The following is a 57,671-nucleotide window of genomic DNA, read 5'->3' as shown; positions in this document are numbered from 1 at the left end:
GTTGTTTTGAGCTTCAATAATAGGGGGTAATGGTTGTCCTAATGAACTTAAAGACTCTCGTTCAATTAAACGTACAATTGAATCGAGCGGTAAATCATTTTCTTGCAAACCAAAAGGTTCTTCAATTTGAGCACTTAAGGCATCTAAACCTAAAAACATATAAGCGATTAAGCCGACAATAAGTGGTGTCCATATACCTAAAGCTGCTTCAAGGCTAAACGGTAATATAAAACAGAAACAATAAACAGCACGGTGCAAAAGTACTGAATATGAGTAGGGCAAAGGCGTACCAGCAATTCGGTCACAACCTGCTTGGATATTGCCTAGCTCAACAATATGTCGATTTAAGGTGCTATAGATAATGTCACTAATTTCGCCGTCTTTTAGTATTTTAACTAAATCTTTTTGAATATTTTCGAGTACAAACTGAGGGGCATTAATATGCTCATTTAAATAATTAAGTGAAGAATTATTTAAATAGGCATGTTCAAGAAATTTTGTGGGTTCGACTGTTTGTTGACGCAGTCGATCACGCAACAAGTTACTAAAAATTAAGACCTGATGAATTAAATGTTCACGTTGTTCATTAGATAAAACATGGCTGTCTCTAACAATATGTCTGGCATTGGCAATTAAAGCCCCCCAGAGCTTGCGACCTTCCCACCATCGGTCATAACATGCGTTATTTCTAAAACCTGTACAAATCGAAAGAATCACGCCGAAGATTGTAAATCCAATCGCGGGTACGGTAGGGATTTGAATCCAATGATAATAGGAAAGCCAGACTACACATGCTGAAATAAGTACAACAAAACTCAGTGCTGGCAAGACCTTCGGTAAAATTGTTCCTTTCCAAGCAAATAAAAGTTTAAATACATTGCTTTTATCACGAACAATCATATAAAGCCTTTGAACTAATGAACCTAACCAAGTGCAATATGATACGCCTTAGACGAGCTAAATACCTAACTAAAGCTTGTGCTTTTGTCTGTATCGCCAAAGCGTTGTACGGCTAATACCAAAAATATTAGCAACCATATTTAGGTTATGATTATATTTTTCTAAAGCAGCTTGTAGATTTTCAGGGGTAAGTTCTGTATTTGTCTCAGGCAATTTAACGTAATCTTCAGCATTTAAGAGTTCATTTGGTAAGTCTTCGACTTCAATTTCATCCTTACCATTTGCCATGGTTAACGCATAAAGCAGAGTATTTTTTAGTTCACGAACATTTCCCGGCCAGTCATAGTTCAATAAAACTTGCATGGCTTTTTGATTAACATGGCGAGGCATGGTGTCGAGTTGAGTGGAGCTTTCTTTTAAAATTTGATCGACAATCAGTGGAATATCAACTTTTCGCTCTCTGAGTGGTGGTATAAAAATTGGAATCACACGCAAACGGTAGAGCAAATCATGACGGAAACGCCCAGCTTTGGCTTCTTCGCGTAAAGCTTTATGTGTTGCGGTAATAATTCGGACATTGGCTTGAATCGGTTTTTCACCACCTACAGGAGTAAATTCACCCGTTTCTAACACCCGTAATAATTTAGCTTGAAGCTCTAAGGGAATCTCGGCAATTTCATCTAGAAACAGCGTTCCACCAGCGGCACGTTCAAACACACCTTTATGGTCACGAATTGCTCCCGTAAAAGCACCTTTCACATGCCCAAAGAGTTCACTTTCTAAAATATTAGAATTTAAAGCAGCACAGTTAATCGCTACAAAAATCTTATTTTTACGTTGGCTATAATCATGAATTGCTTGTGCTACAAGTTCTTTCCCACTACCAGATTCGCCGCGGACGAGCACTGGAAACTCAGTAATTGCCACCCTTTGAATAATTGAAAACATACGGGCCATTTCTGGTGAACAGCTATTGAAAACTTTAGCCAAGTCTTGCAATTGTTCTGTTAGCTCTACTTGATCAGCAATATCATTCTCTATGCTAACGGGCTGTAGAATATGCAATTTCCCGATAATGCGATGCTCTGCGATGTAAATATCATTTTCCTGATAGATGAATCGCTTTCTCATTTTAGGAGTATTGATTTCAAGATACTGATTATGATGGTCTTGAGTAAGTGCTGCCATGCTCTCTACAGAAATATCGTCTGTATTAAATTTATAGTGAATTGCTTGAGTAGTTGTGTCTGCTAAAAACAGACTCGCATTTGGGAATAAAGCTTTTAATTGCTCAAATAAAATAAAAAAATCTTGTTCTGACTCAAAATTTAGCTTTGCCATTTTATATGTTTCACAATCGTTTCATTGAAACATACTTGAGTTTCAAAGGAACATCAAGCTTAGTTTGTTTTCTAACTTTAATTTTATTTATTGTTTTAAGCATTTGATTTTTATATTTATTATTTAATTTTAAATAATTGGCATCTTATTTGCAAAATATAGGAAAGAAATAAATTATTGGGGTATAAATCATGTTCTTTAAGCAGTTTTTTGAAAAAGAAAGTTCGACTTATACATATATGCTTGGATGTGAAGAAACACGAGAGGCTGTTTTAATTGATCCAGTCGCATCAGATATTGAGATTTATACAAAAGAATTAGAGCAGCATCAATTTACGCTCATCTATACCTTGGATACTCATGTTCATGCAGACCATATTACCGCTGCGAATTTGCTTCGGGAACGTCTCGATTGCAAATCGGTTTTACACCGTAATTCAGATGTAAGTTGCGGAGATATTTTAATTACAGATGGTTGCATGCTTAAAGTTGGCAACCTCAGTATTGAAGCGCGCTATACACCAGGTCATACCAATGCTTGTACGAGTTATTTAGTTGAAAACATGGTTTTCACTGGTGATGCATTATTAATTGACGGCTGCGGTCGAACCGATTTCCAGCAAGGTAGTGCGGGCACACTTTATGACAGTATCCATAAACAACTTTTTAGCCTACCTGACGACACTATTGTGTATCCGGGACACGATTACAAAGGTCGCCTGTCTTCAACAATTGGTAATGAACGTTTAAATAACTCACGTTTAGGTCAGAATCGCTCACGAGAAGATTTTATTGAATTAATGAATAACTTAAATCTGCCATATCCAAAACAAATCGATAAAGCACTTCCTGCCAATCAGGCTTGCGGCTCAATTTCACAATTATAAGGTGGCAATATGGAACTTAAACGAGTTAATCAAGATTTTTATGTTGCTGACCAGATTACTGCCAACGATATTGCAAAAATTGCAGCCCAAGGAATAAAAACTCTGATATGTAACCGACCAGATGGAGAAGGTGCAGATCAACCCAATGTGATTGAAATTGAAGAAGCAGCTCAACAATATGGTCTAAACGTAATTTATCAGCCTGTGACCAGCGGCAAAATTACCGACCAACAAGTTACCGAGTTTAAGCAGCTTTATCAGAATGCTCAGAAGCCCGTTTTAGCGTATTGCCGTTCTGGTATGCGTGCAATCAGTTTATGGGCTTTGGCTGAAGTTGCTCCACCAGATGCAGCACTGTTAGTAGAAGCGGGTAATAAGCTTGGGTTTAATTTGAAAGGTTTGGTGCCACGTATTTTAAAACGTGATCATGAATCAGCGACAATTCCTTTTTATAGCGTTGTGATTGTTGGCGCTGGAGCAGCTGGAGTTTCTGTTGCATCAAGCTTACTGTCTCGGGAACCTCATTTAGATATTGTCATTATTGATCCGGCAGATACCCATTATTATCAACCGGGCTGGACCATGGTTGGTGGCGGTATTTTTAAACCACAAGTAACCGCACGGTCAATGGCAAGTGTGATCCCTTCAAAAGTGAAATGGATGAAAGCTGCTGTTGCCGGATTCGACCCTGAGCATAATCAAGTTATTTTGGAAGGATGCCAACCCATTCAATATAAAGCTTTGGTCGTCTGTCCTGGTTTAAAACTGAATTGGCATGGAATTGAAGGTTTAGTCGAAACCTTAGGTAAAAATGGGGTGACGTCTAACTATCGTTATGATTTAGCGCCGTATACATGGGAACTGGTGCAACAATTAAACGGTGGAAAGGCAATCTTTACCCAACCGCCTATGCCGATTAAATGTGCAGGTGCTCCTCAAAAAGCGATGTACCTTTCAGCCGATTACTGGTTAAAGGAAGGCAAACTTAAAGATATCTCTATTCATTTTTATAACACTGGCGCTGTTTTATTTGGTGTGAAGGAATATGTACCTGCACTAATGCAATATGTCGAAAAATATGGCTCTGAACTTCATTTTAACCATCAACTTGTCAAAGTAGATGGGCCTGCAAAAAAAGCATGGTTTAAGGTAGTGAACAATGAAAATGCAGCATTGGTCGAGACTGATTTCGATATGTTGCATGTTGTTCCACCGCAACAAGCCCCAGACTTTATTCGTGCCAGTACACTCACTGATGAAGCAGGCTGGGTGAGCGTGAATCCTCAAACCCTACAACATACACAACATGCCAATATTTTTGCTTTAGGCGATGTGATGAATGCACCTAATGCCAAAACTGCTGCTGCGGCACGAGCACAAGCTCCGATCGTTGCAGTAAATGTTCTCGTACAACTGAACGGTGAGCAAAACTTTTGTGAATACAACGGCTATGGTTCATGTCCACTCACTGTCGAGCGAGGAAAAATCGTTCTAGCTGAGTTTGGTTACGGCGGCAAATTACTCCCAAGCTTTCCGAAATGGGTGATTGATGGGCAAAAGCCATCTCGTTTGGCTTGGCTGCTTAAGGAGCAGATTTTACCGCCGATTTACTGGCAAGGCATGCTTAAAGGCCGCGAGTGGATGGTCAAACCTGAGCGAGGATAAACAAAGCAATGCTTTGTCCTGAGAAGCGGTTAAAGCTTCGCAAGAAGACGAGAATCTACTTCCTCATTAACCAGCAGTCTACTGCAAATGATGTATATGCAATTTTAGGCTTTTGATATGTTATTACTTGTCGTTGAAGGCATCGTGATTGGCTTTTTACTTGGTCTTACTGGTGCAGGTGGGGGTATTCTTGCTGTACCCGCGCTCATGACCAGTCAAGGCTGGAGTGTGGCGCAAGCTGCACCGATTGGATTGTTGGCGGTTGCGCTATCTACTCTCATAGGAACCATTGAAGGCTTATTTAAAAAGATTGTGCGTTATCGTGCTGCTATTTGGATTGCCTTAATTGGTGCCCCTATGGCACACATCGGCATTTTAATAGCCAACGCGATTTCACCTGTTTGGCTCATGTTAATGTTCAGCTTAGTCATGTTTACAGTAGGTTATCGACTTATTAGTAACCGAGTATCAGACTTTCATAACCCGCCGTGCCAGGTCAACCCAAGTACGGGACGCTTTATCTGGAATTTTAAAACGGGAAGCGTTCTTGCCAGCATCGGGATTATTGCGGGGCTTTTAACTGGCATGTTAGGGGTTGGTGGCGGCTTTGTAATTGTGCCAGCGCTTAGAAAAGTCACAAATTTGGATATGCATAGCATTGTTGCAACGTCACTTATGATTATTTTTCTCATTAGTGGAATGAGTATTGTGATGCATATTGCAGAGGGTTTTCACTATCCAGTAGGCATTACTAGTGCGTTTGCGCTCGCATGTGCAGTTGGTATGTTATTAGGGCGCAGAGCTATTCGTTTTATTCCCTCTGCAATTGTGCAAAAAGTCTTTGCTTTAATGGTTTTTGCTGTCGCAATTTATATGGTCATTAAGATAGTTAATCTAACAAATATCTAAGTAATATAGTATTTTAACTATCTCTGTAGTTAGCAATTTTCCAAAGACGAGATGTTAAAATTCTCTTGGGAAATTTGATTTAAACGATATAAATTTTTGAGAAAGCGATATGAAGCGAGTTAACGTAGCAATTTGTGGTTTTGGACGGATTGGGCAACAAATTGCAGAGCTTCTTTTAAATAGATCGACATACTATAAACAAAAATATCAAATTGATGCCCGTTTAGTGGGCGTCTGCAACTCATCATCAGGTTTAATTGATCAAGAAGGTTTACAAGCTGCAAAGTGGTTAGATAAAACACAATATCAAACAGGCTTAACTGAGCAAAAGTTTTTAGAACAGGTTCAGGCGGATGTCATTATCGAGACAGGCCCAAGTGATTATGTGACAGGTGGAAAGAGCCTATTTTATTTAAATTATGCTTTAACACATAGCATGAATGCGATTGCGGTATCTAAAGGTGCTTTAGTCGTAGATGGTAAAAAATTAGTTAACTTGGCACATCAGCACAATAAAAAACTATTTTTTAGCGGTGCGACAGCCGCTGCCTTACCAACTGTTGATTTGTTTGAATATAACTTAGCTGGCTGCCAAATTTTAGAAATAGAAGGTGTGTTTACAGGTACCACGAATTTTATTTTAAATGATATGTTGCAACATGAATGCGCATTTACAGAATCTCTTGAAAAAGCTCAAGCAAAAGGTATTGCTGAACCTGACAGTTCTTTCGATGTAGATGGATGGGATACTGCTGCCAAAATTACGATACTAGCCAATACTGTTTTGGGAGCTGATGTAAAAATTCAAGATATTCCAAGACAAGGAATCACTCATGTTACGGCTGAACATATTCGTGATTGGAAAAAAGAAAATATAATTCCTCGTCTGGTTGGTTTTATCCATATTAAAAATCAGCAAATTCAAACAGGTGTTGAATTAAGGTTAGTCCCAGCAAATCATCCGTTTGCTCATCTGCAAGGTTCCAATAAATGTATTCGGGTATTAACGCAAGAAATGGGGGAATTTGTTGTCAGTGGAGGGGCTTCTGCACCTTTAGCTACGGCAGCTGCAGCTTTAAAAGATTTCGAGTTGATGCTAAAAACGGGCTGCTAAAACTAATTATGATTTATAAAAAAAGCAGGCTTTTATGCCTGCTTCTCACAATTTTCTGGACTATTAAATAACTTTTTTCCAATTTCTAACTTACTGAACATTAAGTAGTTACCGAGTAAGATTAATAAAATTCCAAATACAGCGTTCAAAGTCCACTCATATCCTTCAAAGAATGTAGAAACTGTTAGAGCAACTAAAGGGAATAGCAATGTGCTATAGGCTGCTTTGGCTGCGCCAATTCGTCCAACCAGAGAAAAATAAGCAGAGAACCCAATAACCGTACCAAATACAGCCAAGTAAAGTACCGAACTTAAAAATGGAAAATTCATCGGCGGCATTAAATCTTGGCCAGTAAATAAAGCTAGACTTAACATCACCAATGCCCCATAAGTCATGGCATAACAATTTGTTGAAAAAATATTTAGGCCACGTTTTTGGTGTCTAACACTAATCATGTTCCCTAAAGAAAAACCGTAAGTACCTATTGCACATAACCCAATACCCATTAATAACTGCGCATTAAACTGGCTATTAATGAGGTCATGCCAAAATAGTAAAACAATACCACCTAGGCCTAAAAGTGCAGCTGGAGCAAAGTTTGGGGAAGGTTTTTGCTTAAAAAAGATAAGCGCATTAATGGCATTAAAGAAAACAGCCATCGAAAAAATAACGGACTCTAAACCGCTATTTACATATTTAACGGCGGTATAAAAACAAATAAAGTTTAGGCCGAAAACACAAATGCCTTGCAGCATACAGAACAAATGATCTTTTAAAGCAATGCGCTGTAATTTTCCTGAAAATAGTAAAACAACCCACAGTAATAAGGCTGAAATAGCAAAACGCCATAAAATTGCGACAACGGGCGTTGCATAGTGGCTTTGAACGGCAATTCCAATCCATGTTGTTCCCCAAATCAACACCACCGCAACATAGAGTAAAATATTCATAACTTCATCCTCGATTACCAAGCTTAAGTATCTAGGAATGCTTCATTTTTCACGTATATATTCTTGTGTTATACATGCAAGATCTTGCGCTTTTTATAGATATAAACTAGCTGAATTTTGCTGAATATGGTTAACTTAAGCTCAATGATATTCGTTTTAATTTTGCATGGCCTATCAAACTTTAGAACAGCTACAGCAATCTAAAGCCAAGCTTCACGAAACTGCGGTGCTTGATGAGAATATGCAACTTGCATTTTGGTCTAATCAGCAAGATCGTGTAAGTGTCTGTAGCGATCACCATACTCTAAGTCTATATATTCAAGATGGCTATGAAAGCTATCAAAAAACCCCTGCAGGCTGGAAAAACGGCGGTGGGCCGGGGCGTTTTTGCTTATTGCCTGAGCATCAGGAGTCGACTTGGGATATACGTGGAGGGCTTAAATTCGTTCACTTGTATTATACCGACCAACATTTGCGTGATGTTGCCGAAAAAATATGGGACAAAGAGCCGAACCAAATTGAACTAAACGAAGTTGTTTTTAACGATGACGAAAAGATTCGAGCGCTTTATCAGTTCTTCTTGCTAGATTGTGATTGGAAAGATTCAGCAAACCATTTACAAATGAGTACCACTGCCAGTTTATTGCTGAACCATTTAATTCGAAGATATAGTAATGTTAAGTGGCAGCAACCTATCATTAAAGGAGGCCTCGCTCCTCATAAACTCAAATATATTCAAGACTGGATTGAAGGGCATCTAGATCAAGCACTGACTTTGTCTGATTTGGCAAATGTTGTAAATTTAAGCGAATACCATTTTGCCCATATGTTTAAACAGTCTATGAATATGGCACCTCACCAATATGTCATGCAAAGACGTTTAACCAAAGCCAAAGGGCTAATTCAGTCATCTCAGCTTTCCTTACAAGATATTGCCTTAGTGTGTGGTTTTAGTTCAGCAAGCCATTTAAGTCATCGCTTTAAACAGTTTTATAGTATGAGCCCTTCACAGCTACGTTAAGTGTCTAATGTAATTGGTTTATCTTGAGCTGCATCAAACGCAGCTCTTGCCGCATCAATATCCGCAATATGCTGCTGAGCCCATTGGCCTAAAGCAATTACAGGTTCTGTAAGTGAATGGCCCAGTGGAGTTAATTCATATTCAACATGAGGTGGGACTACAGGATAAACCGTACGTTTAACCAACCCATCTCGTTCTAAACCACGCAAACATAAGGTAAGCATACGCTGTGATATTCCATTGATACTTCTTTTAATTTCAGAAAAGCGATGAGAACGTGATGCAAGTGTCATTACAATGAGTATACTCCATTTCTCGCCAACTCTAGCCAACACTTGACTGACTCTTTGGCAATCTGAACTCTGGATATCATGAGGTATGGTTACAGTCATATTACTTGGTTCCCTAAATGTGCCTTCTTGTACATAAGAATAATAGTAGTAACATAATTAGTTCAAGTAACAATTTTATACTGTGGGTATAAACGATGAAACTACTTCAAATTGACACAAGTATTTTAGGTGAGCAGTCTGTTAGCCGCCAACTCACCTCATCTGTTATTCGTCAGCTCATCACAGCTTATCCTGATGCAGAAATTATTCATCACGATTTTGCTTTAGAACCAATTCCTCATTTGTCTGATGCTGAGTTTTTGGCATGGCAAGGTGTTGAACCTAATAATGAAACATCACAACAACGTGTTGCACGAAACACCCAATATTTGGACGAGTTCTTATCGTCAGATATCGTTGTAATCGGCGCGCCAATGTATAACTTTAGCTTTCCATCACAGTTAAAAGCGTGGCTTGACCGACTATCTGTTGCTGGAAAAACATTCCGTTATACGGAAAACGGCCCTCAAGGTTTAGTAGAAGGTAAACGTGTGATTATTGCTTCTTCGCGTGGCGGTGTGTATTCAGAAGGTTCACCAGCCGAAGCTTTAGACTATCAAGAAACTTATATCAAAGCGTTTTTCAATTTTATTGGTGTGACTGATATTACTTTTGTGCGCGCGGAAGGGATCGCTTTCGGCCCAGAAGCACGTCAAGCTGCCTTAGATAATGCAGCAGCACAAATCGCACAATTAGCGGGTTAAAAATATAAACAGCCGAATAGTAAAGAAACTGTTCGGCCTTATTGAGATTTTGATTTTAAGAAATCAATAGGATCAGTAAATAATTAGAAGAAAGCGACAGCGAGCCCAACCAGTGCCGAAGCAAAAATGACATATAGCACATTAATGTTAAATCGGAATAAAGCAATAAATGCAGCAACAGTAATGAAGGCTGCAACTATATCAAAATGCCCTGAAAAACCTTGTGGCCATAACACGTGATAACTAAAAAATAGTGCGAGATTTAAAATTACACCGACCACAGCCGCGGTAATGGCAGTGAGTGGCGCAGTAAATTTGATTTCATTATGTGTAGATTCAATAATGGGCGCACCCGCAAAAATAAATACAAATGAAAAGAGAAAGGTAAACCAAGTCACAATGACTGCACCAAGTGCTCCAGCAAAAAATAGATGCTCAGAGCCAAGTAATGAATGATTGACGCCTCCTAAAAAGCCAACAAAAGCCACTACCATAATCAGTGGACCCGGTGTAGTTTCACCTAAAGCTAAACCATCAATCATTTGTGTAGGTGAAAGCCATCCAAAATGATTTACAGCTCCTTGATAGACATAAGGTAAAACTGCATAGGCCCCCCCAAACGTAAGTAAAGCAGCTTTGGTAAAGAACCACGCCATTTGAGTATAAGAATGATGCCATCCAAAATATGCGCCTAAAGCTAAAATTGGCAATAGCCATAAAGCGATTGCTACAAAAATAAGTTTAGCTAACCGTGACCAATGGAATTTAGCATGCTCTGGGGTCGGGGTATCATCATCAATAAATGCCGGACCATAATCTTTTTGACTCGCTTTATGTCCTGCTGCTGAGGAAAATAGTTCCGGGTATTTTTTACTTGTTAAATAGCCAGCAATACCTGCTGATAAAACAATAAGCGGGAAAGGGAGCTTTAAGACAAAAATGGCAAGAAACGCAGCAATTGCGACGAACCATAAAAATTTATTCTTAAGTGAGCGGCTACCTATACGGTATGTTGCATGAAAGACAATTGCGGTGACGGCAGGCTTGATCCCGTAGAAAATGCCTGCGATAACGGGAACATCTCCAAATTTTATGTAAACCCAAGACAGCCCAATTAAAATAAATAAGGAGGGTAATACAAATAGAATACCTGCAACTAATCCTCCAGCAGTTCTATGCATAAGCCAACCAATGTAGGTTGCTAATTGCTGTGCTTCAGGACCAGGTAATAACATGCAGTAGTTCAGGGCATGCAAAAATCTTTTTTCGGATATCCAGCGTTTTTGCTCAACGAGTTCCTGATGCATCACAGCAATTTGTCCAGCTGGTCCCCCAAAGCTAATAAAGCCGAGCTTGAGCCAAAATAAAAAGGCTTGCCAGAAGGTGACTTGAATAATACTTTCAGGTAAAGGGGATTTTTCGTTTTCCATTTTTTATCCCATCAAAAAATTGATTCATACGGATCAAGAACATCAAAAACTAGTAACTTTTAGTTAATTGAATAAGTTAGATGTGCTAGGCAGCTATAGCATACAGAACAAAAATGACTTTCTTATTATTTTAAAAAGATATTCTTCTAAAAAATCTCTAGAAGAATATCTATCTTTTACTTTTTAATGATCATGTTCTAAATAATCTGGTTTTTTCGGAAGCGCAAGGCTACATAAGAAACAGATAATCAGCATGACAATGACATATATAAAGAAGGTATTTTCAATTCCAGCAGCTTTAAACTGTAAGGCAACTGAAGGTGCAGAACCACCAAACAGCGCATTACCTACCGCATAAGAAAATCCTACGCCTAAAGCTCGTACATGAGGTGGGAACATTTCAGCTTTTACCAAGCCACTGATAGATGTATAGAAACTGAGTAACATCATCATAAAAATAAGTAGCAAGGTAATAATAATCGGAGAATCAATATAACTACGCATCCCGATCACCATGACTGGGTATATAAAAATCGCAGACAATAAGCTAAAGGCCAGCATTGAAGAGCGTCGCCCAATACGGTCGGAAATTGCACCAAATACAGGTTGAGCACACATATAGACAAATAGGGCGAAGGTCATGATATAACCAACGGTTTTTCCATCCATCCCTAAATTGGTTAAATAGGTTTTTGAATAAACAGTCTCTACATAAAACGTTAATGAACCAGCAGAAGTGTATCCAACCACCAATAAAAAGGTTTTCCAATGTTTCTTAAAGAGTTCTCTTAAGCTGCCAGATTCTTTTCGTTCACTATCTTGATGAGAAAGTGTTTCTTCTAAGCGACTACGTGCAAGCAAAGAAAAAATTGCTGCAATACCACCAATAACAAACGGAATACGCCATCCACCATCATGTAATTGTTGTTCACTTAAGAACGTCAACAAAATAACGCCCAGTAAGCTGGCAAGTAATTGACCACCAGAGAGGGTGACATATTGGAAAGATGAGTAAAAACCACGTTGGCCTTTTAAACCCAATTCACTCATATATGTTGCTACTGCACCATATTCACCACCAACCGATAAGCCTTGAAGTAAGCGCACTACCAGTAAAAGAAAAGGGGCAAATAAGCCAACTTGGTCATAAGTAGGTAGGGCTGCAAATAGAAAAGAACTCAAAGCCATCAGACAAATTGAGATGACCATAGACTTTTTTCGACCATGCCGGTCTGCAATTCGTCCAAATACCCAACTACCAATAGGACGCATAAAAAAGCTTGCAGCGAATACGCCCCACACATAGATAGATTTAGTCGTACTATCCATATCAGGTGCTGTTAGCGCTTGAGTAAAGTAGGCAGCAAATACTGCATAGATATAAAAGTCGAACCATTCAACTAAATTACCAGAGGCTGCGCCTACAATCCCACGTATTCTGCTACGTTTTTCTTCCTGAGTGTATGTCATATTTCTTCCATCATTTTGCAGACAAAAATGAGGAATTTTTAGATATGCTGGATAGAAAATAGAATGAAACTTTAAATATCACTCAATCCTGAGCACTTCCTTAAATTCCTAACCATTCATTTTTTCTAATTTTAAAATTCGATTCTAGTAAGATTACGTCCTTTTGTTCGATTTAAAGAGATTTTTAACAATGATCGAACACTTCCTTTCATTTAACTTAATAATTAATTCTATTTAAAATCATTGAGCTAATTTACAACGGTACTTTTCTATTTTATTTCTCCTTTTAAGTTTCATTTCGAGCTTAAGTTTATTTCGAATATTTGGTAATACTTAAAAAGTTATAGCGTCAATTCCTAATAAAATAAATGAAATTTATATAATGATAAGTTCATAAAATTTGTATCAAATACACTTAATCGAAAAAGTACAGAATGTATTGTTTCTCAATATATGTAGCTGTATTCTTGCGTGGCTAAAAATAGACTCCGCACTCATTTCTAGCGCTTTAGAATTATGCACGGTATGGCAGGTAGTTATTCAATGGAAAGACGTTCGATAAATCTTCACTTCATGACATGCTCTAAAACAGCATTGGCTTCATCTATTGCACTCATAACATCTGTCGTCTATGCAAATGAAGCGGAGGTTTCGCAGCTCCCAACCATTACTGTGAATGCTACACAAAATAATGATGCACTATATACGTCTAAAAAAGTTAATTTAGCTGGTTTTAAAACTAATGATTTAAAGAAAGTTCCTGCATCTATTACAACCATTACCTCTGAGCGTATAGCAGACCAACACGCAAAAACTTTAACTGATGTTATTAAAAACGATTCTTCGTTAGGGGATGGCTATGCTGCGATTGGCTACTATCCAAATTTTGTAGCACGTGGTTTTGCGCTTGATTTAGGCTCAAGTTATCTTATTAATGGCCATACTATACGTGGCGAACAAAATGTGGCTTTAGAAAATAAAGAACAAGTTGAAATCTTAAAAGGTATTTCTGCAATTCAATCTGGAATGTCGACGCCAGGTGGTGTGGTTAACTATGTAACCAAAAGACCAGCCGATGTTAAAAACATTACTGTAGATGCAAATTCAGAAGGTGGCTATACACTGGCAACAGATGTTGGCGGCTTTGTTAATAATAGTTTTGGTTATCGAATCAATTTAGCCCATGAAAGCATCCATCCAAATGTTGATCACGCAAATGGTAAGCGTGAGTTTGGTTCAGTTGCTTTAGACTGGAAAATTAATGAGCGTTCTAAATTATTGTTTGATATTGAAGCTCAGCATCAAAGCCAACGCTCCGTACCGGGTTATCAACTGCTTGATGGGCAAGAAGTACCAACAAATGTAGATCAAGACCGTTTATTGGGTTACCAGTCTTGGAGTAAACCTGTTGTAAATAACAGTGTAAATGCAAGTTTAAAATATCAATATGCATTTAATGATCAATGGAATGCTAGCTTAAGTGCATCGCAAAGCCGTGTTGTGATTGATGATAATAGTGCTTTCCCATGGGGATGTTATAACGATATTTGTGAATATTCTGGTTTGGGCAATACTTTTGATAAACACGGAAATTATGACATTTATGACTTCCGCAGCCCAGATGATACACGTATTACTAACCAGTTCGCTGCTGGGTTAAATGGTCAATTCAACACTGCTAATATCCAGCATCAAATCGCTTTCGAATTACAACGTACATATAAAACCTTAAAGCACCATACACCACTGAATGTAGCGGTAGGAACAGGCAATATCTATGAAGATACGATTGACTATATTCCGTCATCGGAAAGCTTAGGTGATCGTTATAAAGCCTTAGAAAGTGATCAGACTGCATTTACTATATCTGACCGAGTTCAATTTAATGATCAATGGTCAACTTTACTCGGTGGAAAACTTATTCATCTTGATGAGCAAACTTATAATTCAGATGGGCAACAAAGTCGTGATACCGACTTAAACAAGTTCTTGCCACAATTAGCGCTCATGTATAGTCCAACTGCTGGGACTAACCTTTATGCTTCATATGCCAAAGGTTTATCGGATGGCGGTGAAGCTCCGTGGTTCGCTAATAATGCTCTAGAAGTTCTATCTCCTAAAAACTCTGAACAATATGAAATTGGTATTAAGCAACAAATTCGGAACTTCTTAGTAACAGCAGCTATTTTTGATTTAAAACAAGACAATCAATATAGCAAAGTGAATGCAGAAGGAACTTTCGATTTTGTTTCACAAGGTGAACAACACAATCAAGGTATTGAATTAGGTTTAACAGGTGCTTTAACTGATAAACTCGATGTAAGTTCAGGTATTACCTATACCAAATCTTGTCTAGTTGATATTGATAATGACAGCTACAAAGGGCATCAAACTCAAAATGTACCAAAAGTCCGCGCAACTGCGCAGTTATCTTATAAAGTACCTTCCGTTGAAGGGTTAAGATTATTGAGTGGTATGCAATACAGTAGCAGTAAATATGCAAACAAAGAGGGAACGGCAAAAGTAGGTGGTTATAGCATCTTTAATATTGGTGCTGCCTATAAAACAAATTTTGCGGGGCATGACACAACTTTTAGATTCAATATTGATAACTTGTTTAATAAGAAATATTGGCGTGATGTAGGGGCATTTATGGGTGATGACTATTTATTCTTAGGTAATCCACGTACAGCCCAGTTCTCTACAACTTTCAGTTTTTAAAATATAGAACAAATAAAAAAGGAGCTTATAAAAGCTCCTTTTTTATTTTCAGGAATTAAGCCGACATTTTTGGTTTAACCATATTATTAATCGACAAGATATCATCAAGCACTTGTGCCGATAATAAACCTTCATTTTGAACTAAAGCCAATACGCTTTGTCCAGTTTCGTTTGCAGTTTTAGCAATACGAGTTGTAGTTTCATAACCTAGATATGGGTTAAGTGCAGTCACGATACCAATCGAGTTTTCAACCAAAGCCTTACAATGCTCAGGGTTCGCCGTAATTGTATCAATACACTTACTTTGGAACATTGCCATTGCCTTACCAAGCAAATCCATAGATTCAAACAGTTTGAATGCAATAAGTGGTTCCATTGCATTTAACTGTAATTGGCCCGCTTCAGCAGCTAAAGTTACAGCCAAGTCATTTGCAATGATCTGGAAACAAGCAAGGTTCATTGCTTCAGGTATAACTGGGTTTACCTTACCCGGCATGATCGAGCTACCTGGTTGGCGAGCTTCTAAATTAATTTCATTAATACCAGTACGTGGACCACTTGAAAGTAAACGTAAGTCATTGGCAATTTTTGAAAGCTTAGTTGCAGTACGCTTTAATAAACCAGATAAAAGAACAAAGTCACCCATATCTGAAGTTGCTTCGATTAGATCAGGAGCAGACTTAATTTTCTTACCAGAGATTTTTGCAAGTGCTTGAATCGCAAGTTCACGGTAACTATATTCAGTAGTAATTCCCGTACCAATCGCCGTACCACCAAGGTTCATATACGCTAAAACATTTGGAATAAGCGTATTAATTTGCTCAAGGTCTTTTTGTAAAGTTACTGCAAAAGCACCAAACTCTTGCCCTAATGTCATTGGCACAGCGTCTTGTAACTGTGTACGGCCCATTTTTAGGATGTGAGCAAATTCTTGAGATTTATTGCGGAAACTTAAGATTAAATTGTTAAAAGGAAGATTTAGTTCATCTAAGCTTAATAACAAACCTAAGCGAATCGCAGTAGGGTACACGTCATTTGTTGACTGTGACATGTTAATGTCGTTATTAGGGTGCAAATATTGATATTGGCCTTTTGCATGTCCCATATATTCTAAAGCGACGTTTGCTAATACTTCATTTGCATTCATATTGGTTGAAGTACCAGCACCGCCTTGCATCATATCAATTGGGAACTGGTCGTGAAAATTACCACGAATAAGTTGATTACAACTGTATTCAATCGCTTCAAATTTAGTCTGATCTAAGCTTTTTAAATTATAGTTCGCTTCAGCACAAGCAAGTTTTACCATTGCTAAAGCTTTAATAAGGTGAGGGAAATTTCCGACCTTGCTTTGAGTTAAATTAAAGTTTTCTAGAGCACGTAATGTTTGAACTCCGTAGTAGTCGTTATTATTGATCTCTCTATAACCAATAAGATCCTTCTCAATACGGGTGGTAATTTCAGCGTTCATCATTAAACTTCGAATTAGTAAAGAAGATAATTCATATTAGATTTCGAAATGCTTCACTTCTAATGCATTTATCAAGTTGATTATGCATTTTTTGCATATCACTTTTTTAATTTTATAGTGAACTAACTTGGAGGGTTCATTTTTAACTATTAATTTAACTATATGAATTAATAACTTAATATTGAGATGAAGTTAATTTCAAAATTTGCTTGATACAATGAATGGTCATCTAATTTTTGAAAGAAACCCATTGTAAAAATTAAGACTGATTAATTTAAATGAAATATCAACTTAATTATCTTTATTATTAGCTTTTAAAGTGAAGCTTATCTAACAAATTCATATAAAAATGTGATGCATTTCACATAAAAAACACTATAATACGAAAAAATCTTAGTTTTAAGTTTATGTTAAAAGTCACAGCCGCATTAATTATTTTGGGAAGTTTTACATACTATGTGCTTTTCCACGGTGAAGAGAAAAGTGAGTCTAAAACTTCTCGTCTGCTTAAAGAAGCAGAGCAATCAATCGCTTCTGCTGAAACCTCGGTAAACAAAGCTAATAGTATTGTGCCCATATCTTACAAGTAGCCTCAGTTCTTAGGTTAACTATTTCATATTATCCATCAAAATATTGTTTTATCTAGATTTTTTTTAAAATTTGGGTAAAAGACTGTATGTATAGAGACAAAATTCATGAGAATGAAGTTTATCGCCTATGATCCCAATTCTGGGGAAAAATTAAGCTTAAAAGAGCATATCCACCATATGGATAAATACACCACTTATATCTTTTTTAGTGATGAAAATGACAATATGGTGTTCAATCCCCAGAAAAAGCAAGTTTTTGAAATTACTCAATATACTTCTAATATGATGGTTGAAATTTCAAGAAAGTTATATTATCTCATTGGTGAATATTAAGAATTCGTTTTAATTCAATCTTAAGTTAAATACTTTAGTAGAATAGTCAGGTTTTATGGAATGAGCTATACTACAAGCATATCTTCTGATTTAAATGAATTTATTGAGTCAGAGAGCTTAATTCCTGAAATAAGCAAGATAGTCAATTTCAGTTTTACAGTCCGTATTCTTCCCCAAGGTGCGGACTTTTTTTATAAAAAAACATGAGTAAAGCATAGGGTTATTTCTGTTTTTTATTAACTTAAAACTTGTTATTTACTTGCTTTATATGCTCTTTACTTTTTGATTTAAAATAATTTTTAGAGTGATAATTTTATATTTGTATGAGTTGTTGAGTTAAATCAAAGTCTTTTATTCTCTTACGCTCTTTTCTATGTCAGAATTATTTAAATACTTACTTTTATTGTTTGGCTTTGCCAACCCTCCATCGCATTTCTGCAGGTACTCCCATGTTTTATAGTTTTTATTCATCTATTCAGCTATTTATCCAGCTTCCCAACCAGACAGATTAAGGACATAACTATAAAAAGGGAATGCATAAAATGAACTTAGAAGTACGTTGGGTAGAAGACCTTTTGACACTTGAGCGTGAGCGTTCTATTTCAAAAGCAGCCGAAAAACGATTTATTAGTCAATCTGCGTTTACGCGTAGAATTCAGCAAATAGAAGAGATGATCGGAGCTGAAGTTATTATCCGAAATAATAAAAATAATATTGAATTTACAGACATTGGACGGATTATGCTGGTGATGTCTAAAAATATTGAGAAGCAGGTAGAAGAAACAGCAAAGCTGATTAAAAACATCAAAAATGAAACCGAATCTACGATTCGTTTCTGTGTTGTCCACTCATTAGCATCAGGTTTTTTAACCACTTTTTTAAAAAAATTCCCAACGTTTATGCGTGATTTAAAAATTGAAATTGTCGCAACGAATAGTGGTGAAGGCTTATCTCTTTTAAAAGAAGGTGCCTGCGATTTTATGATTTGTTATGCAGATCGATCTAATATTAATCGAGTTGGTGATGATATTTTAAGTGGCATCAAGATCGCTGAAACAGAGATTGTTCCAGTGTCAGCTACCGAAGCAGATCATACGCCTAAGCATACAATTCAGAGTAATTTTTCATTACTTGCTTATAGTAAACATGCTTATTTGCGCAAATTGGTCGATCAATTAATTGAAGGTAAACTGATCTACAAAACCTTATATGAAACTGACAATGCCACCAACTTGAAAGAGCTTGTATTACAAGGTTTAGGTGTAGCATGGATTCCAAAAATTAATGTAGAAGAAGATCTCGCTACCGGAAAATTGGTCATGTTGGACCATAACGAATATTGTCTGCCACAAGATATTTATATTTTTAAAAATAACTTGAGTGATAACAAATCAGTTCAGCAAATCTGGAAGGGCTTCCAAACTCAACATGATTAAAATTTATAATGATATGTAATGTCCTCAAGATATTTACATACAAAGTAATCAATCAAAGAGCTCATACCTTTGTCTTTGTGATGAAAGGCTTTATAAAGCATTGCTCATGGTCTAGATTCTTTGTTAATTTAGACCATATATCAATAATTCAGAAATCTAGTGAGCATTTTTAGATATGCTGTGCCTGATTTTATTCCTTTTGAATGGATTATTTGATCCAGACGGAGACAATTTTGTTTGATCTAGATAGTAGATTACTAAATATTTTTTATCATATTTATCGGTTTAAAAGTGTTTCAATGGCTGCTGATGCTATTGGCCTTACACAACCGAGCGTTAGTAATGGACTGAACAAAATCCGTCAGCATTTTAATGATCCACTTTTTATTCGTGTTGGGAATGAGATGATCCCAACCGAATTAGCAAAAGAGATTTTTCCACTCATTAGTGAAGTTATTGATAAAGTGGAAAGCATTAATAATTTTAGTGTAAATTTTGATCCGCTAACTTCAGATCAGCTTTTTACAATTGCGATGACAGATGTATCTCATCTGGTTTTATTACCGCAATTAACAAACTATTTAAAAGAGAAAGCCCCTTTAATTCGCTTGAATATTAGGCCGATTACGCCAGAAACCAGCTATCAAATGGCAAATGGTGAGATTGATCTTGCAATTGGCTTTTTACCCCAATTAGAAGAAGGCTTTTATCAACAAAAGTTTTTTAAACAACATTATGTGGTGATTAGCTCTAAGAGCCATCCTCGTTTAGACCCAAATAATTTTACTTTAGATGATTATATGCGCGAGTATCATATCGACATTGATGCGGGAATCGGGCACTACCATATTAAAAATGAATTGCAGAACAAAGGATTGGATCGAAATATCTTAATTCGATTACCAAGCTATCTTGGAGTGGGATTAGTCGTTCAAGAAACAGATGCGATCGCAACGGTACCGTATTATTTAAGCCAAGTCTTATTGGTGAGAGAAAATTTACAGATTTTACCAGCACCTCTAGACTTTCCAACTTATGATGTAAAACAACATTGGCATATGTCTTGTCATCATAAAAGTAGCCATAAATGGTTCCGTCAAACCTGCTATGAACTTTTTAAAGTCTAAAAAAAGAAGGTGTAAGAAAAACTTTTACACCTTCTGTGTGGTTTGATTTTTAGATTTCAATTGCGACAGCTGTAGCTTCACCACCACCAATACATAATGCAGCAACACCTTTCTTTTTACCTAGGCGTTTTAAAGCATAGATAAGAGAAAGAATAATTCTTGAGCCAGTTGCGCCAATTGGATGGCCTAAAGCACAAGCACCGCCATGGACGTTTACTTTTGCTTCATCAATGCCGAGTTCATGAATTGGCGCCATTGCTACCATTGCAAAAGCTTCATTAATTTCCCAAGCATCTACCTCATCAACAGACCAGCCAGCACGCTTAAGTACTTTTTGAATTGCACTAATCGGAGCAATGGTAAATTCGCTTGGATGTTGTGAGTGAGTAGATGTTGCAACAATTTTTGCCAAAGTATTTAAACCATGACTTTGAGCATATTCTTCAGTGGTGAGTACTAAAGCAGCAGCGCCATCAGAAATTGAGCTTGAGTTCGCAGCTGTAATTGTCCCATCTTTACTAAAAGCTGGACGCAATGTTGGGATCTTCTCAAGATTCGCTTTTAGTGGTTGCTCATCTTGATCGATAATTTCAACACCTTTACGTGTTTTTACCTCTACTGGAACGATCTCGTCTTTAAAGTAACCTTCCGTAATCGCAGTTTGTGCTTTTTTAAGTGAAGAAATCGCAAAGTTATCCATTTGCTCACGGGTAAAGCCTTTGGTATTTGCCATGTCTTGAGCAAAAGAACCCATTAAGCGGCCTGTTTCTGCATCTTCAAGACCATCTAAAAACATATGGTCCTTAATTTCACCATGACCCATACGGTAACCACCGCGAGCTTTCGGCAGAATATACGGCGCATTGGTCATAGATTCCATGCCACCTGCCACAATAATATTGGCACTACCAGCTTTTAAGGTGTCTGAAGCCATTAACACCGCTTTCATCGCAGAACCACACAGCTTATTAATGGTGACTGCACCCACATGATCTGGTACACCAGCTTTACGCATCGCTTGACGAGCTGGACCTTGGCCAATACCTGCACTGAGTACGCAACCAAAAATAACTTCATCTACTTGTTCAGGGGAAACACCTGCACGTTGAATCGATTCACGGATAACAGCAGCGCCAAGTTCTGGTGCAGTTAAAGCCGATAGACTGCCTTGAAAACCGCCCATTGCAGTACGGCTACCTGAAACTATAACAATTGAACTCATCTTAATATCTCTTATTGATGTATTTGCTAAATTTGCCTTTAGCCGAAACTAAAGGCGCCAGTAAATTAAAAAGTAGGTGGGGTATAGCTGAGCGTTCTACCAAAGAACCACAGCAAGAATAAAACTAAAGGAAAATGCACAACGAGCTGAGTGACTGTAAAACCAATCACATCTTTTGCTTTTAGTTTTAGAATGCCTAACATTGGAAGCATAAAGAATGGATTGATTAAGTTCGGTAAAGCTTCGGCTGCATTATAAATTTGTACAGACCAGCCTAAATGAACTTTCAAATCATTTGCTGCTTGCATGACATATGGGGCTTCAATAATCCATTTTCCACCGCCAGATGGCACAAAGAACCCAAGGATGGCAGAGTAAATTCCCATCACAATTGCAAAGGTTTCTTTTGAAGCGATTGAAACAAAAAATTCGGCTATATAATGCGACAGCGATAAGTCTTGACTATTTAAAGCTTGCGTCATAATAAAGGCGATGCTTCCATAAAGTGGAAACTGAATTAAGATTCCTGATACAGCTGGAACTGCCTTTGAAACAGCATTTAAGAAGTTTCGTGGTGTGCCATGCAAGGCTAACCCAAGCATTAAAAACACAAAGTTGTAGGTGTTTAAACTTGAAATAGCAATAATTGGATTACTTTTTGAAAACTCAAAAAACATCCAGATTAACCCTAATGCGACCACAATAATCGTTAAGATAGGCGAGTTTTCTAACCAGTCACCTGGACGATTAGATTTCTCATCATGGGGTTTGTCTTCTTCAAATTGAACATCAAAACTATCAATCGTTTTAACATTATTACCTTTTGGAGCTGACCAATAAGCGATTGCGATTGAAACAATCACTAAAATAATGGTCATCGCAATTGATTGCCAAAGGAAAATCGTTTCAGTAAATGGAATAACGCCAGTTAAGTTATAAATTGACTCAGGTAAACTGGTTTTATTTGCCTGAAGCTGTGCTGCCGAAGAGCTAATTCCCAGTGCCCATGTTGCTCCCATACCAATAATCGCAGCCGCAGCCGCAGCGCGGTAATCCATATTTAGCTCTTTACGCTTCGCTAATGCAATCACTAAAAGTGCTGTAAGAATCGTGCTTACTGCCCAGTTGACTAGAGAAATTAATAAGCTGACAGTTGCAACTAAAACAATAGCACCACGTCCAGAATTTGGAATACGTGCCATTTTTTGTATTAGGAACTTTACGGGCTTAGATACAGAAACGACATAACCTACAATAATGAGCATCGTCATTTGCAGAGTAAAGGGAATAAGACTCCAGAAACCGTTACCGAAGGAAGTCGCGACATCGTGAATAGGCGCACCAATACCTAAAGCGGCAACTGACACGATAATAACGCCAAGTAGAGCAAAAATATATGAATCAGGAAACCATTTTTCAGACCAGTCACTAATCCGAAGAGCAAATCTTTCAAAAATTCCTTGCTGTTTTTCCATAGCTGAAAAAATCCTTCTCGTTCTTATTTATAGACAGCACATCCGGTGCTTAAAAGGGCTAAGACTTAAGCTCACTTTCTAACTTAAGTCTTATCTGGCTTACTAAAAATTAAAATTTACGCGACTAAGGTTTTATAAAACTCAACACCTGTAGCAGCTTGAATCTGTTCAAGCGTGACATCTTTAGCAAGTTCAATCAGCTCTACGCCTTGTGGTGTAATGTCCATTACACCTAAGTCAGTAATGACGCGATGAACCACACCTTTACCTGTTAAAGGTAGGCTACAGTTTTTAACGATCTTTGGCGTACCATCTTTTGCACAGTGTTCCATAAGCACTACAACTTTTTGGACACCAACAACCAAGTCCATTGCACCGCCCATACCTTTGACTTTCTTGCCAGGAATCATCCAGTTCGCTAAGTCACCATTTTCGGAAACTTCCATTGCACCTAAAATTGCAATGTTGACATGGCCACCGCGGATCATGGCAAAAGATTCTGAGCTTGAGAAAAAAGCAGCACCAGGGCGAGCAGTAACCGTTTGTTTACCGGCGTTAATTAAATCGGCATCGACAGTTTCTTCAGTCGGGAATTCACCAATGCCTAATAGACCATTTTCAGATTGAAGCCAAACATTAATATTTTCAGGAATATAATTAGCAACTAGGGTAGGTAAGCCAATACCTAAATTGACATAAAAACCGTCTTCAAGTTCTTTTGCAGCACGTTGTGCCATTTCATTACGTGACCAAGCCATTTTATACTGCCTCCGTGCTTAAAGTTTTATGCTCAATACGTTTTTCAGGTGACGCATTAAGTACAATGCGGTTTACATAGATACCCGCTAAATGGATCTCATCCGGATCTAATTCACCAATTTCAACAACCTGTTCAACTTCGGCAATTGTAATTTTTCCAGCCATCGCACATTCAGGGTTAAAATTCTGAGCAGTTTTACGGAACACTAAGTTACCAGCCTTGTCTGCCTTATAGGCCTTAACGAGGGCAACATCTGCTGTTAAAGATTCTTCTAAAATGTAGTTTTTGCCATTAAAGATACGTTCTTCTTTACCTTCTGCAATGAGTGTACCAACGCCGGTTTGTGTATAAAACGCCGGAATTCCAGCACCGCCAGCACGTAACTTTTCAGCTAAAGTACCTTGTGGAGTAAGTTCTACATCAAGTTCACCATTTAAATATTGGCGCTCAAATTCTTTGTTTTCACCAACATAAGAAGAGATCATTTTTTTGATCTGTTTGGTTTGAAGCAATATACCTAAGCCGAAATCATCTACACCTGCGTTATTTGAAATACATGTGAGACCAGTCACACCACTTTGCTTAACTGCAACAATCAGTTTTTCCGGAATTCCACATAAACCAAAACCACCTACGGCAAGTGTTTGATTATCTGCAATAACGTCTTTTACTGCTGCCTCTGCATTGGCATAAACTTTATTCATTCTATTGTTATCCTATATCCCTTAGTAATCTTAGTTTTAGCATCACATTTTGCGTTATAGAAGTTAATTTTTTTAAATGATTAATAAGTATAATCAATGAATGGTTTCAAATCGTCTACAAAAGATCAGACGAACATAAAGAAAAATACTTTAAAAAATCACCTCATATCATTGAAAATTATAATAATTAATAATTTTAGCTTAAGCGTATGCTTAGCTCATCCTAAAAAGCAGTCTTTAATTTTTTAAAATTTATATTGAATCAAAGCTTCAATAAATTGAGTCGAAATATTTGAAATTTCAAAGTTCTTTTTATAAACAATTCCTACAGTCTTATGAATAGATTCATCCTTTAACTCAATGAGTACGTTATGTTCTTTATCAATGTGTTTAGCAAAATGCCTTGGAATTGCACTCACCCCAATTCCATAAGCCACAAAGCTTGAGAGTGATGAAATTTGATGACATTCAACTTTCAAATCGAGCGTTATATTATTTCGCAAACAATTCTGCTCAACCAAATATCGAACAATTGAAGGTTTTTGCAATGTCACGAATGGATTTGAACAAAGCTCTTGCCATGTAATAGAAGATGATTGAGCAAGTGGGTGAGTCTTTGGTAATAGAGCTAAGAAATCTTCTTCAAATAGTGGTTTGAACTCTAGGCCTTCGGTGAGATCAGGTTCAAAGCAGATACCAAGCTCAAAAATACCGTCTTGTACTTTTTCTATAATGGTCTCATTTGGAATATCTTGAATTGAAAAGTTCAAGTTGGGATGAAGTTCTAAAAATTGATGAATTACTTCAGGCAGAATCGCATGAGTCACGAAGGGCATTGAAGCGATACTTAAAGTTCCACGATTGAGCTTAAAACGTTGTTTAACATCGTTTTCCATTTCATCCCAATTGGCGAGTAATTTTTTAGCGTAGGGAATAAGGGATTTACCTTCTTGGGTAAGCTCAACACGGCGAGTATTACGGTTAAATAGTTTTCCGCCTAATTCTTCTTCTAAGCTTTTGATAGTAAGACTTAAAGCAGACTGGCTGAGATGTAGCTCTAATGATGCATTAGCATAGTTGAGTGTACGCGCAAGGGCTAAAAAAGCTTTTAATTGTTTAAGCGTCATTTCTATCCTTTAGATTGCCCAACTCATCTAGAAGGGTAATTTATACGAAAATTTGTCTAATATGATGTTTTTTTGACAAAAAAATAAAAATAAAGCAGGGGACAATAGGCTGAGCTACTTCAGTAAATTTTCCCAACAAAACTCATCTGTGTTATTAGCAAAGTATAGAGCCATTCCAACTACATGGAAAAACAAATAACCTAGCCAAATTGCTTGAGGAGCAACTTTTAAGCCTTCTAATAAAATAGTTGTTGAATAGATTGCTAACAAAAAGGTGAAGAGAATAATGTATGTAGCACTCGCTACAAATTTATATTTTGGTGCTAATTGAGGGATTTTATAACCAATCAAAATTTGCATACCGCAATTTATGATCAATGAAAGTATAGCTACAATGACTTGTGGCGTATTTAGGTATGTTAAAGAGAGTTGCGTAATTATGAAAATAATTTGCCACAGTACAAACATCCCCAAAGGGTATATTATAAATTTAATCCATATCATATTTTGTTTTCTTATCAAGATTTTATATTGTTATTCTATTGAATAATCTAAATTAAATAAATGCTATTTTTAAAAATAAAGAGTATAAATTTGTCCACCCCCATAAAGATAAAAAGATGAATAAAGCTAAAAGTTAGACGTCAAAAAATTAAATGCGCATCCTTAATGAGTGAACGGCACTTTTATAATTTAGTTAGTAAGTATCCAAAAGAATATATTAATTTTTACTATTTTGAGATAAGGCTTTATAAAAATCATATGAAAGGTTTGAAATGTCATTGCCATTGGTTTTTGATTCATTTGAGTAAGGCCTAAATTGAATATTTTTTACTATCAATTAAACTATCATTTTGTATGTAAATTACTGTAATTAGATGGCTACAACTACACATAGTTCAATATATATTTCACGTCCAAGTAATTACGAGGGAGATGGAACTGACGATAAAGAAGAATTTATTGAGACATGCAATATCCATTTTAAAGATATGTTTAAAGATCAAAAATCAATCTCCACACTGTCTGAAATTGAAAAAAAATACTTTGAAAAGTGTGTTTCAGCTTCAAATAATAAATATGCTGCTGAGGAAGTTATTTATGATATTGGAGTTGGTTTTGCGGTACTAATTGTTTTGCTGGGTATAGGCTGGGGATTCTATGAGGCAAAAAAATCTTTAAATACCCCAATGATAATTAATCCCAAGGAAAACACTGAGAATGGTATCAATGGAGACTATATCACTAACGGAGTCATCATAGTCCTTTTTTCCATAATTATTGCTGCATTTATTTATCTAATTTTTAGTTTTGTTTCCGGAATATGGATATCAATTAAATATTAAAGTTTGCAGAGATGTATATGGGCTTGAAAAGGATAAACCGATTAGTTCTAGTCTTGGTGTGGCAAAATAAGTAGAAGATAAGGTAAAGAAAATCACTATGGAGGTCGTGCAATCTTTTGTGGTCTCTATTGTAGGTATTGATGCATATCAAACATCTCATATTGGTTCAATCAGGTCTAGTGTGTATGGGGTAGGGCGCTATATGAACTGATAGTTTTTTATTTTCTGAACTGTTAAGTTTTAGTCATAATTAAAAGGAGTAATTTCATGAAAAAGATAATTTCATTAAGCTTAATTTTTTCATTAAGTGGATGTGTAAGCCCAACTACCCAAATGACTAATAATAAATTTAGCGAAATACAGCCTTCTATACCTTTAGTGTCAGGGGTATGGACGATTTCAATCGGCCCAAGCATATCAACCATAAAACTTGACGCAGATGGTAATGGAATACTTTGCGACGATACTAGTGGATATGTAGTATTCAATAAAGTTAAGTATTTCAATAATATAATTTATCTTCAAAATGGTATGGTTTTAGAAGTTAAGTTTCTTAACAAAGATATACTCGAAGCTAGAACAATTTTAAGTGCCTCTAATTCGAATATGATTTATAAAGCTGATAACGACTTAAAGGCAGCTTCACTAAAATGTGTTAAAGAAATATAGATACCACTTTATAAATTTGCTGCCATAAGGCCAAATAATCAACGGACCTTTTTCATCGCCCAGTCTGATACATCCATTTTTATCTGCTATAAGCTTTCCATGTGCTGAAGCCATCATTGAAATATTACTTTTCGTATTGCTTGTAATAAGTATCGGTTGAATAGAAACCTCTTCATGGTTAGTTATAGTAGGCTTTACCATGCAAGATGTTAGGCTAAAAGCAGTTAAAGAGGCTAAGAGTTGAATTTTCATATAGGGGCTTTTTTCTTTACTTTTTAGTAAGAGGTTCTATAAATTGATTGATAATAGCGCCTTTACTTAAATCACATGTAGTATCAGGTTTAATTATCCATTTGTAGTTGTTCAAATTAATGGGATAAGCTTCTCCGCTGCCATAAGCAATCGTGTCACCATCTTTATATTCTTTTGAGTCAACAATTAAAAGATACTTATTGCTATTCCAATGAGCATCTTTAGTTGCAAAAATAGGAATCACTCGATCATTTGTATTCATTAAATAAACACAAGAGCCTTCAATCTTGATTTGTGCCTCACTATAGCTTGCATTATCAGCATTACCAGAGTAACCAATTTTTGGAACAATAACCTTATTTTGAGCCAGAGAAGTATCGGTACATCCATTAAGTAGGATGATCAATCCAGTTTGAAGAGTGAATAAAATATTTCTTTTATTCATAACTTATATACTAGTGAAAAGTCTAAATTATAAATTCTATCAGTAGACATGTAATAGTATTCATTACATTGTCTAACTCTAGTGACAGAAGTAGAAGTTATCTTTAATAAACAAGCGCCGTTTTTGAGTAAAGATGAGAATATTAAAAAACACGACTCTATATTCCTGTTCTAATCTTTTGATGATTAAGCTTCAAATTGCTTTATTCAAATAAAGATAAAAAATTATCTGCGCAATATTTCAAAAGAATAAGATGAATTATATTTATCAAATTAATTTAAAAAATATATTATTTAATTGTCTTTATTAAATAATATAGAGATATTAATTTAATTTACTCAACAATTAATAAGTTTTATTAAAAAATAAAGGCTTCTAAATGATGGTATTTTACCACCTAAAGAAAATAAGTTATTGTATTTTATTGATATTTTAAAATTTAAATAAATTACATTGTTTTTAAATATTTTAGTGATATTTTATTTTTAAGCTCATTTACCTATTACCACTCATAGATACTGTGATTTTTATCATTTTAGGTTTGGGATAACCTAAATATCTTTTGGTAATTTTATTGAACCTAATATCTATTCTTTAGGGAGAAGGAATATATGTGGGAATTATTTGTAATTCTACTTTCACTTGGGCTGTTAATGTATACAGCTTACAAGGGCTTTTCTGTCATTCTAATGGCACCAATTTGTGCCTTACTTGCTGTTCTACTCATTAACCCTGCAAATGTCTTACCGTTTTATTCGGGTGTATTTATGCCCAAAATGGTGAACTTTATTAAAGATTACTTTCTTGTATTTTTACTCGGGGCAATTTTCGGTAAAGTCGTTGAAATGTCAGGAATTGCTGAGTCTATTGCACGAACCATTGTGAGATGGATTGGAGCAAAAAAAGCTATTTTAACCGTTGTATTGTTAGGTGCAATTTTAACATATAGCGGTGTAAGTTTATTTGTTGCTGTATTTGCCATTTATCCTTTTGCAAACCAGCTTTTTAGACAAGCGAATATTCCAAAACGTTTAATTCCGGGAACCATCGCGCTCGGTGCATTTACATTTACCATGGATGCATTACCAGGTACGCCACAAATTCAAAACGTAATTCCAACTACATTCTTTGGCACCAATATTTATGCTGCACCATTTCTAGGAATTATCGGTGCTATCTTTGTTCTATGCATGGGTTTGGCTTACTTAGAATGGCGTCGCCGAGCTGCTGCAAAAGCAGGCGAAGGGTACTCTGGTTTTGGAGTAGACAATACGCAGCCTCAAGAAATTGAAGCCGATATGAACTTGCAAAAGAATGGAAGTGCCGCTCGTCAGTTTTTAGCGTTTGTACCCCTTATTCTTGTTGCAGTAATGAACAAATATTTGTCTAAAGCAATCAAAGAGTGGTATCCAAATGGTTTTGATTTTGCCACTGTCGGTCTAGCGGATTACACCGTGGATGTTGCAAAAACTGGTGCGATCTGGGCAGTGGGTCTTGCGCTGATTGTTGGAATTATTTCTGCAATTTTATTTGATTATCAACGTGTAGTGACGAACTTCAAAGAGGGCATTAATGCCAGTATTGGAGGCTCACTTTTAGCAGTGATGAATACGGCTTCTGAGTATGGGTTCGGTGCAATTATTGCGTCATTACCGGGCTTTGCTCTGATTAGCCATGCAATGAGCAGTACCTTTACAAATCCATTAGTAAATGGGGCCGTAACGACAACCGTTTTAGCAGGTATTACCGGTTCAGCTTCAGGTGGTATGAGTATCGCTTTAAGTGCGATGGCTGAACAATATAACGCCGCGATTTTAGCTGCGGGTATTCCACCAGAAGTCATGCACCGTGTGGTTGCGATGGCGTCAGGCGGTATGGATACACTTCCGCATAATGGTGCTGTTATTACTTTACTCGCTGTTACTGGGTTAACTCATAAACAGTCGTATAAAGATATTTTTGCAGTCACGGTAATCAAAACGTTAGCGGTATTTGTGGTGATTACAGTCTTTACCGTAACGGGTATTGTTTAAATCAGCGCGTTATAAGTATTAAGGAGTAAATAGATGACGAAACTTTTAGACGGTAAGGTCGCTTTTATTACAGGTTCTGCAAGTGGTATCGGTCTAGAGATTGCTAAGAAATTTGCTCAAGAAGGTGCCAAAGTTGTTATTTCTGATATGAATGCCGAAAAGTGCCAAGAAACAGCGAACGCACTTAAAGAGCAAGGTTTTGATGTATTATCTGCACCATGCGATGTGACTGATGAAGATGCTTATAAACAAGCCATTGAGCTTACTCAAAAGACTTTTGGTACGGTTGATATCTTAATTAATAATGCTGGTTTCCAACACGTTTCATCTATTGAAGAGTTCCCAACTGCTGTTTTTCAAAAGTTGGTTCAGGTCATGTTAACTGGGGCGTTTATTGGTATTAAACATGTTTTTCCAATTATGAAAGCTCAAAAATATGGCCGTATTATTAATATGGCTTCAATTAATGGACTAATTGGTTTCGCTGGAAAGGCTGGTTATAACAGTGCTAAACACGGCGTGATTGGTCTAACAAAAGTTGCAGCATTGGAATGCGCGCGTGATGGCATTACGGTAAATGCTTTATGTCCGGGGTATGTAGATACACCATTGGTTCGTGGGCAAATTGCAGATTTGGCTAAAACCCGTAATGTAAGTTTAGACAGCGCACTTGAAGATGTGATTTTGGCAATGGTTCCTCAAAAGCGTTTGCTCTCTGTTGAAGAAATTGCTGACTATGCGATTTTCCTTGCGAGTAGCAAAGCAGGTGGGGTAACCGGCCAAGCTGTTGTTATGGATGGTGGTTACACCGCTCAATAATTTAAATATTTTATAAAAGCCGCTTATTTAAAATAGGCGGCTTTTTTATTCGTTAAAAAATTTACGATAGTCTGCTGTTCAAAATAATGATTTATCTCTACTCTATTTGCTTATAAAAATCTAATAAAATAAATTTGTTAAGGTATGAAATTATACTTTAAAGGTATTTAACTTATTTCCATTTTTAAAATTTAATAGAGTATGAGAAAGTAATCTTTACTCTCTTTCTTGATTCGATATTTTTCAGGAAAACTCGTCAATTAAAGGATATTAATTGGCATACAAGTTGCTTTTTAAGCAATAAGTTATTTAGCTAGGTGAAAAGGATATGATATCACTCAGCCAACAGATGGAACTCAATCATTATTCACGCAAAGCTGAATTTGCGCAGAATTTGATGTCCACAATTTGTGGTGAACACCGTCTAGATACAATTTACAAAGACACTCTCGATTTTCACTATGACGGAATGCGTTTGCCTAATAAAAAAATGGCGATCGGTACAATCAGTTATGGTGCAAATGTTGCCATTAACATCTCAAATTTAAAAGCGTATAGCATTAGCTTACCTATACAAGGGCGACAAGCTCTCAATATTCGTGGCGCTCATTATCAGTCTGATGAAAACAGAGGCCTCATTGTTTCTAATAACGATCAGCAAGATTTGATTATTGATAAAGATTGTAGAAAATTTCAGGTGGTTATTCCTGAACGAAGTATGCAGATTGTCCTTGCAGATCTACTCAATAAACCCGTAGAAGTACCTATTATTTTTAATCCTGAAATGCATTTGGACTCGGAGCAACTGATTGGTGCATGGTGGAAGAATATTCAGAATTTTTTACAGCTAAAATCGCAATATAGCAATTTTTATGGTTTACAGATGTTATCTGAAGACTATGAAAATTTTGTAATTAAAGCCTTACTATTGTCTCAAGAAAATAACTACTCTGAAGCCTTAAAGTCACTCTCACATCAAGATGAACCAGCTTATATCCGTAAGGTTCGTAATTTTATTATTGAACATGCGCATGAAGAAATCTGTGCAGAAGACTTGCAGCGTCTTGCAGGGGTTTCAAAATCAAAATTGTATGATGAATTTCAACAATACTATGGCACCAGTCCAATGTCGTATTTGAAAAAATATCGTCTCCAACAAATTTATAAGATTTTGAGCACTACAGGAGCAGATAGAAAGGTTTCTATTTCAAAGCTTGCCTATGACTGGGGCTTTAACCATTTAAGTCGTTTTTCTCAAGAGTATCGTGAAGAATTTGGAGAAAATCCAAGTGAGACTAAAGGGAAAATTTTCTGATGTTTAATTTTTCCAAATAAAAAACTGATTTAGGCAACTAAATCAGTTTTTTATTTATTGCCTAATATTTATAAACTTTCTTCGAGCTTTAACACTTGTTTGTTTTTAGATTTCTCATAAATCACTTTGAGACTAAGTGCAATAAATGAGATGAAAGTTGGTATTGCTAGAATAAAGAAAATACCGCTTAAGCTTAGGTTAAAAGTAAAAATGAGCGAGCCAAAGAAAGCACCTAAAATTGCACCGATACGACCAATACCATGCATCCATGAAACACCAACCGCGCGACACACTGCTGGATAGAACATAGCTGCAAGTGGCAGTAATGAGGACTGAGCACCAGCGAGTAAGGCACCAATTAAGAAAATAGTAAGACCTAACAAGAAAATATTTGAGCTCACCAGACCAGCAACAATGAATAGGGCGAAAGCAATTAGGTATGAATATTTAATCACTGTAGTTGGATTCAGTTTATCCATGTACCATCCCATAATGGTTGCACCAATTACACCACCAAAAGGGAAAATCGCAGCAATTAAACTAAACTGTTGAGTACTAAAACCTGCTGTTTTTAAAATCGTTGGCATCCAGCTTGTTAAAAGATAAAACACCAACAGACTGGTAAAGCAGCAGAGCCAAAGCATGCTTGAACCCCACAGGTATTTTCCTAAAACCAATTTAACCGGATTTTCATCTGAAGCATTTTCTGCTTGAGCTAAAACAAGTTTTACTGGCTCTTGGAAGGAATGTCCTTGAATATTTTCTAAAATACGCTGAGCTTTGTCTTGTTGATGACGTGTAATTAAGTATTGAGTTGATTCAGGTAATTTAAGCAATAAAGCAACCACTAAAATTAGGGGAATGCTTCCGCCAATAATAATCACTTTTGCCCAGCCATAGCTTTCTAATAGATAAGCTGACAACACACCGCCACAAGAAATACCCAGCATAAAACCACAGCCAGCAAGACCTGTAAGGAATGCTTTACGTTTTACAGGCATATATTCAGAGACAATGGTACTGATGTTTGGCATGGCTGCGCCTAAACCAACACCTGTAATAAAGCGATAAATCATTAAGTCTTGAGTTGAATTAGCAAAGCCACACAAAATCGTAAATATGGAAAACAAAAGGCTGGTAAAAACAATAACGCCTTTACGGCCAAATTTATCGGCTAAGGGCCCCGAAATGATTGCACCAATTGACATGCCGACTAAAGCTGCACTTAAAACTGGGGCAAGCTGAGGCTTGGTAATTCCCCAATCATCTAATAATGCTGGGGCAATAAAACCGATAATTCCTGTGTCTAGACCATCACAGAAGAAGACAAAAAAGCCTAGGATAAAAACCATCCATTGTAATGGAGACAGTTTTTCGCGATTGATAATCGTGTTTGCATCTATCGTTTTCATACGTATTCCTTATTCATTAAAATTTTTTGCTGTAATTGACGAAGAAACGGTTTTCAGAGAAATCGTTTCCATGTTTAATGTCGTAATTGATGAAGATGTATTGAAGAGCTAAACCTTTGAGGAGTGGCTGTTGAAGGGCATAATTGACAATAATGTTTGCTTCACTTTCTTTATTTTTTAAGCCATCTGCTGTCTTAAAGTGATCGCCATATACATATTTGAAAGTAGTATTTAAACCAGGCACATAATCTTTAAAGTCATAGCCATAGATGAAGTGATAAGATTTTTCATCTTGTTTGAAGAAACCAGTCGTGTTCCAGTTAATGAAATAAGTTTCAGGCAAGAAACCATCTGGTAATGGGTAAGCAGACTCACCAATAATTTGCTGATAACCCACACCAAAGCTGTGATTTTTTACTTTAAGCGTTTCTAATAACCCTACGTTTTGTGCATCAATGTCAAATAGATTTCCATTATCTTTAGCATTGAAATATTTGAATTTTGAATTAACTGAAAAATTAGCGTTTTTCCATATGTGGTCCATTCCCACATAATGTTTGTTATATAAATCCTCCATATTTCCAAAGTAATATTCACCCTTCAGCGTAGGCGTAAATTGATAGCGAAGATCTATATAGTTAAGGCCGTCGGAGTAACCAGTCACACCTTTTGAAGTAAAAGAAAATCGATGAAAGTCTTCTTCATTTCGCGGTGATACTTTTTCAATACGGCCAATTTCTGCAAAAAGCTTATCGTTTAGCTGACTTTTAAGATTAGTTCCCCAATAAGACGTTAGAAGTTGTCGGCTTGCATCTACAGTGGTTACGGGTAAATCCAGCCATAATTCACCAATGCTGAGTAGTGTCTTGTTATAGCCTAACTTTAAGGTTGCGCCATATTTTAGATAATCAGGTGCTTGGGACTGCGTCGCTTTATCAAAAGGTAATACCGTATCTGCAACATGTTTATCTTGGCTTAAACGAACTGCATATTGTGCTGAAGCATTTGCGCCAATTTGAACCGGGGTTCCACCAATTTCTAACGGCGTATCATGCATATTTGAGTTGTAAAATAGAGAAACTGATTGCGACCAGCTACCTGTATCTTTTACATCCGGATTGTCATAGTTTCTGTCTATATATGCATTTTTTAATGTATATTTCCATTCTTCATCCGCTGAATAAACCTGAGTAGAAAATGCACTACAACATAAAATATTGATGAGCATTAACGTTTTTTGTTGTCCATAAATTGGCCATGGTCGATGCATAAATAAACGCCTTAATTTAAAAATGACTGGGCTTTTTTTATGTAATCAAACGAATTACATGACTTGATTGAACTATTTTTAGTCAATTGTCACTATCCAATAAGTCCTAATCTTCATCCATTTTTTCCAAATTAGATAAAAAGCATTCATTCCCATTTTTAATTTAAAGTTTTGAAATATAGGTGTTTCTTTGTTTTTAATTTTTTATCCAGTTTGATTGATTTTGATAATTGCGCAGAGATTGGATAGTGCTTGCAGCTTTTGGACAGTCTAAAAAAAAATTCGGATAGAAGATAAAGCCATAACAATGTCAGGAGTTGACACTATGGCTGGTCAAACCATTCAAATTAAAACTGCATCTGGAAAGCAGTTCAGTGCATATCTAGCGATGCCAGAAAAAGGAAAAGGACCTGGTGTGGTGCTTTGTCAGGAAATCTTTGGGGTGAATGCAGCAATGCGGGAAAAAGCAGATTTTCTTGCAGAAGAAGGCTATACCGTTTTAGTTCCTGATTTATTTTGGCGTGTAACACCTAATATTGAACTCGGTTATACACCAGATGACTTTCAAAAAGCTTTTGAAATTTATCAGCAATATGACGAAAACCTCGGTGTTGAAGATATTCAAGACAGCTTAGCTTTTTTAAAGACACGACCAGAATGTGATACCACTACAGGCCTCGGCGTGGTGGGGTACTGTTTGGGTGGAAAGCTTGCTTATCTTGCGGGTTGTCGACTTTCGGAAGTGGCATGTGCTGTAGGTTATTACGGTGTAGGCATTGAAAAAGCGTTAGATGAGTTAGCCAACGTAAAAGGACGTTTGGTTTTACATATTGCAGAACTGGACCAATTTACACCGCCAGATGCGAGACAAACGATTGTCGATGCAGCTAACCGATATTCAAATGTACAAGCTTATGTTTACGAAGGTGTTGATCATGCCTTTGCACGACCAAAAAGCAACCATTACCACAAACCTTCAGCACGCTTTGCTCACGAGCGTACAGTAACAGCACTACATGAAACGATTGGGCCGAAATATGATCTAGTGGCGCTATGGGAAGAGCATATTCGGCATGAGTTCGATACGCGTGATGTTCCAGCAACCATGGCAACAATGGTCGCAGAACCTTATGTCAACCATATTCCAACTTTAACTGGTGGTGTAGGTCAAAGCCAGCTTGCCCGTTTTTATCAATATCATTTTGTTCACCAAAACCCGAAAGATATGAAGATCACCTCGATCTCTCGTACGGTTGGCTCAACGCAAGTAGTAGACGAGTTCATTATGAGCTTTACACACGACACTGAAATTGACTGGTTATTACCGGGTGTAAAACCAAGTGGTAAATATGTCGAAATACCAATGTTAGGTGTAATTCAGTTCAGAGGCTCAAAGCTATGCCATGAGCATATTTACTGGGACCAAGCGTCGGTGCTCGTTCAAATTGGTTTATTAGACCCAACAGGCTTACCAGTTGCAGGTGTCGAGACCGCACGAAAACTTCTTGATGAAGATCTTCCTTCAAATACGTTGATGCCATCTTGGTCAAGTAGTGAAGGCAAGCCAGTCAATTAAGGAGTATTGCAATGAATATAGATTTAAAAGGAAAAGTCGCTGTGGTGAGTGGTGGCGCAACACTCATTGGTAAAGCTGTTGTGCAAGCTTTGGTGAGTGCGGGTGCTCATGTTGCTATTTTAGATATCAATGCCAAAGGCAAGGCAATTGCAGAAAGCTTTAATCATGATGTGATGTTTATTCAAACCGATTTAACCAGTGATGCAGCTATTCAACAAGCTGTGGCCGATATTCACCAACATTTAGGTCAAGTGAGTTACTTGGTGAATTTGGCATGTACATATTTAGATGACGGTTTTAAATCTTCACGTCAGGACTGGTTACAAGCACTCGATCTTAATTTGGTCTCTATCGTTGAGCTGAGCCGTGCTTTATACAATGACCTAAAAAAGCAGCAAGGTTCAATCGTTAACTTCACTTCAATCTCGGCCAAAGTGGCGCAAACAGGGCGCTGGTTATATCCAGTTTCTAAAGCCGCGATACGTCAACTCACTCAAAGCATGGCAATGGATTTTGCTGCCGATGGTATCCGCGTCAATTCAGTTTCTCCCGGTTGGACATGGTCTCGTGTCATTGCAGAAGTCAGTGGCAATAACCGTGAAAAAGCCGACAGCGTGGCAGCCGATTATCACTTACTAGGCCGATTGGGTCATCCCGAAGAAGTCGCCAACGTGGTTTTGTTTTTATTGTCACCCGCTGCGAGCTTTGTGACCGGAGCAGATTATGCAGTCGACGGTGGATATTCAGTGATGGGCCCTGAAGGATCACAGCCCGCTATTCCGCGTTTAGCCGAATAGCACAGCGTTTTAAAAGCACATTTAGAAAATTATGGAGAATATTATGCGCCGTATTGCAATTGTTGGAGCAGGACAGTCTGGTTTACAGCTTGGTTTGGGCTTATTAGATACAGGTTACGACGTGACAATGATCACCAACCGAACTGCCGCTGAAATTCGTCAAGGTAAAGTCATGTCAAGCCAGTGTATGTTTCATACCGCTTTACAAACTGAACGTGACTTGGGACTAAATTTTTGGGAAGAACAATGTCCAGCAGTAGAAGGTATTGGGCTAGCTTTAGTTAATCCTGAAAATGGTGGTAAAGCATTTGAATGGAGTGCTCGTCTTGAGCGCTACGCTCAATCGGTCGATCAACGCGTCAAAATGCCATATTGGATGGAAGAATTTGAACGCCGTGGCGGTCGATTGGTAATTCAGGATGTTGGAATAGAAGAGTTAGAACAACTCGCAAACGACTACGAGCTTGTATTACTCGCGGCTGGTAAAGGTGAAGTCGTTAAACAGTTTGAACGTGATGATGTGCGCAGTGTTTTTGATAAGCCTCAACGCGCTTTGGCTTTGACCTACGTCAAAAACATGAAGCCAATTTCACCTTATTCACGTGTGACTTTTAACATTATTCCTGAAGTCGGCGAATACTTTTCATTTCCAGCACTTACCGTGAATGGGCCTTGCGACATCATGGTGTTTGAAGGTATTCCAAACGGTCCAATGGACTGCTGGCAAGATGTCAAAACACCCGAACAGCATCTGCAATGCAGTTTGGATTTACTCAAGAAATTTGTGCCTTGGGAATATGAACGCTGCGCAAATGTTGAGTTGACCGATGCTGGTGGATATTTAGCAGGGCGCTTCCCGCCGACCGTACGCAAACCCGTTTTAACCTTACCCTCTGGCAAAAAGATTTTTGGCATGGCAGATGCCTTAGTGGTCAATGATCCAATTACTGGTCAAGGCTCAAACAATGCGGCTAAGTGTAGCAAGATCTATTTCGATGCCATTTTAGCCAATGATAATCAAAGCTTTAGCGAACAATGGATGGTTCAAACTTTTGAGCGTTATTGGGCTTATGCAGAAAAAGTCGTGGCTTGGACCAATAGCTTGTTATTACCACCTGAGCCTCATGTCGTTGAACTCCTAGCAGCTGCAAGTCAAAACCAGAGCATTGCTTCAATTATGGCCAATAACTTTGATGACCCTCGCGCTTTTGCCCCTTGGTGGTTTGATGCAGATCAAGCTCAGGCATTCATAGCCTCAAAAACCGCAGCAAAAGTGGCTTAAGGTCAAAATATCATAGGGAGAATTAAAAATGGACACAATTGAAACTCAATGTTTACAAACCATTAATGCTGAAAACCCAAGAGAAATTCGTAATTTACTTGGTCAGTTTGCAACTGGCGTTACCGTGATTACAACCCGTGGTAAAGACGGTCGGAAAATAGGAATGACAGCCAATTCATTTTCATCGCTTTCTTTAGATCCACCATTAATTTTGTGGAGTCTTTCAAAAACAGCGCCAAGTTTGTCAGATTTTGTAGAGGCTGAATATTTTGCCATTCACATGTTGGCACAGGAGCATCACCAGCTTTCAGGACATTTTGCTCGGGGGGCTGAAGACAAATTTGCAGGCATTGCCCATCAACAATGCAATGCTGGCGTTCCAATTTTGTCCGATGCGCTCGCAACCTTGGTTTGCCGCAATGTAAATCAATATGAAGGCGGAGATCACCTGATTTTTATTGGTCAAATTGAACAATACCAACAACGCCAAGGTGAACCATTGGTATTCCACGCAGGAAAGTATCGGATTGCCGCAGAACATCCAGAATTAGCACATTAATTCACCACAATCACGATCAATCCGGTCGTGATTTTTTTATAGGAAATAAAAAGATGAAAAGCACTTTAATTAAGCATGGATTTTTAGCAGGGACATTGTTGGGTTTGCCATTAGTTTCTCATGCCTATGATTTACCGACCGTAAACTTAGGTATGACCAGCTTTCTCGATGGCGGTTTACCTGCAGGGCCTGGCTGGTATGCTCAAACTTACTTTCAAAATTACGATAGTAATAAACTGGTCGATGCCAATGGACAAAAATTAGGTTTACCTAAAACAGATTTAAATTATCAAGTACTGGTTGAACAGATTAGTTATTTATCGAATGTCCGAGTAAAAGATAAAGCCAGCCTAGGTATGAATTTTTTAATTCCTTTTGTCAGTAAAATGGACATGGATGATGGCTTGAATAATGCTGCTATTAAGGCCCAAAGTGGCTTTGGGGACATTATGATTGGACCTTTTATTCAGTTCGATCCAGTCATGGGTGCACAAGGACCGAAGTTTGTACATCGTTTTGAGTTTCAGGTGAATTTACCTACTGGTGAATACGACCAGCAAAAAGATATTAACCCAAGTAATAACGCTGTTTCATTTGACCCTTATTGGGCTGCAACGTATTGGTTTAATCCAAAGTGGACAGCTTCAACGCGTATCCATTATCTCTATAACTTTAAGAATAATAACCCAAGCTATGCTTTTGTTGGAGCAAATGATATGCAGGCAGGGCAAGCAATTCATACAAACTTTGCAACGGACTATGCTATTACTGAACAGTTTCGCTTAGGACTGAATGGTTATTGGCTAAAACAAGTCACTGATACTGAAGTGGATGGTGAAAAAGTCAAAGGCCGACGTGAACAAGTGTGGGCTATTGGCCCCGGTGCGATGTATAGTTTTTCTAAAAATGACCATTTAGTTGCAAATGCTTATTTTGAGCAAGATGCTGAAAACCGCCCAGAGGGAACACGACTACAAGTTCGTTATGTCCATCATTTCTAAGTCATAAAAAAGCCTTTTATATTCATCGATATAAAAGGCTTTTCTCTATTTGTTTTAAGAAAAAATTGAAGTAATTAAGCCTGAGCCTTCACTGTGACCAGATCGGCGGGTAGAAGAAGGTAATTCGCCATAACGGCGTTTATACTCTTGAGAAAAACGGCCTAAATGAGTAAATCCCCATTTAAATGCAACGTCTGTGACCGATAGATTTTCATTATGCATGAGTTCTAAATGAGCTTGTTCAAAGCGTAATTCCTTTAGATAAGACATTGGGGTTGTCCCCAAGTAATTTTTAAAACCAGTAAATAGTGTTCTCACGCTCACGCCTGCATGTTCAGCTAAAATCTCGACATTAAGCGGCTCATGTAAATGTTCTTTTATGTAGGCTTCTGTGCGCTTCACGAAATAAGGAGATACTGTTTTTTCTTTATGCTGATCTATTTTATGTAATGCGTTATTGGGTTGCCCATAAATGAGGGCATTAAACAAATTTGACTCAAATTGTTTAAAGGCTAAAGGATGATGAAGCGGGTGTTGCTCGCATGCCAAAGCATCCATCAAGGTTCTAACCAACTGTAAAAAATAGGCTCCACTTTGTGTAGAAAAGTCTAATTTTGGGTCGAAAACGAGTAAGTTGTTCTCTGAATCGGCAATGTGTTGACGGCAATGGTAAGTAAAATCATCTTTTGAAACTTTTAAAATGAGCTGCGGTGAGTTCGCGTGCCAGCGCATACGTAACGATTGCTGAGGAGAAATAAGAGATGCAACTTGAGAATAAGAAATAAACCTTTGTGAACCAAACTCGATTTCTGCATAGCCTTGAGTTGGAATTTGAATTAAGTAAAAGTTATCCAGATGATCTGGTTCAATAATGACATCTGCGCCATATTCCAAGCGACTAATAGACAATGCGCCTGTTTTAACATGGTGCATGGTTGCACTGAAATCTCGCTTCTGCTGAGAGATTTTAAGATCATGTGGTTTAAAAATTTGCCCTACATTTCGGCAAGTTTCGCTTAAATCGTGGTGGTCAAAGACCAGATTATGATTGGTAAAGATAGACTCATTTTGAAAATGACGTCCACTGAGTTCAGGGGAGTTGGCTTGGTTCATATTTATCCCTTTTGGCTCACTCCTGTATTTACTTGTGTTGTAAAAGCTTTAAAACTTCGCTGCACAGCAAGTAAATACGGCACTTAAAAAATTAAGTTACTCGCAAATTACAATGAGATATAAGCAAAATACAGACCAATTTAACCGCTAATTAATATGATTTTCTCAAATTTTTAAGTCTGATTTTGTCCATCAATTTAATACATTCGAGAAATAGAATAGGGGGATATAAAAGGTGCTATAACTTACTCTCATCATGATCTTATTCCTTAAGATCTATCAAAATTTATAGCAAATCCGAGCGAACTGGTCAATTTTATTTTGTCGGAATTTTTTATTTTATATTATTGATATATAATAACTTTTAATTTTTATGCAAAAATTCAATATACCCCTTATAAGAGTATATTGAATGATTTCAGGTTTAGTGGTTTTTAAATTATTTATACTTCAACGTGATGTATTGCTCTGTAAAAACTTCTCGCTGTAAATACGATAGTTTTGCAAAGCTTGCTCATCTAACCAATTTTTAACGGCTTCAATCATTGGTGGTGGGCCACATAAATACATATCAAAAGCCTGCTCGGCCAGTTGATCTTTATTTAAGTGCTCATGGATATAACCAGCTTTACCTTGCCAAGCTTCCGTTGCCTTAGTCACAATCGGGTGATAACTAAAGTTGGGTAGCTGTTCAGCATAGGCATGTAAACGTTGTTGTTCACATAAATCGGATTCATTATTTACGCCGTAATACAACTGAACTGCAGGTGAGTTTGGTTGATCCACCAAGTTATCAAGCATTCCCAAGAAAGCTGATAAACCAGTTCCACCTGCCACAAAAACCAGTGGTCGCTCTACTTCACGTAAATAGAAACTACCAAGCGGTGCTTCAATAAGTAAGCTTTGTCCGACCTGGCAACAATCACGCAGGTAATTACTCATCACACCGTCTGGCAAGAGGCGAATGAGAAATTGCAATTGATTGGTCGCATTTGGTCTGTTTGCAAAAGAATAAGAACGCCAATCTTCAGTATTCGGTATTTGCAAACGAGCATATTGACCCGGTAAAAACTGAAGTTGTTCAGTATGACTGCTTGCATCAAGATGTAAGATTGCTGTTGTTTCAGAAACCAGCTCAACCGCTGTCACTTTGGTTTCAATTTTTAAAGTATCACCAGCGTTACAAATAGCAGAATCATGATCGAAATAAAAAGCTGCATCTGATTTCACACGCGTCTGGCAAGCTAACATTTTACGCTCAGCCAAATCACGTTCACTTAATGCATCTTCATCAACATATTCTTGTTCATAAATACCGGTTTCACACTGACCCTGACAGGTACCACAAACACCTTCGCGGCAGTCTAACGGCAGGTTAATTCCTTGACGAACTGCTGCGTCAAGCAGTAATTCATCGTTATTTACCGAAATGAAAAAGGTTTTGCCATCGGCAAAATTAAGTGCAACTGAATGTCCCATTTTCATTCCCCTTAAACGTGATAGAAGTCTAAAACGGAATCAATTTTGTCATTGAGCAAAATGCTGTGTTGACGACGAATACGGAAATCATCTGCTGTTTGGCGTAAAAGATAAGTAGCGTGTCCGTAAAAACAGCCTTCTAAGCCTTGACGGTTATAGAGCGTTTGCCATGCAACTTTTGCTTCAATTAATCCATCATCCAATGTTTTAACTCGAATGTTGTTTATGCTGTGCAAAGTACGTGGTAACGGAGTTGCAGATGCAGCTTTTCCGGTACGAATACGGAATACACGGTCTTCAAGTCCTGTACGGTCTGCATAATAAATATAAGACAAACCCTGATTGGGATCTTGAACATAGTTATGGTCATCAATCCACTGTGGAATATGATATTCACTATCTTCATCGTAAAGCTCTAGATAGGCATCCCAGTCATAAGCATCACAAAGTTCTGCCTTTTTATACAAAAACTGAGATACAGCAAAATGTAGTTCTTGTGACATGGTTACACCTCATCCATTACGGCATTGTTTTCAAAAGTAATATCCTGCATTTTCAGTGCTTTTTTATTTAAGCCGTCGAGCATGAGACGTTGCCAGTGCCCATGTTGATTTACATAGAGTCCTTCATGGGTAAACTCACGGCCAGTAATAACGGGTTGAATGCCTAAGTCTTGTGAGTTTTTGGTCGCGCCATATTCCCAAGACTGACAACCACGCGAAATATCGCTCCAACGTTCAAGCCGTGCCTGAAAACCTTTTTGTTGCTCACGGAATTCAACTAGATCATCCGGCGTACCAAGACCCGACACATTAAAAAAATCTTCGAACTGGCGAATACGGTTACGGCGTGCTTCCGCAGATTCACCTTTAACCCCAATACATTGGCTGATGACTTCGGTTTTATTCCATGCCACAGGACGAACAATACGAAGCTGTGAACTAATCTGGTCCATAAAAAATAGGCTAGGGTACAAGTTTAAGTTTCTTAAACGATGCATTGCCCATTCAGCATATTTGTCGCCATATTTTTCGACCATATATGGCATAACCGTGCTGTAACCCGGACGAACTGTTGGGTTTGGCATATCACTAAATAAAACACTATGACCATTTTTAAAACTAAACCAGCCATCGTCAGTTTCTGAATCACCGGCACCTAACTTGCTGTAGTCAAGCGTGTCGAGTTCTTCACCTTTTGATGCATTGACTTGCTGACGATGTTGAACTGTAGAGACATAGTTATAGTGGACAGTGCTGACATGGTAACCATCTAAGCCATTTTCATTTTGTAGCTTCCAGTTACCTGCAAAGGTATAAGATGACTTGCCTTGTAGTACTTCGAGTTCACCTGTTGGCGACTGGTTAACCATTAAATCAAGGAACAGTTTTGCATCGCCCAAAAAGTCTTCTAGAGAATCTGTTGCTTGAGTATCAAGGCTTACAAACACAAATCCACGATAGCTGGCAATGCGGCCTTGTTTTAAGCCACGGCTTGATTTATCAAAATCTTCACAATATTCACCAGGTGCTTTTACTTTGACCAAGCGGCCATCTGATTTGTAGCACCATGCGTGGAACGGACATGTAAATGTAGACTGGTTGCCTTTTGCAACACGTGTTAAAGTCGCGCCGCGATGCTCACAAGCATTGACCATGGCGTGTAATTCGCCTTTACCATCACGGCTCACAATAATCGGCTGACGACCAATTTGAACCGTGAGGAAATCATGATTGTTTGGAATTTCACTTTCGTGACATGCATAAATCCAAACCTTTTCAAAAATGAATTCCATTTCCAAATCAAACAGCTCAGGCTCGGTAAACATATTACGTGCAATACGAAACACGCCATCTTTAGGACGGAAGTCGATACATCCATCTACAAAATCATTCCATTGTTTTAAATTAGATGAGGTCATTTGCTCAATCCTATTCATTCAGCTTTTAACTGATTGAACCGCGATTAGACCTTTACCTCTATCCGTTTTTTCCAGATCTTTATCCACTTTGTGCAGTTTTGATTTTTTAATAAAATGATTTTCAAGGGAGTAATGAGGATTCTAAATTTGTATGGTGTCTTATCTTCTTAAACTTCCCTATAATCCTAAAGAGCATAAAGTGAAACCTTGTGAGTTAAGCCTATGAAAGAACACAACTTAAAATTACAAATCAGAGTTCTTTCAGAGCAGAACATCGCATTTGGTCCGGGTAAGGCAGACTTACTTGAAGCAATTGAGAGAACTGGTTCGATCTCACAAGCGGCAAAATCTATGAATATGAGCTACCGCCGTGCATGGCAATTGGTAGACACCATGAATCAGTGCTTCGAAACAGCTTTAGTTGAAACTCAAACGGGTGGAACACATGGTGGTGGGGCAGCGGTCACAGCTTTAGGCCAGAAAGTCTTACAACACTATCGCCAAATGGAAATCAATGCTCGACAAGCCTTAGAGCATGATTATCAAATTATGAGTAGCTATTTAAAAAATTAAATTAAAAGACTTTGTAGTGACTGAATCTTTTTTAATTTGGTATAACTTTTGCTTAATAAAAAGTGCACGCTGAAAAAGCACTGCTGCAATTTTCAGTTACACAGACAATGGCGTCTATTCTGTACTATCGTAAAAGATGGTCGGGAATAGGCGTTTTTTTATTGTGTATCCGAAATAGTGGCTGGCATAAACGACTGATCTGTTTACAGATTTTTATGGTCATCGCTATGTGCTTCTTGGCATGGTGATGACCATAAAACTAATCAAGCTATTAACCGACACTAAAGGAAAATAGGTTTTAAAAATAGAGTATCTCGATAGATAAACTTTCAGCATATTGCACTAAAATGAAGTTTAAAATGAGAAATGCACCATCTACCTGCATTTAGGTCCTCTAATATTTAACTGATTTCTGCTTTTCATCATCTACGTATATCGCTATATTCTAGGATATATATCGCTGTATAAATCGATAAAAAAAGGAAAAATAATGGTAAGTCCTGTACAGATAAAAAAAATCGCTATAGTCAGTTCAATCATAAGTCTTGGGTTATCAATCAGTCTCTGTGCAAAGGCTGAATCGGTTACTGTTTATGCAGCAGCAAGCTTGACTAACGCGATTAACGATTTAGAAAAAATTTACGAAAAACAGAATAAAGTAGAAGTTAAGACTTCATATGCAGGCTCATCAACCTTAGCTAAACAAATTGAAGCTGGAGCACCAGCCGATGTATTTATCTCTGCTGATACACAGTGGATGGATTATCTGCAAAATAAAAAATTAGTTGCAGCAAATGACCGTATAAATTTATTAGGTAATCAGTTGGTACTGATTACCCCGAAAGGACGATCATTAAAGATTAAATTGGATAAAACTACCGATCCAAATAAAGTGTTTACAGGGAAGATGTGTACAGGGGATACCAAAAGTGTGCCTGTAGGTAAATATGCTAAACAAGCATTTACCAATTTAGGTTGGTGGAGCCGTATTGAGCCAAAATTAGTTGAAACAGAAGATGTGCGAGCTGCATTAAACTTTGTGGCGCGTGGTGAATGTCAGGCTGGGATTGTCTATGCAACCGATGCGGCGATTAGCAAAGACGTGAAAGTAGCTGGTGTATTTCCAGAAAATACGCACTCACCAATTATTTATCCTGTAGGTTTGATTAAAAAGAATCCGAGCTCAGCAAAGTTCTATCAATTTTTACAAAGCAACCAAGCCAAAGCTGTCTTTAAAAAGTATGGCTTTAGTGTGCTAGCTCCAGTCAAGCCATGATGTTTTCTTTAACCCCAGAAGAGCTCAGCGTGCTACAACTTTCTTGTAAGGTGGCAGCGAGTTGTCTTGTAGTTAGTATTATTCCTGCGATTTGTGTGGGATGGTTTCTAGCACGTAAAGAGTTCTGGGGTAAATCATTCATTGAAACATTGGTATTTTTACCTTTGGTACTTCCACCAGTTGTACCTGGTTATTTACTTTTGCAAGTTTTTGGCAATCGCGGAATTATTGGGCAATATTTGGCGCCACTCGGAATTGATTTTGCATTTAACTGGAAAGGCGCAGTTCTTGCTTCGGCAGTGATGGGTTTTCCGCTATTGGTACAATCTATTCGACTAGCGATTGAACTGGTCGATCAGCGTTTAGAAATGGCAGCAAAGACATTAGGTGCTTCATCTTTAGGGGCATTTTTTCATGTCACTTTACCTCTTGCTAGCAGTGGTATTTTAATTGGTGCTATTTTATGTTTTTGCCGCAGTTTAGGTGAGTTTGGTGCCACCATTACCTTTGTGGGTAATATTTCAAATGAAACACGTACTTTACCTTTGGCCATGTATAGCCTAATGCAACAACCCGATACTGAGGCTGCTATTCAACGGCTTATTGTTTTATCGTTAAGTGTGGCTTTTTTAGCGCTATGGTTTGCACAGTGGTTTCATCGTTATCAAAAGAAGCGTTTAGGACGGTAAGGTTATGTTGATTGATTGCCGTTTTCAGCTACAAATGGGCCAATTTCATATTGAACCTAGTTTTCAGTCAGATGCTTCTGTTATTGGATTATTTGGTGCATCAGGTTCAGGTAAAACATCGATTTTACATGCCATTGCAGGGCTGAACACTCCGCGTAGTGGACTCATTAAAATACAAAACCAAACATGGTTTGATTCAGATCAAAAAATTAATTTAAACACGCAAAAGAGGCATGTTGGATTGGTTTTTCAAGATGCTCAGCTTTTTCCCCATAAAACGGTAAAGCAAAATTTATTATTTGGCCTTAAGCATCTTTCCCAACAAGAACGTCACTTTGAAGCAGATTACATTATTGAGTTATTAAAGTTAGGGCATTTATTACAACGTATGCCTATCAAACTGTCAGGTGGTGAAAAACAGCGCGTGGCACTGGGTCGGGCGTTGTTATATTCACCTAAGCTTTTATTGCTTGATGAGCCATTATCGGCACTAGATGCGAATCATAAAGCTGAAATTATTCCTTTTTTTCAGAAGGTAAAAGAGGAAATAAAAATTCCGATGATTTATGTGAGTCATGATATTCAAGAGATTAAACAACTGACCGAAACTATGTGGATTTTATAATTTTTCATTTTTTATATGCATTTCCAAACTTACAAGAGTCGGAATTATAGAGAACTCATTCTGGGCCTGCGGGAGATTGAACCCTAAAAAGTTACTAGGTTTGATAAAACATAAATTTGATTTTAGCCGAATAAATCAAAACCTGCCTTATTGGAAATGATTATTAATAATAAAATACTCTTGACCTTTAAATTTAATAAAATCAATATAAAACAATACCTTAATTCATAATCCTAAGCTGTAACTCATTTTTATACGATCATAAATTAATCTTTTATCTTAATTTGCTCTTGATAAGAATGATAATTATTTGCAATTATATTTGTAGATTTCTTTATAATATAAATTGGAGTATCCACATGCGCTCTACCATCGTGGTCACAGGTGCTGCAAGAGGGATAGGAGCGGCTATTGCCAAGCAACTACTAGATCAGGACTATCATGTTATTGGTATTGACTGTCAAAAAAATCCTGAACAATGGGATATCAGTAAAACAATGACGTCAGATCAATCTTCACAATGGCAAGGCATCTCACAAGACATTACCCATCAACAAGAAACACAAACTTTAATTTCAGGGCTGTTAGAAAAATACGAAATTACGGGGTTAGTAAATGCAGCAGGAGTATTAATTATGCGCTCCATGCTTGAAGCCAAAACGGAAGATTGGGAAACACTTTTTGCGGTCAATGTCATGGCGCCTATTGCGATCAGCCAACAAGTTGCTAAACATTTTTGTGCAAAAAGGCGGGGTAGCATTGTCACTATTAGTTCAAATAGTGCGCGTATGCCACGTATGCAACTTGGTATGTACGCCACCACTAAGGCTGCACTGAGTCATTTTTGTCGCAATTTGGCACTTGAAATCGCACCTTATCAAGTCAGGCTGAATATCGTTTCACCTGGATCTACTCTCACTCAAATGCAGCAACAACTCTGGACTGATAATACACCTCCACCTGCAGTAATTGATGGTGATTTGAGTCAGTACCGAACAGGTATTCCTTTAAGAAAACTCGCGCAACCAGATGATATTGCCAATACCGTGAGCTTTTTACTTTCGGACCAAGCCGCCCAAATTACGATGCAAGAAATAGTGGTAGATGGGGGAGCTACACTTGGGGTCTAAAGATTACTTCCGCACAACAACCATCTGAAATTAAAAATATTTTGAAAGATAGAAAAGGAAAATACTAATGAGTATTCCAAAGATTGCAAGTTACAGTATGCCCCAAGCCCATGAATTTACTCCCAACAAAACAAATTGGCCATTGCATACCAATCGAGCTGTTTTATTGGTTCATGATATGCAGCAATATTTTTTAGATTTCTATGACTTGACTCAAGAACCTATTCCAGAACTCATTAAAAACACCAAAGCATTAATTGATGCCGCTCATCAGTCTAATATTCCCGTTGTTTATACAGCACAACCGGGCAATCAATCACCTGAACATCGACAGTTATTAACTGATTTTTGGGGACCTGGTTTAAAAAACGAGCCGAGCTTTACGCAGATTTTTCCAAAAATTTCACCTCAAAAAAATGATACGGTTCTTACCAAGTGGAGATATAGTGTTTTTAAATTTTCACCTCTCGAACAACTCATGCGAGAATCTGGTCGCGATCAACTGATTATCTGCGGGGTATATGCACATATTGGTTGTCTTATGAGTGCTGCTGAAGCTTTTATGCTAAATATCCAACCATTCTTATGTGGTGATGCAATAGCTGACTTTAGCCGCGAAGAGCACGATATGGCATTAAAATATGCTAGTACACGATGCGCTCAAGTCATGACAACACAACAAGTGATTCATGCATGGATGCAAGAACAAGATGCACTATCCTTAGCATAATAGTGATTTAACTTATTCTACTTAAAATATAAAAAGCAGATCATCAATCTGCTTTTTATATGGGTGGAAATGAATAATTATAATAGAGAATGAAGGCAACTCATCATCATTTAATCATTAATATATAATGGTTATCATTATGTATTTGATAATTACTTAATATTGAATATTAAAACTTATATGTATATGATACACCGCTAAATACAAATGATAATATTTATCATGTGTTAATCATTATATAGAATAAGGTCGAAAAATGACTTAATGAAGAGGGTCGCAATATGGTTCAGCTCAATAATGCTTTTATTCACCAAGCGCGTACATGCAGATAGTGAGGTAGGAATAATATTAAATTATTCAGAAACTTATAATCAGCTAAAAGCTTATTTATAGGGTGATAAGCTCTGATTTATACATCAAATCATTTCCATAATTTTCAAGTAAGTATAGACAAAATAATTTTAAAAAATTTCTATATTTTTTCAACATTAAGGTTAATTAATCATGACAGCAACTTCAAAATCATTATTAAATGGACTACCCATAAAAAAATCGAGAATACAGGTTTTTGAAATTTTAAATCAAAATCCACAAGGCTTAAGTGCTGTGAGTATTTATACGCAAATTAAAAATGAACATAAAATAACGCTAGGAACGATTTATCGAATCTTGTCGGAATTTGAAAACCGTAAACTCATCAAAAGGGTGTTTTTAGGAAAAAGCAAAAGTATTTATAAGCTTAGAAAAGACAAGATGAGTTGTAACCTCATTTCGCTCAAAACCTCTGAAGCCTTGAACTTTGAACATGACAAAGTTAAAGAATTACTTCATGAGGTTACTGATATTATTTTTGCAAATACCGGAGTCGATATCAGTAGTGTTGAGCTCAATCTATATACCGAATAAAAATCTTTTAAACTGCCATAAAAATAAAGGACAGCATCATACTGTCCTTTATTCTCATTAAATCAGTTACTTGATAACTTTAATTCGAGTCGTAGCTGGAATAGTTAAAGGTGAATCTTTAGAGTTTTCAGCAACATAGTTTTCAAGCGCATCAATATCTTGACCACCACCGACACGGTTTTGGCCTTCTTTTAATACCGTAAAGTTGTCACCACCATCTGCCAAGAAGCTATTTACCGTCACGCGATACACTTTAGTGTCAACCAACGGCGAACCTGCAATCATAATATTACTTGCTCGTGGTGAAACAGATGTATTTGCCGCATATTGGTAACTTAACTCCTTAGACGGTTGTAAAATTCTAGGCGAATTTGCATTTGCACCAGACCATTGCTGTTCAAGCACATCTCTAATCTGTTTACCGGTTAAGCTCAACGTCACAATAGAGTTACCGAATGGTTGAACCGCAAAAACATCGCCAAAGGTAATCTGGTTATTACTATTAATAAATAGATCAGCACGCACACCACCTGGATTCATTAACGTAAAGTCTGAGCCTTGATTACTTGCTTTTAAGGCAGCCGCTTGCTGAGCATCGGCAATCATAATACCTAGCGCACTTTCACCACTTTCGACTTGAGTACGGCTCACAACGGCAGTAGATGTACCAACCACACGACTTGAAATGGTGGTCACAGCTTGGCGGTATTTATCTAAAATCGCTTCAATGCTTGGGGTTTTATTAAATTTTTGATAGAGGTCTGTCAGGCTTACAGTGGTTGTGCCAGACGTATATGCTTCACTTTGTACAGGAACCTGTTTCGCATCTTTTTTAATTACATCACCAGTTTTACCATCTAATTCAATCTTAATGTCAGTAATGAGCGTGCCATATTGTCCAGCTGAAGTAAGTAAGAATGGTTTAGCTGGATTTTTTGTCGCATAGTCACAAATATAAGATTGATGTGTATGACCTGAAACAACAATATCAACTGCTGGATTAAGCTTATCTAAAATACCCAAAATTGGACCACTTAAACCACCACATGTTTTTTGATTGAGCTTCGTACTTGGCGCTGCACCTTCATGGACAACGACTACAATCGCTTCAATTCCTTGTTTTTTTAATTCAGGAATCAGGGCATTTACTGTATCTGCTTCATCACGGAATTCAACATCCTTAATACCTGCCGCAGAAACAATACTTGGCGTCGCTTTAAGAGTTAAACCAATAAATGCAACTGGAATTCCACCATAAGTTTTAACTTTATAGGCTGGGAAGATTGTTTTACTAGCGTCATTTTTCATTGCGACGTTAGCAGCAAGAAAATCAAATTTTGCACCACTAAAATTTTTATTAATTTGACAAGGTGCAGTGCTGGTATATTGCTGACATCCACCATTTTTTAAACGGCGTAATTCGTCTGTACCCCGATCAAATTCATGGTTACCTACAGCATTAAAGTCAATTTGAATATCATTCATGACTTCAATGGTTGGTTCATCTAAAAATAAAGAAGAGGTGAGCGGAGAGGCGCTAATTAAGTCACCTGCCGAAACCACAGCATTATTTGGATTTTCTGCTTTAAGTTTTTTAATTGCATCGGCGAAGTAACTCACTCCTCCCACAGGAATACGAACAGATTGAGCAGCATCATTTGGATTTGGTGCCTCGACATAACGCTTAGGTGGCTCAAGATTTCCGTGAAAGTCATTAAAAGCTAAAATATTTACGGTTTGATTGCTTCTTTGGGCAGGTGGTGCTGTGTCATTATCATCATCGTCATTACATCCCGCCAATAACGCTACTGCCAGAGAAAGTGTTGTTACTTTAAAAAGTATTGTTAAATTTTTCATTTTTTTATCATTTGATCAATTAAGACGGATAAAAAATACGCTTTTAGTATGAATGTTTGATGAAAGACCCAATAAGTAAATATGTTCGAAATATTAAAATTTGGACAAAAAACACAATTATCGAACAATATCTTAGCTAGGGGTGGTCTACAAACCCAATTTTTTTATTTAGAATAAATTTTTAATTGCCTTATAAATCTTAATCAAGTGATTCATTTCATAAGATTAATATGAACCGGAGATAATTTATGCAATGGACTAAACCAGCTTTTACTGATTTACGCATTGGTTTTGAAGTTACAATGTACTTTGAAGCACGTTAATCAGTTTCGTCAAATATGTTATAAGCCCTAGTCTTGTTCTAGGGCTTATCTCTTTCTAATAAGATATTAATTTTATGTATATTTATGTTTTAGGTTCAGCTGCCGGAGGCGGGTTCCCGCAGTGGAATTGTAATTGCCCGAATTGTGATGGTGTGCGCACAGGTACAATCCAAGCCAAAGCCCGTACTCAATCATCGATTGCTGTTTCTGAAAATGGAACAGACTGGGTTTTATTAAACGCGTCACCTGATATCCGTCAGCAACTCTTCGAATTTAAAGCAGCTCAACCAGCACGTAAATTACGTGATACAGGAATAACAAGCGTTATTTTAATGGATAGTCAGTTAGACCATACCACTGGGCTCTTAACCTTACGTGAAGGTTGTCCAATGAATGTATGGTGTACAGCAATGGTCCACCAAGATTTAACGAGTGGCTTTCCAGTATTTAATATGCTTAAACACTGGAATGGTGGTCTTCAATATAATGAAATTAATCCTAAACAAGCCTTTAAAATTGATGGTTTCGAAAATTTAGAATTTTTGCCTTTAATTATTAAAAGTGCAGCTCCACCATATTCACCGCATCGAAATGACCCACATGACGGCGACAATATCGCTTTAATTATCAAAGATCATAAAACACAAAAGCAGTTATTCTATGCACCGGGTCTTGGAAAAATTGACGATCAAATCATGCAGATTATGCAGAGTTCAGACTGCGTCATGATTGATGGTACGCTTTGGACAGATGATGAAATGCAACAAACAGGGGTTGGAACTAAAACTGGCTGTGAAATGGGACATTTATATATTAGTGGCGAAGGTGGTTCATTGTCTTATTTAAACCAGTTGAGTACACCTAAAAAAGTGCTGATTCATATTAACAATACCAATCCAATTTTAAATGAAAACTCTAGTCAGTTTGCTGAGCTTAAAGCAAATGGTGTAGAAGTTGCCTATGATGGCATGCAGATTGAACTCTAAGGTGAAACATGACTCAAACACCTGAAGCTTTAACAACCGAACAATTTAAACAAGCCATTATCGATAAAGGCCAGTATTATCATATTTATCACCCATTTCACGTGATGATGTATGAAGGTAAAGCGACCCAGCAACAAATTCAGGCTTGGGTTGCAAACCGATATTACTATCAAATTAATATTCCGCTTAAAGATGCGGCGATTATGGCAAATTGCCCTGATCAAAGAGTCCGTCAAGAATGGATTCAACGCATGATCGATCAAGATGGTGAATATCCTGATGGTGGTGGTCGAGAAGCATGGTTACGGTTAGCCGAAGCTGTGGGCTTGAGTCGTGAACAGGTTATTTCCGAAGAGTTAGTTTTACCGGGCGTTCGCTTCGCGGTAGATGCCTATGTAAACTTTGCACGCCGTGCTTCATGGCGTGAAGCAGCAAGCAGTTCTTTAACCGAACTTTTTGCGCCACAGATTCATCAGTCACGACTTGATTCATGGCCGCAGCATTATCCATGGATTGATGATAAAGGCTATGAGTATTTTCGTTCTCGTTTGAGTCAGGCACGCCGTGATGTTGAACATGGTTTAACGATTACACTTGATTCATTTACAACTCATGAACAACAAGAACGAATGCTTGAAATATTGCAGTTTAAACTGGATATTCTATGGAGCATTTTAGATGCTTTAACTTTGGCATATGTTCACAATGAAGCACCGTATCACAGCGTGACAAGCAAACGAGTTTGGCACAAAGGACTATTTAAATGAATAAAGAGCAGTTTGATTTAAACCTTGTACCAACATGGCGACAAGGTTACCGTTTTCAGTTCGAGCCAGCTCAAAATGGTTTTGTGATTTTATATCCTGAAGGCATGATTAAGTTAAATGAGAGTGCAGGGGCAATCGGACAATATATTGATGGGCAGCAAAATGTTTCTGCAATTATTGCTCAGTTAAAGCAAAAATTTGGTGATATTGCTGAGATAGATCAAGATGTAGTGGATTACATGCTGGTCGCAAAGCAGCAACACTGGATTGATTTAGTATGACAGAAGGTGTTGGCCTGCCTTTATGGTTATTAGCGGAGTTAACTTATCGTTGTCCGCTACAATGCCCATATTGCTCAAACCCCTTGGACTATGCTCAGCATAAAAATGAACTAACCACTCAAGAGTGGTTTGACGTTTTTGATCAGGCACGTCAAATGGGTGCTGTTCAACTCGGCTTTTCTGGCGGTGAACCACTGGTACGTCAAGATTTAGAACAACTCGTTGCACATGCTCATCAACAAGGGTTTTATACCAACCTCATTACCTCAGGCATGGGTCTTACCGAACAACGTATTGCTGATCTAAAACAAGCGGGTTTAGACCACATTCAAGTGAGCTTCCAAGCTAGCGATCCTGTGGTAAACGATGCCTTGGCAGGTTCAAAGCATGCTTTTGAACAAAAGTATGAAATGTGCCGATTGGTTAAGAAATACGATTATCCGATGGTCCTTAACTTTGTTATTCATCGACATAACATTGACCAGATTGAACAAATCATTGAACTTTGCATCGAGCTGAATGCAGATACAGTCGAGTTGGCAATTTGTCAGTTTTATGGCTGGGCTTTTTTAAACCGCCAAGGTTTATTACCCACACAAGAGCAACTGACACGAGCTGAACGGATTACCAATGAATATCGAGAAAAATTAAAAGCGCAAAATCATCCTTGCAAACTTATTTTTGTAGTGCCTGATTATTATGAAGAGCGGCCAAAAGCCTGTATGAATGGCTGGGGTAAAATCTTCTTTACAGTTGCTCCAGATGGTATGGCGCTACCTTGCCATGCAGCACGACAACTGCCCATTTCGTTTCCAAATGTTCGCGAACATAAATTGTCAGATATTTGGTACAAATCAACTGGATTTAATCATTTCCGTGGTGATGCATGGATGCCAGAAGGGTGCCGAAGCTGTCCAGATAAAGATCGAGACTTTGGCGGATGTCGTTGTCAGGCCTATATGTTGACTGGAGATGCAGCTAATGCCGATCCTGTATGTGGGAAATCGCCGTATCATCAAATGATTGAACAAGCGCGGGCAGAAAGTCAATTGGCTGCACCTTTGCAAAATTTAGTATTCCGTAATAGTAGAAACTCTAAATCTTTAAGCGCCACACAAAATATTCCAGTCCACACGATTACAGACATATAGCAAGTAATAGGAATGCTCATGAAGCCTAGCCATATTCCAGTTTTTGATGGACATAATGACACATTAACACGCTTATGGCTAAGTGACCATCCAGATCCTGTACATGCTTTTATTCATGAACGTTTAGTAGGCCATCTTGATTTAAAACGCTGTCAAGAAGCTGGTTTTATTGGTGGAATGTTTGCGATTTTTTTACCGCCATATAGTTATGTGCAACAGCATCATCCCAATAAATTATTTGATCTGAATGCTTCTGATTTTACGCAACAGCAAATTGAACAAATTTGCTTGGAACAACTCGATTTAGCTCACCAACTTGCTCAGTATTCTAAAATTATTAAAATCTGCACCTCGGCTCAAAATATTCAGGATTGTTTAGCAAAGAAAAAGCTAGCAATTGTATTGCATATGGAAGGTGGTGAAGCTTTACAACAAACTCCTGATTTACTCGATGTATTTTATGAAAGAGGCTTGCGTAGTATTGGCCCCCTGTGGAATAGACCTAGCCGCTTTGGACATGGTTTAAATGCTAAGTTTCCGCACTCACCTGACACGGGAGCAGGTCTCACGAGTGATGGCAAACATTTTATAAGACGCTGTGCAAATAAAAAAATGGTGATTGATGTTTCACACATGAATGAGAAAGCTTTTTGGAATACTGTAGATATATTGCAGCAGCCAATTGTAGCAACACACTCTAATTCACATGCTTTATGCCCTCAAGCTCGCAACTTAACTGACCCACAGCTTAAAGCAATACGGGAAAGTAAAGGGATGGTGGGGGTAAATTTCGATGTCGCTTTTTTACGGTCGGATGGACAACGAAATGCAGATACATCGATTGATGTAATTTTGGAACATTTAGAATATTTAATGGATCATTTGGGCGAAGAATATGTGGGCTTTGGTTCGGACTTCGATGGTGCACTTATAGGTACTGAACTTGAAGATGTGACAGGCCTACATCGCTTAATTGAACGTATGCAACAGCGTGGTTATTCTAAAACACTGATTGAAAATATATGTCTTAATAATTGGGTGAGGGTGCTTTATAGAATTTTTGGTCAATAATGAATGACTAAACAGAGTTAATCTACAGAATCATAACTATTTTTTTATTGGCCGAAATGACTAAAAAAAATACAAATAGTTTAATTGTCAACCATTCGGTATATTCACTACACTCAACCTTACTGAATGTAAGAACATTTGGTATTTCAGGTCTTTTGTGGTTTTCACATCACCCATTTCTTTATGAGAAGTAGAAATGGGTTTTTTCTTATCCTAATTATATAAACGTGACAGTCATCACAATAATCGCTAATTATTGGTAAAAACC

At 37.5% G+C, this 57,671-nt stretch carries 56 protein-coding genes and 1 pseudogene (1 of these 57 only partly in view); 36 read left to right on the top strand and 21 right to left on the bottom strand.

Annotated elements, in window-relative coordinates; all coding sequences use genetic code 11:
- Positions 1 to 900 carry the 5' portion of a bestrophin family protein gene (locus AC52J8_RS09345; protein ID WP_000637010.1) on the bottom strand. 12 nt of this gene lie to the left of the window's left edge, so only the first 900 of its 912 coding nucleotides appear in the window; it begins with the start codon at positions 898 to 900; the stop codon falls past the left edge of the window.
- Between the two features lie 69 nt (positions 901 to 969).
- Entirely contained in the window at positions 970 to 2,241 is a 1,272-nt protein-coding gene (locus AC52J8_RS09340) for a sigma-54 interaction domain-containing protein (protein ID WP_086398999.1), read from the bottom strand.
- A gap of 191 nt (positions 2,242 to 2,432) precedes the next feature.
- On the opposite strand from AC52J8_RS09340, the gene AC52J8_RS09335 reads away from it, so the two are divergent.
- From AC52J8_RS09335 to AC52J8_RS09320, 4 genes are all read left to right on the top strand, one after another.
- Positions 2,433 to 3,128: an MBL fold metallo-hydrolase gene (locus AC52J8_RS09335; RefSeq protein WP_086399000.1), complete on the top strand. Its 696-nt coding sequence runs from the start codon at positions 2,433 to 2,435 to the stop codon at positions 3,126 to 3,128.
- Positions 3,129 to 3,137: 9 nt separating this feature from the next.
- The gene (locus AC52J8_RS09330) at positions 3,138 to 4,793 is read left to right on the top strand and encodes a bifunctional protein tyrosine phosphatase family protein/NAD(P)/FAD-dependent oxidoreductase (RefSeq protein ID WP_086399001.1); all 1,656 of its coding nucleotides are present in this window, start codon (positions 3,138 to 3,140) and stop codon (positions 4,791 to 4,793) included.
- A gap of 117 nt (positions 4,794 to 4,910) precedes the next feature.
- Complete coding sequence (locus tag AC52J8_RS09325) at positions 4,911 to 5,702, top strand: sulfite exporter TauE/SafE family protein (RefSeq protein WP_086399002.1); 792 nt, start codon at positions 4,911 to 4,913, stop codon at positions 5,700 to 5,702.
- A 109-nt stretch (positions 5,703 to 5,811) separates the two neighbouring features.
- Positions 5,812 to 6,816 carry a homoserine dehydrogenase gene (locus tag AC52J8_RS09320; protein ID WP_086399003.1) on the top strand — a complete coding sequence of 335 codons (1,005 nt, stop codon included), beginning with the start codon at positions 5,812 to 5,814 and terminating at the stop codon, positions 6,814 to 6,816.
- 32 nt (positions 6,817 to 6,848) lie between these two features.
- On the opposite strand, the gene AC52J8_RS09315 is transcribed toward AC52J8_RS09320, so the two are convergent.
- Positions 6,849 to 7,766, bottom strand: a complete 918-nt coding sequence (locus AC52J8_RS09315) for a DMT family transporter (protein WP_086399004.1) — start codon at positions 7,764 to 7,766, stop codon at positions 6,849 to 6,851.
- A gap of 166 nt (positions 7,767 to 7,932) precedes the next feature.
- On the opposite strand from AC52J8_RS09315, the gene AC52J8_RS09310 reads away from it, so the two are divergent.
- Positions 7,933 to 8,787, top strand: a complete 855-nt coding sequence (locus tag AC52J8_RS09310) for a helix-turn-helix domain-containing protein (protein WP_086399005.1) — start codon at positions 7,933 to 7,935, stop codon at positions 8,785 to 8,787.
- On the opposite strand, the gene AC52J8_RS09305 is transcribed toward AC52J8_RS09310, so the two are convergent.
- Positions 8,784 to 9,179 (bottom strand): winged helix-turn-helix transcriptional regulator, encoded by a 396-nt coding sequence (locus AC52J8_RS09305; protein WP_005069321.1) that lies wholly within the window; start codon positions 9,177 to 9,179, stop codon positions 8,784 to 8,786. The genes AC52J8_RS09310 and AC52J8_RS09305 overlap by 4 nt on opposite strands.
- A gap of 95 nt (positions 9,180 to 9,274) precedes the next feature.
- On the opposite strand from AC52J8_RS09305, the gene AC52J8_RS09300 reads away from it, so the two are divergent.
- Positions 9,275 to 9,883, top strand: coding sequence for an FMN-dependent NADH-azoreductase (locus AC52J8_RS09300; RefSeq protein WP_086399006.1), 609 nt, complete (start codon positions 9,275 to 9,277; stop codon positions 9,881 to 9,883).
- 83 nt (positions 9,884 to 9,966) lie between these two features.
- Here the strand turns inward: AC52J8_RS09300 and chrA are convergent, their stop codons facing one another.
- Both chrA and AC52J8_RS09290 read right to left on the bottom strand, forming a co-directional pair.
- A complete protein-coding gene (gene chrA / locus AC52J8_RS09295; protein WP_086399007.1) occupies positions 9,967 to 11,313 on the bottom strand; it encodes a chromate efflux transporter in 1,347 nt (448 codons plus the stop codon).
- Between the two features lie 183 nt (positions 11,314 to 11,496).
- Entirely contained in the window at positions 11,497 to 12,783 is a 1,287-nt protein-coding gene (locus tag AC52J8_RS09290; RefSeq protein ID WP_086399008.1) for an MFS transporter, read from the bottom strand.
- A 516-nt stretch (positions 12,784 to 13,299) separates the two neighbouring features.
- On the opposite strand from AC52J8_RS09290, the gene AC52J8_RS09285 reads away from it, so the two are divergent.
- Complete coding sequence (locus tag AC52J8_RS09285; RefSeq protein WP_086399009.1) at positions 13,300 to 15,504, top strand: TonB-dependent siderophore receptor; 2,205 nt, start codon at positions 13,300 to 13,302, stop codon at positions 15,502 to 15,504.
- Between the two features lie 55 nt (positions 15,505 to 15,559).
- Here the strand turns inward: AC52J8_RS09285 and AC52J8_RS09280 are convergent, their stop codons facing one another.
- Positions 15,560 to 16,978 (bottom strand): aspartate ammonia-lyase, encoded by a 1,419-nt coding sequence (locus AC52J8_RS09280; RefSeq protein WP_017399577.1) that lies wholly within the window; start codon positions 16,976 to 16,978, stop codon positions 15,560 to 15,562.
- A gap of 404 nt (positions 16,979 to 17,382) precedes the next feature.
- Between AC52J8_RS09280 and AC52J8_RS09275 the strand changes: the two genes are divergently transcribed.
- The 4 genes from AC52J8_RS09275 (at position 17,383) to AC52J8_RS09260 (ending at position 20,461) form a co-directional block, all read left to right on the top strand.
- On the top strand, positions 17,383 to 17,565 hold the full coding sequence (locus tag AC52J8_RS09275; protein WP_002113649.1) for a hypothetical protein: 183 nt from the start codon (positions 17,383 to 17,385) through the stop codon (positions 17,563 to 17,565).
- A gap of 111 nt (positions 17,566 to 17,676) precedes the next feature.
- Entirely contained in the window at positions 17,677 to 17,898 is a 222-nt protein-coding gene (locus AC52J8_RS09270; RefSeq protein ID WP_014206692.1) for a hypothetical protein, read from the top strand.
- A 542-nt stretch (positions 17,899 to 18,440) separates the two neighbouring features.
- Positions 18,441 to 19,334 carry a LysR substrate-binding domain-containing protein gene (locus tag AC52J8_RS09265; RefSeq protein WP_002113716.1) on the top strand — a complete coding sequence of 298 codons (894 nt, stop codon included), beginning with the start codon at positions 18,441 to 18,443 and terminating at the stop codon, positions 19,332 to 19,334.
- A 233-nt stretch (positions 19,335 to 19,567) separates the two neighbouring features.
- Positions 19,568 to 20,461 (top strand): LysR family transcriptional regulator, encoded by an 894-nt coding sequence (locus tag AC52J8_RS09260; protein ID WP_003651675.1) that lies wholly within the window; start codon positions 19,568 to 19,570, stop codon positions 20,459 to 20,461.
- A 49-nt stretch (positions 20,462 to 20,510) separates the two neighbouring features.
- On the opposite strand, the gene AC52J8_RS09255 is transcribed toward AC52J8_RS09260, so the two are convergent.
- From AC52J8_RS09255 to AC52J8_RS09230, 6 genes are all read right to left on the bottom strand, one after another.
- Positions 20,511 to 21,683, bottom strand: coding sequence for a thiolase family protein (locus AC52J8_RS09255; RefSeq protein WP_086399010.1), 1,173 nt, complete (start codon positions 21,681 to 21,683; stop codon positions 20,511 to 20,513).
- A gap of 65 nt (positions 21,684 to 21,748) precedes the next feature.
- A complete protein-coding gene (locus tag AC52J8_RS09250; RefSeq protein WP_032052144.1) occupies positions 21,749 to 23,158 on the bottom strand; it encodes a short-chain fatty acid transporter in 1,410 nt (469 codons plus the stop codon).
- Positions 23,159 to 23,274: 116 nt separating this feature from the next.
- Positions 23,275 to 23,916: a 3-oxoacid CoA-transferase subunit B gene (locus AC52J8_RS09245; protein ID WP_014206696.1), complete on the bottom strand. Its 642-nt coding sequence runs from the start codon at positions 23,914 to 23,916 to the stop codon at positions 23,275 to 23,277.
- A 1-nt stretch (position 23,917) separates the two neighbouring features.
- Positions 23,918 to 24,622: a CoA transferase subunit A gene (locus tag AC52J8_RS09240; RefSeq protein WP_086399011.1), complete on the bottom strand. Its 705-nt coding sequence runs from the start codon at positions 24,620 to 24,622 to the stop codon at positions 23,918 to 23,920.
- A gap of 245 nt (positions 24,623 to 24,867) precedes the next feature.
- Entirely contained in the window at positions 24,868 to 25,749 is an 882-nt protein-coding gene (locus AC52J8_RS09235; RefSeq protein ID WP_002113536.1) for a LysR family transcriptional regulator, read from the bottom strand.
- A 114-nt stretch (positions 25,750 to 25,863) separates the two neighbouring features.
- Positions 25,864 to 26,253 carry a hypothetical protein gene (locus AC52J8_RS09230; RefSeq protein WP_025465552.1) on the bottom strand — a complete coding sequence of 130 codons (390 nt, stop codon included), beginning with the start codon at positions 26,251 to 26,253 and terminating at the stop codon, positions 25,864 to 25,866.
- Positions 26,254 to 26,741: 488 nt separating this feature from the next.
- On the opposite strand from AC52J8_RS09230, the gene AC52J8_RS09225 reads away from it, so the two are divergent.
- From AC52J8_RS09225 to AC52J8_RS09215, 3 genes are all read left to right on the top strand, one after another.
- Positions 26,742 to 27,095 (top strand): hypothetical protein, encoded by a 354-nt coding sequence (locus tag AC52J8_RS09225; RefSeq protein WP_086399051.1) that lies wholly within the window; start codon positions 26,742 to 26,744, stop codon positions 27,093 to 27,095.
- 97 nt (positions 27,096 to 27,192) lie between these two features.
- Positions 27,193 to 27,306 carry a hypothetical protein gene (locus AC52J8_RS09220; protein WP_014206701.1) on the top strand — a complete coding sequence of 38 codons (114 nt, stop codon included), beginning with the start codon at positions 27,193 to 27,195 and terminating at the stop codon, positions 27,304 to 27,306.
- Between the two features lie 56 nt (positions 27,307 to 27,362).
- On the top strand, positions 27,363 to 27,764 hold the full coding sequence (locus AC52J8_RS09215) for a J517_1871 family lipoprotein (RefSeq protein ID WP_496538772.1): 402 nt from the start codon (positions 27,363 to 27,365) through the stop codon (positions 27,762 to 27,764).
- Positions 27,765 to 28,032: 268 nt separating this feature from the next.
- Here AC52J8_RS09215 and AC52J8_RS09210 read toward each other — a convergent pair whose 3' ends face one another.
- Complete coding sequence (locus tag AC52J8_RS09210) at positions 28,033 to 28,461, bottom strand: hypothetical protein (RefSeq protein ID WP_086399013.1); 429 nt, start codon at positions 28,459 to 28,461, stop codon at positions 28,033 to 28,035.
- 81 nt (positions 28,462 to 28,542) lie between these two features.
- Between AC52J8_RS09210 and AC52J8_RS09205 the strand changes: the two are divergent.
- The 4 genes and pseudogenes from AC52J8_RS09205 (at position 28,543) to AC52J8_RS09190 (ending at position 32,628) form a co-directional block, all read left to right on the top strand.
- Positions 28,543 to 28,675: pseudogene (locus AC52J8_RS09205) on the top strand (hypothetical protein).
- 397 nt (positions 28,676 to 29,072) lie between these two features.
- Positions 29,073 to 30,494, top strand: coding sequence for a GntP family permease (locus AC52J8_RS09200; RefSeq protein WP_197738917.1), 1,422 nt, complete (start codon positions 29,073 to 29,075; stop codon positions 30,492 to 30,494).
- A 33-nt stretch (positions 30,495 to 30,527) separates the two neighbouring features.
- Complete coding sequence (locus AC52J8_RS09195; RefSeq protein WP_086399014.1) at positions 30,528 to 31,313, top strand: 3-hydroxybutyrate dehydrogenase; 786 nt, start codon at positions 30,528 to 30,530, stop codon at positions 31,311 to 31,313.
- 328 nt (positions 31,314 to 31,641) lie between these two features.
- Entirely contained in the window at positions 31,642 to 32,628 is a 987-nt protein-coding gene (locus AC52J8_RS09190) for an AraC family transcriptional regulator (protein WP_032006173.1), read from the top strand.
- A gap of 68 nt (positions 32,629 to 32,696) precedes the next feature.
- On the opposite strand, the gene AC52J8_RS09185 is transcribed toward AC52J8_RS09190, so the two are convergent.
- Positions 32,697 to 34,040, bottom strand: coding sequence for an MFS transporter (locus AC52J8_RS09185; protein ID WP_086399015.1), 1,344 nt, complete (start codon positions 34,038 to 34,040; stop codon positions 32,697 to 32,699).
- A 16-nt stretch (positions 34,041 to 34,056) separates the two neighbouring features.
- On the bottom strand, positions 34,057 to 35,268 hold the full coding sequence (locus AC52J8_RS09180; RefSeq protein WP_416202407.1) for an OprD family outer membrane porin: 1,212 nt from the start codon (positions 35,266 to 35,268) through the stop codon (positions 34,057 to 34,059).
- A gap of 367 nt (positions 35,269 to 35,635) precedes the next feature.
- Here AC52J8_RS09180 and AC52J8_RS09175 point away from each other — a divergent pair, with 367 nt between their 5' ends.
- Genes AC52J8_RS09175 through AC52J8_RS09155 form a run of 5 tightly spaced genes read left to right on the top strand, consistent with a single transcriptional unit; the run spans position 35,636 to position 40,525 of the window.
- Positions 35,636 to 36,886 (top strand): dienelactone hydrolase family protein, encoded by a 1,251-nt coding sequence (locus tag AC52J8_RS09175; RefSeq protein ID WP_086399016.1) that lies wholly within the window; start codon positions 35,636 to 35,638, stop codon positions 36,884 to 36,886.
- An 11-nt stretch (positions 36,887 to 36,897) separates the two neighbouring features.
- Positions 36,898 to 37,683: an SDR family oxidoreductase gene (locus AC52J8_RS09170; protein ID WP_057070816.1), complete on the top strand. Its 786-nt coding sequence runs from the start codon at positions 36,898 to 36,900 to the stop codon at positions 37,681 to 37,683.
- A 43-nt stretch (positions 37,684 to 37,726) separates the two neighbouring features.
- Complete coding sequence (locus AC52J8_RS09165; RefSeq protein WP_197738916.1) at positions 37,727 to 38,965, top strand: styrene monooxygenase/indole monooxygenase family protein; 1,239 nt, start codon at positions 37,727 to 37,729, stop codon at positions 38,963 to 38,965.
- 28 nt (positions 38,966 to 38,993) lie between these two features.
- Positions 38,994 to 39,524, top strand: coding sequence for a flavin reductase family protein (locus AC52J8_RS09160; RefSeq protein ID WP_086399018.1), 531 nt, complete (start codon positions 38,994 to 38,996; stop codon positions 39,522 to 39,524).
- Between the two features lie 53 nt (positions 39,525 to 39,577).
- Positions 39,578 to 40,525 carry a SphA family protein gene (locus AC52J8_RS09155; RefSeq protein WP_086399019.1) on the top strand — a complete coding sequence of 316 codons (948 nt, stop codon included), beginning with the start codon at positions 39,578 to 39,580 and terminating at the stop codon, positions 40,523 to 40,525.
- A gap of 54 nt (positions 40,526 to 40,579) precedes the next feature.
- Here AC52J8_RS09155 and AC52J8_RS09150 read toward each other — a convergent pair whose 3' ends face one another.
- From AC52J8_RS09150 to antA, 4 genes are all read right to left on the bottom strand, one after another.
- The gene (locus tag AC52J8_RS09150) at positions 40,580 to 41,638 is read right to left on the bottom strand and encodes an AraC family transcriptional regulator (RefSeq protein WP_086399020.1); all 1,059 of its coding nucleotides are present in this window, start codon (positions 41,636 to 41,638) and stop codon (positions 40,580 to 40,582) included.
- Positions 41,639 to 42,088: 450 nt separating this feature from the next.
- Positions 42,089 to 43,123 carry an anthranilate 1,2-dioxygenase electron transfer component AntC gene (gene antC / locus AC52J8_RS09145; RefSeq protein WP_086399021.1) on the bottom strand — a complete coding sequence of 345 codons (1,035 nt, stop codon included), beginning with the start codon at positions 43,121 to 43,123 and terminating at the stop codon, positions 42,089 to 42,091.
- Between the two features lie 5 nt (positions 43,124 to 43,128).
- Entirely contained in the window at positions 43,129 to 43,620 is a 492-nt protein-coding gene (gene antB / locus AC52J8_RS09140) for an anthranilate 1,2-dioxygenase small subunit (RefSeq protein WP_069140443.1), read from the bottom strand.
- 2 nt (positions 43,621 to 43,622) lie between these two features.
- Positions 43,623 to 45,038, bottom strand: coding sequence for an anthranilate 1,2-dioxygenase large subunit (gene antA, locus AC52J8_RS09135; protein ID WP_086399022.1), 1,416 nt, complete (start codon positions 45,036 to 45,038; stop codon positions 43,623 to 43,625).
- A 222-nt stretch (positions 45,039 to 45,260) separates the two neighbouring features.
- Between antA and AC52J8_RS09130 the strand changes: the two genes are divergently transcribed.
- The 7 genes from AC52J8_RS09130 (at position 45,261) to AC52J8_RS09100 (ending at position 50,967) form a co-directional block, all read left to right on the top strand.
- Positions 45,261 to 45,611: a winged helix-turn-helix domain-containing protein gene (locus tag AC52J8_RS09130; protein ID WP_086399023.1), complete on the top strand. Its 351-nt coding sequence runs from the start codon at positions 45,261 to 45,263 to the stop codon at positions 45,609 to 45,611.
- Positions 45,612 to 46,101: 490 nt separating this feature from the next.
- Entirely contained in the window at positions 46,102 to 46,887 is a 786-nt protein-coding gene (gene modA / locus AC52J8_RS09125) for a molybdate ABC transporter substrate-binding protein (protein WP_086399024.1), read from the top strand.
- Positions 46,884 to 47,576: a molybdate ABC transporter permease subunit gene (modB, locus tag AC52J8_RS09120; RefSeq protein WP_086399025.1), complete on the top strand. Its 693-nt coding sequence runs from the start codon at positions 46,884 to 46,886 to the stop codon at positions 47,574 to 47,576. Before modA ends, modB begins: the two co-directional genes overlap by 4 nt.
- Positions 47,577 to 47,580: 4 nt before the next feature.
- Complete coding sequence (locus AC52J8_RS09115; protein WP_086399026.1) at positions 47,581 to 48,201, top strand: ATP-binding cassette domain-containing protein; 621 nt, start codon at positions 47,581 to 47,583, stop codon at positions 48,199 to 48,201.
- 359 nt (positions 48,202 to 48,560) lie between these two features.
- Positions 48,561 to 49,331, top strand: coding sequence for an SDR family oxidoreductase (locus AC52J8_RS09110; protein ID WP_086399027.1), 771 nt, complete (start codon positions 48,561 to 48,563; stop codon positions 49,329 to 49,331).
- Positions 49,332 to 49,398: 67 nt separating this feature from the next.
- Entirely contained in the window at positions 49,399 to 50,061 is a 663-nt protein-coding gene (locus tag AC52J8_RS09105) for an isochorismatase family protein (protein WP_496538911.1), read from the top strand.
- Positions 50,062 to 50,565: 504 nt separating this feature from the next.
- Positions 50,566 to 50,967, top strand: coding sequence for a transcriptional repressor (locus tag AC52J8_RS09100; protein WP_005069251.1), 402 nt, complete (start codon positions 50,566 to 50,568; stop codon positions 50,965 to 50,967).
- Positions 50,968 to 51,033: 66 nt separating this feature from the next.
- On the opposite strand, the gene AC52J8_RS09095 is transcribed toward AC52J8_RS09100, so the two are convergent.
- On the bottom strand, positions 51,034 to 52,824 hold the full coding sequence (locus tag AC52J8_RS09095) for a bifunctional metallophosphatase/5'-nucleotidase (protein WP_208753217.1): 1,791 nt from the start codon (positions 52,822 to 52,824) through the stop codon (positions 51,034 to 51,036).
- 248 nt (positions 52,825 to 53,072) lie between these two features.
- Here AC52J8_RS09095 and pqqA point away from each other — a divergent pair, with 248 nt between their 5' ends.
- The 6 genes from pqqA (at position 53,073) to AC52J8_RS09065 (ending at position 57,403) form a co-directional block, all read left to right on the top strand.
- On the top strand, positions 53,073 to 53,147 hold the full coding sequence (gene pqqA / locus AC52J8_RS09090) for a pyrroloquinoline quinone precursor peptide PqqA (RefSeq protein WP_001982218.1): 75 nt from the start codon (positions 53,073 to 53,075) through the stop codon (positions 53,145 to 53,147).
- Positions 53,148 to 53,221: 74 nt separating this feature from the next.
- A complete protein-coding gene (gene pqqB, locus AC52J8_RS09085) occupies positions 53,222 to 54,133 on the top strand; it encodes a pyrroloquinoline quinone biosynthesis protein PqqB (RefSeq protein ID WP_086399030.1) in 912 nt (303 codons plus the stop codon).
- An 8-nt stretch (positions 54,134 to 54,141) separates the two neighbouring features.
- A complete protein-coding gene (gene pqqC, locus AC52J8_RS09080; RefSeq protein WP_016145249.1) occupies positions 54,142 to 54,900 on the top strand; it encodes a pyrroloquinoline-quinone synthase PqqC in 759 nt (252 codons plus the stop codon).
- Positions 54,897 to 55,181 (top strand): pyrroloquinoline quinone biosynthesis peptide chaperone PqqD, encoded by a 285-nt coding sequence (gene pqqD / locus AC52J8_RS09075; protein WP_004792407.1) that lies wholly within the window; start codon positions 54,897 to 54,899, stop codon positions 55,179 to 55,181. Before pqqC ends, pqqD begins: the two co-directional genes overlap by 4 nt.
- Positions 55,178 to 56,332, top strand: coding sequence for a pyrroloquinoline quinone biosynthesis protein PqqE (gene pqqE / locus AC52J8_RS09070; protein ID WP_086399031.1), 1,155 nt, complete (start codon positions 55,178 to 55,180; stop codon positions 56,330 to 56,332). Before pqqD ends, pqqE begins: the two co-directional genes overlap by 4 nt.
- Positions 56,333 to 56,350: 18 nt before the next feature.
- Entirely contained in the window at positions 56,351 to 57,403 is a 1,053-nt protein-coding gene (locus AC52J8_RS09065; RefSeq protein ID WP_086399032.1) for a dipeptidase, read from the top strand.
- Positions 57,404 to 57,671 lie beyond the last annotated feature (268 nt).

The sequence above is a fragment of the Acinetobacter sp. S-1 genome (assembly GCF_059579785.1).
Note: the sequence above shows the minus strand (reverse complement) of the source record. Positions and strands in the feature narration are given on the sequence as shown.

Coding starts and splice junctions, on each gene's coding strand:
- modB (WP_086399025.1), top strand. CDS start 46,884: ATGATGTTTTCTTTAACCCCAGAAGAGCTCAGCGTGCTACAACTTTCT.
- AC52J8_RS09235 (WP_002113536.1), bottom strand. CDS start 25,749: ATGACGCTTAAACAATTAAAAGCTTTTTTAGCCCTTGCGCGTACACTC.
- AC52J8_RS09280 (WP_017399577.1), bottom strand. CDS start 16,978: ATGATGAACGCTGAAATTACCACCCGTATTGAGAAGGATCTTATTGGT.
- AC52J8_RS09305 (WP_005069321.1), bottom strand. CDS start 9,179: ATGACTGTAACCATACCTCATGATATCCAGAGTTCAGATTGCCAAAGA.
- AC52J8_RS09170 (WP_057070816.1), top strand. CDS start 36,898: ATGAATATAGATTTAAAAGGAAAAGTCGCTGTGGTGAGTGGTGGCGCA.
- AC52J8_RS09220 (WP_014206701.1), top strand. CDS start 27,193: ATGGAGGTCGTGCAATCTTTTGTGGTCTCTATTGTAGGTATTGATGCA.
- AC52J8_RS09105 (WP_496538911.1), top strand. CDS start 49,399: ATGAGTATTCCAAAGATTGCAAGTTACAGTATGCCCCAAGCCCATGAA.
- AC52J8_RS09230 (WP_025465552.1), bottom strand. CDS start 26,253: ATGATATGGATTAAATTTATAATATACCCTTTGGGGATGTTTGTACTG.
- AC52J8_RS09210 (WP_086399013.1), bottom strand. CDS start 28,461: ATGAATAAAAGAAATATTTTATTCACTCTTCAAACTGGATTGATCATC.
- pqqD (WP_004792407.1), top strand. CDS start 54,897: ATGAATAAAGAGCAGTTTGATTTAAACCTTGTACCAACATGGCGACAA.
- chrA (WP_086399007.1), bottom strand. CDS start 11,313: ATGGAAAACGAAAAATCCCCTTTACCTGAAAGTATTATTCAAGTCACC.
- AC52J8_RS09180 (WP_416202407.1), bottom strand. CDS start 35,268: ATGCTCATCAATATTTTATGTTGTAGTGCATTTTCTACTCAGGTTTAT.
- AC52J8_RS09150 (WP_086399020.1), bottom strand. CDS start 41,638: ATGAACCAAGCCAACTCCCCTGAACTCAGTGGACGTCATTTTCAAAAT.
- AC52J8_RS09115 (WP_086399026.1), top strand. CDS start 47,581: ATGTTGATTGATTGCCGTTTTCAGCTACAAATGGGCCAATTTCATATT.
- antA (WP_086399022.1), bottom strand. CDS start 45,038: ATGACCTCATCTAATTTAAAACAATGGAATGATTTTGTAGATGGATGT.
- AC52J8_RS09155 (WP_086399019.1), top strand. CDS start 39,578: ATGAAAAGCACTTTAATTAAGCATGGATTTTTAGCAGGGACATTGTTG.
- AC52J8_RS09185 (WP_086399015.1), bottom strand. CDS start 34,040: ATGAAAACGATAGATGCAAACACGATTATCAATCGCGAAAAACTGTCT.
- AC52J8_RS09165 (WP_197738916.1), top strand. CDS start 37,727: ATGCGCCGTATTGCAATTGTTGGAGCAGGACAGTCTGGTTTACAGCTT.
- AC52J8_RS09195 (WP_086399014.1), top strand. CDS start 30,528: ATGACGAAACTTTTAGACGGTAAGGTCGCTTTTATTACAGGTTCTGCA.
- AC52J8_RS09335 (WP_086399000.1), top strand. CDS start 2,433: ATGTTCTTTAAGCAGTTTTTTGAAAAAGAAAGTTCGACTTATACATAT.
- AC52J8_RS09340 (WP_086398999.1), bottom strand. CDS start 2,241: ATGGCAAAGCTAAATTTTGAGTCAGAACAAGATTTTTTTATTTTATTT.
- antC (WP_086399021.1), bottom strand. CDS start 43,123: ATGAAAATGGGACATTCAGTTGCACTTAATTTTGCCGATGGCAAAACC.
- AC52J8_RS09190 (WP_032006173.1), top strand. CDS start 31,642: ATGATATCACTCAGCCAACAGATGGAACTCAATCATTATTCACGCAAA.
- AC52J8_RS09200 (WP_197738917.1), top strand. CDS start 29,073: ATGTGGGAATTATTTGTAATTCTACTTTCACTTGGGCTGTTAATGTAT.
- AC52J8_RS09110 (WP_086399027.1), top strand. CDS start 48,561: ATGCGCTCTACCATCGTGGTCACAGGTGCTGCAAGAGGGATAGGAGCG.
- pqqB (WP_086399030.1), top strand. CDS start 53,222: ATGTATATTTATGTTTTAGGTTCAGCTGCCGGAGGCGGGTTCCCGCAG.
- AC52J8_RS09175 (WP_086399016.1), top strand. CDS start 35,636: ATGGCTGGTCAAACCATTCAAATTAAAACTGCATCTGGAAAGCAGTTC.
- AC52J8_RS09250 (WP_032052144.1), bottom strand. CDS start 23,158: ATGGAAAAACAGCAAGGAATTTTTGAAAGATTTGCTCTTCGGATTAGT.
- AC52J8_RS09065 (WP_086399032.1), top strand. CDS start 56,351: ATGAAGCCTAGCCATATTCCAGTTTTTGATGGACATAATGACACATTA.
- AC52J8_RS09275 (WP_002113649.1), top strand. CDS start 17,383: ATGTTAAAAGTCACAGCCGCATTAATTATTTTGGGAAGTTTTACATAC.
- AC52J8_RS09265 (WP_002113716.1), top strand. CDS start 18,441: ATGAACTTAGAAGTACGTTGGGTAGAAGACCTTTTGACACTTGAGCGT.
- pqqC (WP_016145249.1), top strand. CDS start 54,142: ATGACTCAAACACCTGAAGCTTTAACAACCGAACAATTTAAACAAGCC.
- AC52J8_RS09100 (WP_005069251.1), top strand. CDS start 50,566: ATGACAGCAACTTCAAAATCATTATTAAATGGACTACCCATAAAAAAA.
- AC52J8_RS09240 (WP_086399011.1), bottom strand. CDS start 24,622: ATGAATAAAGTTTATGCCAATGCAGAGGCAGCAGTAAAAGACGTTATT.
- AC52J8_RS09270 (WP_014206692.1), top strand. CDS start 17,677: ATGAAGTTTATCGCCTATGATCCCAATTCTGGGGAAAAATTAAGCTTA.
- AC52J8_RS09330 (WP_086399001.1), top strand. CDS start 3,138: ATGGAACTTAAACGAGTTAATCAAGATTTTTATGTTGCTGACCAGATT.
- pqqE (WP_086399031.1), top strand. CDS start 55,178: ATGACAGAAGGTGTTGGCCTGCCTTTATGGTTATTAGCGGAGTTAACT.
- AC52J8_RS09300 (WP_086399006.1), top strand. CDS start 9,275: ATGAAACTACTTCAAATTGACACAAGTATTTTAGGTGAGCAGTCTGTT.
- AC52J8_RS09245 (WP_014206696.1), bottom strand. CDS start 23,916: ATGGCTTGGTCACGTAATGAAATGGCACAACGTGCTGCAAAAGAACTT.
- AC52J8_RS09315 (WP_086399004.1), bottom strand. CDS start 7,766: ATGAATATTTTACTCTATGTTGCGGTGGTGTTGATTTGGGGAACAACA.
- AC52J8_RS09310 (WP_086399005.1), top strand. CDS start 7,933: ATGGCCTATCAAACTTTAGAACAGCTACAGCAATCTAAAGCCAAGCTT.
- AC52J8_RS09130 (WP_086399023.1), top strand. CDS start 45,261: ATGAAAGAACACAACTTAAAATTACAAATCAGAGTTCTTTCAGAGCAG.
- AC52J8_RS09325 (WP_086399002.1), top strand. CDS start 4,911: ATGTTATTACTTGTCGTTGAAGGCATCGTGATTGGCTTTTTACTTGGT.
- AC52J8_RS09095 (WP_208753217.1), bottom strand. CDS start 52,824: ATGAAAAATTTAACAATACTTTTTAAAGTAACAACACTTTCTCTGGCA.
- AC52J8_RS09290 (WP_086399008.1), bottom strand. CDS start 12,783: ATGACATACACTCAGGAAGAAAAACGTAGCAGAATACGTGGGATTGTA.
- AC52J8_RS09215 (WP_496538772.1), top strand. CDS start 27,363: ATGAAAAAGATAATTTCATTAAGCTTAATTTTTTCATTAAGTGGATGT.
- AC52J8_RS09225 (WP_086399051.1), top strand. CDS start 26,742: ATGTTTAAAGATCAAAAATCAATCTCCACACTGTCTGAAATTGAAAAA.
- AC52J8_RS09285 (WP_086399009.1), top strand. CDS start 13,300: ATGCACGGTATGGCAGGTAGTTATTCAATGGAAAGACGTTCGATAAAT.
- antB (WP_069140443.1), bottom strand. CDS start 43,620: ATGTCACAAGAACTACATTTTGCTGTATCTCAGTTTTTGTATAAAAAG.
- modA (WP_086399024.1), top strand. CDS start 46,102: ATGGTAAGTCCTGTACAGATAAAAAAAATCGCTATAGTCAGTTCAATC.
- AC52J8_RS09160 (WP_086399018.1), top strand. CDS start 38,994: ATGGACACAATTGAAACTCAATGTTTACAAACCATTAATGCTGAAAAC.
- AC52J8_RS09255 (WP_086399010.1), bottom strand. CDS start 21,683: ATGAGTTCAATTGTTATAGTTTCAGGTAGCCGTACTGCAATGGGCGGT.
- AC52J8_RS09320 (WP_086399003.1), top strand. CDS start 5,812: ATGAAGCGAGTTAACGTAGCAATTTGTGGTTTTGGACGGATTGGGCAA.